This is a genomic window from Mesorhizobium sp. L48C026A00, assembly GCF_000502375.1.
In the GTDB taxonomy this organism is placed as follows: domain Bacteria; phylum Pseudomonadota; class Alphaproteobacteria; order Rhizobiales; family Rhizobiaceae; genus Mesorhizobium; species Mesorhizobium muleiense.
The window spans coordinates 1-56,506 of the sequence record NZ_AYWU01000024.1; the positions used below are offsets into that span (position 1 = coordinate 1).

General features: G+C 62.9%; 52 protein-coding genes, 2 pseudogenes and 1 riboswitch (1 of these 55 cut by a window edge). Of the genes and pseudogenes, 37 read left to right on the forward strand and 17 right to left on the reverse strand.

All coding sequences use genetic code 11. The features are described from left to right. Both X738_RS0143290 and groES read right to left on the reverse strand, forming a co-directional pair. The coding region (locus X738_RS0143290; protein WP_031256185.1) for a TCP-1/cpn60 chaperonin family protein at positions 1-347 on the reverse strand (347 nt) is incomplete at its 3' end. Between the two features lie 138 nt (positions 348-485). Further along, complete coding sequence (gene groES, locus X738_RS71805; RefSeq protein WP_006203049.1) at positions 486-782, reverse strand: co-chaperone GroES; 297 nt, start codon at positions 780-782, stop codon at positions 486-488. Between the two features lie 250 nt (positions 783-1,032). On the opposite strand from groES, the gene X738_RS71810 reads away from it, so the two are divergent. Beyond that, positions 1,033-1,968 (forward strand): bifunctional helix-turn-helix transcriptional regulator/GNAT family N-acetyltransferase, encoded by a 936-nt coding sequence (locus X738_RS71810; protein ID WP_023802243.1) that lies wholly within the window; start codon positions 1,033-1,035, stop codon positions 1,966-1,968. A 99-nt stretch (positions 1,969-2,067) separates the two neighbouring features. On the opposite strand, the gene X738_RS71815 is transcribed toward X738_RS71810, so the two are convergent. Continuing rightward, complete coding sequence (locus tag X738_RS71815) at positions 2,068-2,898, reverse strand: AraC family transcriptional regulator (protein WP_023802244.1); 831 nt, start codon at positions 2,896-2,898, stop codon at positions 2,068-2,070. 265 nt (positions 2,899-3,163) lie between these two features. After that, positions 3,164-3,368: riboswitch (cobalamin riboswitch) on the forward strand. 87 nt (positions 3,369-3,455) lie between these two features. On the opposite strand from X738_RS71815, the gene X738_RS71820 reads away from it, so the two are divergent. The 4 genes from X738_RS71820 to X738_RS71835 all read left to right on the forward strand — a co-directional run bounded on the left by X738_RS71820 (position 3,456) and on the right by X738_RS71835 (position 9,324). Next, positions 3,456-4,268: an ABC transporter ATP-binding protein gene (locus X738_RS71820; protein ID WP_023802245.1), complete on the forward strand. Its 813-nt coding sequence runs from the start codon at positions 3,456-3,458 to the stop codon at positions 4,266-4,268. Further along, the gene (locus X738_RS71825) at positions 4,265-5,212 is read left to right on the forward strand and encodes an ABC transporter substrate-binding protein (protein WP_023802246.1); all 948 of its coding nucleotides are present in this window, start codon (positions 4,265-4,267) and stop codon (positions 5,210-5,212) included. Before X738_RS71820 ends, X738_RS71825 begins: the two co-directional genes overlap by 4 nt. 29 nt (positions 5,213-5,241) lie before the next feature. After that, positions 5,242-6,243 (forward strand): FecCD family ABC transporter permease, encoded by a 1,002-nt coding sequence (locus X738_RS71830; protein WP_084833862.1) that lies wholly within the window; start codon positions 5,242-5,244, stop codon positions 6,241-6,243. Between the two features lie 393 nt (positions 6,244-6,636). Then, entirely contained in the window at positions 6,637-9,324 is a 2,688-nt protein-coding gene (locus X738_RS71835; protein WP_023802249.1) for an EAL domain-containing protein, read from the forward strand. A gap of 69 nt (positions 9,325-9,393) precedes the next feature. Here the strand turns inward: X738_RS71835 and X738_RS71840 are convergent, their stop codons facing one another. Beyond that, positions 9,394-9,879 carry a CAP domain-containing protein gene (locus X738_RS71840; RefSeq protein ID WP_156942684.1) on the reverse strand — a complete coding sequence of 162 codons (486 nt, stop codon included), beginning with the start codon at positions 9,877-9,879 and terminating at the stop codon, positions 9,394-9,396. Positions 9,880-10,106: 227 nt separating this feature from the next. Next, positions 10,107-10,670 (reverse strand): TetR/AcrR family transcriptional regulator, encoded by a 564-nt coding sequence (locus X738_RS71845; protein ID WP_023802251.1) that lies wholly within the window; start codon positions 10,668-10,670, stop codon positions 10,107-10,109. Between the two features lie 74 nt (positions 10,671-10,744). Here X738_RS71845 and X738_RS71850 point away from each other — a divergent pair, with 74 nt between their 5' ends. Both X738_RS71850 and X738_RS71855 read left to right on the forward strand, forming a co-directional pair. Then, a complete protein-coding gene (locus X738_RS71850; RefSeq protein ID WP_245277788.1) occupies positions 10,745-11,566 on the forward strand; it encodes an SDR family NAD(P)-dependent oxidoreductase in 822 nt (273 codons plus the stop codon). Positions 11,567-11,626: 60 nt separating this feature from the next. Beyond that, positions 11,627-12,721, forward strand: coding sequence for an alkene reductase (locus X738_RS71855; protein ID WP_023802253.1), 1,095 nt, complete (start codon positions 11,627-11,629; stop codon positions 12,719-12,721). Between the two features lie 175 nt (positions 12,722-12,896). Here X738_RS71855 and X738_RS71860 read toward each other — a convergent pair whose 3' ends face one another. The 4 genes from X738_RS71860 to X738_RS71870 form a co-directional block, all read right to left on the reverse strand. After that, on the reverse strand, positions 12,897-14,597 hold the full coding sequence (locus X738_RS71860; protein ID WP_084833859.1) for a flotillin family protein: 1,701 nt from the start codon (positions 14,595-14,597) through the stop codon (positions 12,897-12,899). Between the two features lie 54 nt (positions 14,598-14,651). Continuing rightward, complete coding sequence (locus tag X738_RS0143295; RefSeq protein ID WP_023802255.1) at positions 14,652-15,272, reverse strand: OB-fold-containig protein; 621 nt, start codon at positions 15,270-15,272, stop codon at positions 14,652-14,654. 5 nt (positions 15,273-15,277) lie between these two features. After that, positions 15,278-16,399: a PspA/IM30 family protein gene (locus X738_RS71865; RefSeq protein ID WP_023802256.1), complete on the reverse strand. Its 1,122-nt coding sequence runs from the start codon at positions 16,397-16,399 to the stop codon at positions 15,278-15,280. Between the two features lie 233 nt (positions 16,400-16,632). Next, the gene (locus X738_RS71870; RefSeq protein WP_023802257.1) at positions 16,633-16,992 is read right to left on the reverse strand and encodes a winged helix-turn-helix transcriptional regulator; all 360 of its coding nucleotides are present in this window, start codon (positions 16,990-16,992) and stop codon (positions 16,633-16,635) included. 106 nt (positions 16,993-17,098) lie between these two features. Between X738_RS71870 and X738_RS71875 the strand changes: the two genes are divergently transcribed. Next, positions 17,099-17,803, forward strand: a complete 705-nt coding sequence (locus X738_RS71875) for a glutathione S-transferase family protein (protein ID WP_023802258.1) — start codon at positions 17,099-17,101, stop codon at positions 17,801-17,803. Positions 17,804-17,973: 170 nt separating this feature from the next. Beyond that, positions 17,974-18,801, forward strand: a complete 828-nt coding sequence (locus X738_RS71880; RefSeq protein ID WP_023802259.1) for a DUF2189 domain-containing protein — start codon at positions 17,974-17,976, stop codon at positions 18,799-18,801. A gap of 296 nt (positions 18,802-19,097) precedes the next feature. On the opposite strand, the pseudogene X738_RS71885 reads toward X738_RS71880, so the two are convergent. Continuing rightward, positions 19,098-21,045 (reverse strand): annotated as a pseudogene (locus X738_RS71885) (pilus assembly protein TadG-related protein). A gap of 370 nt (positions 21,046-21,415) precedes the next feature. On the opposite strand from X738_RS71885, the gene X738_RS71890 reads away from it, so the two are divergent. The 3 genes from X738_RS71890 to X738_RS71900 all read left to right on the forward strand — a co-directional run bounded on the left by X738_RS71890 (position 21,416) and on the right by X738_RS71900 (position 24,347). After that, the gene (locus X738_RS71890; RefSeq protein ID WP_023802261.1) at positions 21,416-22,276 is read left to right on the forward strand and encodes a TIGR01459 family HAD-type hydrolase; all 861 of its coding nucleotides are present in this window, start codon (positions 21,416-21,418) and stop codon (positions 22,274-22,276) included. 43 nt (positions 22,277-22,319) lie between these two features. Continuing rightward, positions 22,320-23,303, forward strand: coding sequence for a bifunctional riboflavin kinase/FAD synthetase (locus X738_RS71895; protein ID WP_023802262.1), 984 nt, complete (start codon positions 22,320-22,322; stop codon positions 23,301-23,303). Between the two features lie 231 nt (positions 23,304-23,534). Next, complete coding sequence (locus X738_RS71900; RefSeq protein WP_023802263.1) at positions 23,535-24,347, forward strand: MipA/OmpV family protein; 813 nt, start codon at positions 23,535-23,537, stop codon at positions 24,345-24,347. 35 nt (positions 24,348-24,382) lie between these two features. Here X738_RS71900 and X738_RS87550 read toward each other — a convergent pair whose 3' ends face one another. Together X738_RS87550 and X738_RS85265 are read right to left on the reverse strand one after the other, a co-directional pair. Then, positions 24,383-24,733: an antitoxin Xre/MbcA/ParS toxin-binding domain-containing protein gene (locus X738_RS87550; RefSeq protein WP_051407930.1), complete on the reverse strand. Its 351-nt coding sequence runs from the start codon at positions 24,731-24,733 to the stop codon at positions 24,383-24,385. Next, complete coding sequence (locus tag X738_RS85265) at positions 24,714-24,899, reverse strand: hypothetical protein (protein ID WP_023802265.1); 186 nt, start codon at positions 24,897-24,899, stop codon at positions 24,714-24,716. Before X738_RS85265 ends, X738_RS87550 begins: the two co-directional genes overlap by 20 nt. 54 nt (positions 24,900-24,953) lie before the next feature. Between X738_RS85265 and ileS the strand changes: the two genes are divergently transcribed. Further along, positions 24,954-27,938: an isoleucine--tRNA ligase gene (gene ileS, locus X738_RS71915; protein ID WP_023802266.1), complete on the forward strand. Its 2,985-nt coding sequence runs from the start codon at positions 24,954-24,956 to the stop codon at positions 27,936-27,938. A 272-nt stretch (positions 27,939-28,210) separates the two neighbouring features. Next, positions 28,211-28,885 (forward strand): hypothetical protein, encoded by a 675-nt coding sequence (locus tag X738_RS71920; protein WP_023802267.1) that lies wholly within the window; start codon positions 28,211-28,213, stop codon positions 28,883-28,885. A gap of 29 nt (positions 28,886-28,914) precedes the next feature. Here the strand turns inward: X738_RS71920 and X738_RS71925 are convergent, their stop codons facing one another. Then, positions 28,915-29,367, reverse strand: a complete 453-nt coding sequence (locus X738_RS71925; protein WP_023802268.1) for a nucleoside deaminase — start codon at positions 29,365-29,367, stop codon at positions 28,915-28,917. A 724-nt stretch (positions 29,368-30,091) separates the two neighbouring features. On the opposite strand from X738_RS71925, the gene X738_RS0143310 reads away from it, so the two are divergent. From X738_RS0143310 to X738_RS71945, 5 genes are all read left to right on the forward strand, one after another. Continuing rightward, positions 30,092-31,804, forward strand: a complete 1,713-nt coding sequence (locus X738_RS0143310) for a pseudouridine synthase (protein WP_245277789.1) — start codon at positions 30,092-30,094, stop codon at positions 31,802-31,804. Further along, complete coding sequence (gene rsmD, locus X738_RS71930) at positions 31,785-32,339, forward strand: 16S rRNA (guanine(966)-N(2))-methyltransferase RsmD (RefSeq protein WP_023802269.1); 555 nt, start codon at positions 31,785-31,787, stop codon at positions 32,337-32,339. Before X738_RS0143310 ends, rsmD begins: the two co-directional genes overlap by 20 nt. A gap of 94 nt (positions 32,340-32,433) precedes the next feature. Next, complete coding sequence (locus tag X738_RS71935; protein WP_023802270.1) at positions 32,434-33,798, forward strand: M16 family metallopeptidase; 1,365 nt, start codon at positions 32,434-32,436, stop codon at positions 33,796-33,798. A 331-nt stretch (positions 33,799-34,129) separates the two neighbouring features. Further along, entirely contained in the window at positions 34,130-35,470 is a 1,341-nt protein-coding gene (locus X738_RS71940; protein WP_245277792.1) for a M16 family metallopeptidase, read from the forward strand. A 20-nt stretch (positions 35,471-35,490) separates the two neighbouring features. Beyond that, positions 35,491-36,375, forward strand: a complete 885-nt coding sequence (locus X738_RS71945; RefSeq protein WP_023802272.1) for a patatin-like phospholipase family protein — start codon at positions 35,491-35,493, stop codon at positions 36,373-36,375. Positions 36,376-36,503: 128 nt separating this feature from the next. Here the strand turns inward: X738_RS71945 and X738_RS71950 are convergent, their stop codons facing one another. After that, positions 36,504-37,655, reverse strand: coding sequence for a helix-turn-helix transcriptional regulator (locus X738_RS71950; protein ID WP_023802273.1), 1,152 nt, complete (start codon positions 37,653-37,655; stop codon positions 36,504-36,506). A 358-nt stretch (positions 37,656-38,013) separates the two neighbouring features. Between X738_RS71950 and X738_RS71955 the strand changes: the two genes are divergently transcribed. Together X738_RS71955 and X738_RS71960 are read left to right on the forward strand one after the other, a co-directional pair. Beyond that, on the forward strand, positions 38,014-38,373 hold the full coding sequence (locus tag X738_RS71955; protein ID WP_023802274.1) for a hypothetical protein: 360 nt from the start codon (positions 38,014-38,016) through the stop codon (positions 38,371-38,373). 65 nt (positions 38,374-38,438) lie between these two features. Beyond that, complete coding sequence (locus X738_RS71960; protein ID WP_023802275.1) at positions 38,439-38,864, forward strand: c-type cytochrome; 426 nt, start codon at positions 38,439-38,441, stop codon at positions 38,862-38,864. A 32-nt stretch (positions 38,865-38,896) separates the two neighbouring features. Here X738_RS71960 and X738_RS71965 read toward each other — a convergent pair whose 3' ends face one another. Continuing rightward, the gene (locus tag X738_RS71965; RefSeq protein ID WP_031256206.1) at positions 38,897-40,048 is read right to left on the reverse strand and encodes a CapA family protein; all 1,152 of its coding nucleotides are present in this window, start codon (positions 40,046-40,048) and stop codon (positions 38,897-38,899) included. A gap of 412 nt (positions 40,049-40,460) precedes the next feature. Beyond that, entirely contained in the window at positions 40,461-41,357 is an 897-nt protein-coding gene (locus X738_RS71970; protein ID WP_031256208.1) for an MBL fold metallo-hydrolase, read from the reverse strand. A 166-nt stretch (positions 41,358-41,523) separates the two neighbouring features. Here X738_RS71970 and X738_RS71975 point away from each other — a divergent pair, with 166 nt between their 5' ends. The 9 genes and pseudogenes from X738_RS71975 to X738_RS87560 form a co-directional block, all read left to right on the forward strand. After that, positions 41,524-42,432 carry a LysR family transcriptional regulator gene (locus tag X738_RS71975; RefSeq protein ID WP_023802279.1) on the forward strand — a complete coding sequence of 303 codons (909 nt, stop codon included), beginning with the start codon at positions 41,524-41,526 and terminating at the stop codon, positions 42,430-42,432. 213 nt (positions 42,433-42,645) lie between these two features. Beyond that, positions 42,646-42,825 (forward strand): hypothetical protein, encoded by a 180-nt coding sequence (locus X738_RS71980; protein ID WP_023802280.1) that lies wholly within the window; start codon positions 42,646-42,648, stop codon positions 42,823-42,825. 135 nt (positions 42,826-42,960) lie between these two features. Continuing rightward, positions 42,961-44,319, forward strand: coding sequence for a phosphatase PAP2 family protein (locus tag X738_RS71985; protein WP_245277790.1), 1,359 nt, complete (start codon positions 42,961-42,963; stop codon positions 44,317-44,319). 456 nt (positions 44,320-44,775) lie between these two features. Next, positions 44,776-46,047, forward strand: coding sequence for an amino acid ABC transporter substrate-binding protein (locus X738_RS0143320; protein ID WP_031256212.1), 1,272 nt, complete (start codon positions 44,776-44,778; stop codon positions 46,045-46,047). Between the two features lie 186 nt (positions 46,048-46,233). Continuing rightward, positions 46,234-47,106, forward strand: a complete 873-nt coding sequence (locus X738_RS71990) for a branched-chain amino acid ABC transporter permease (protein ID WP_023802282.1) — start codon at positions 46,234-46,236, stop codon at positions 47,104-47,106. Between the two features lies 1 nt (position 47,107). Next, the gene (locus X738_RS71995; RefSeq protein WP_023802283.1) at positions 47,108-48,106 is read left to right on the forward strand and encodes a branched-chain amino acid ABC transporter permease; all 999 of its coding nucleotides are present in this window, start codon (positions 47,108-47,110) and stop codon (positions 48,104-48,106) included. Positions 48,107-48,108: 2 nt separating this feature from the next. Beyond that, entirely contained in the window at positions 48,109-48,849 is a 741-nt protein-coding gene (locus X738_RS72000) for an ABC transporter ATP-binding protein (protein WP_051407931.1), read from the forward strand. Then, complete coding sequence (locus X738_RS72005) at positions 48,846-49,559, forward strand: ABC transporter ATP-binding protein (protein WP_023802285.1); 714 nt, start codon at positions 48,846-48,848, stop codon at positions 49,557-49,559. Before X738_RS72000 ends, X738_RS72005 begins: the two co-directional genes overlap by 4 nt. Before the next feature lies 1 nt (position 49,560). Next, positions 49,561-49,790: pseudogene (locus X738_RS87560) on the forward strand (LysR substrate-binding domain-containing protein); the annotation flags it as partial. A 111-nt stretch (positions 49,791-49,901) separates the two neighbouring features. Here the strand turns inward: X738_RS87560 and X738_RS72010 are convergent. Next, positions 49,902-50,444 (reverse strand): dihydrofolate reductase family protein, encoded by a 543-nt coding sequence (locus tag X738_RS72010; RefSeq protein WP_023802286.1) that lies wholly within the window; start codon positions 50,442-50,444, stop codon positions 49,902-49,904. An 823-nt stretch (positions 50,445-51,267) separates the two neighbouring features. Here X738_RS72010 and X738_RS85275 point away from each other — a divergent pair. From X738_RS85275 to X738_RS72040, 7 genes are all read left to right on the forward strand, one after another. Further along, positions 51,268-52,308: a hypothetical protein gene (locus X738_RS85275; protein WP_023802287.1), complete on the forward strand. Its 1,041-nt coding sequence runs from the start codon at positions 51,268-51,270 to the stop codon at positions 52,306-52,308. Continuing rightward, entirely contained in the window at positions 52,289-52,675 is a 387-nt protein-coding gene (locus X738_RS83380) for an AAA family ATPase (RefSeq protein ID WP_198032883.1), read from the forward strand. The genes X738_RS85275 and X738_RS83380 overlap by 20 nt, the downstream gene beginning before the upstream one ends. After that, a complete protein-coding gene (locus X738_RS72020; protein WP_023802289.1) occupies positions 52,675-53,004 on the forward strand; it encodes a DUF4435 domain-containing protein in 330 nt (109 codons plus the stop codon). The genes X738_RS83380 and X738_RS72020 overlap by 1 nt, the downstream gene beginning before the upstream one ends. After that, complete coding sequence (locus X738_RS72025) at positions 52,992-53,435, forward strand: hypothetical protein (protein WP_023802290.1); 444 nt, start codon at positions 52,992-52,994, stop codon at positions 53,433-53,435. The genes X738_RS72020 and X738_RS72025 overlap by 13 nt, the downstream gene beginning before the upstream one ends. Positions 53,436-53,979: 544 nt before the next feature. After that, positions 53,980-55,035: a LacI family DNA-binding transcriptional regulator gene (locus X738_RS72030; RefSeq protein ID WP_023802291.1), complete on the forward strand. Its 1,056-nt coding sequence runs from the start codon at positions 53,980-53,982 to the stop codon at positions 55,033-55,035. Between the two features lie 55 nt (positions 55,036-55,090). Continuing rightward, positions 55,091-56,332 (forward strand): ABC transporter substrate-binding protein, encoded by a 1,242-nt coding sequence (locus tag X738_RS72035; RefSeq protein WP_023802292.1) that lies wholly within the window; start codon positions 55,091-55,093, stop codon positions 56,330-56,332. 38 nt (positions 56,333-56,370) lie between these two features. Next, positions 56,371-56,506 carry the start of a carbohydrate ABC transporter permease gene (locus X738_RS72040; RefSeq protein ID WP_023802293.1) on the forward strand. Its footprint extends 791 nt past the window's final position, so the window shows 136 of its 927 coding nt (coding positions 1-136); the start codon lies at positions 56,371-56,373; the stop codon falls past the right edge of the window.

The following is a 56,506-nucleotide window of genomic DNA, read 5'->3' on the forward strand; positions in this document are numbered from 1 at the left end:
ACCGCGAGGTCGATGCCGCGCTTCAGGTCCATCGGGTTCATGCCGGCGGCAACCGCCTTGTGGCCTTCCTGGACGATCGACTGCGCCAGAACGGTCGCGGTCGTGGTGCCGTCGCCGGCGATGTCGTTGGTCTTCGAAGCAACTTCGCGGACCATCTGNTCAAGCTCGATTTCCTTGGCGACGGTGACGCCGTCCTTGGTGATGCGCGGGGCGCCGAACGACTTGTCGATGACCACGTTGCGGCCCTTGGGGCCGAGCGTGACCTTCACCGCGTCGGCGAGGATGTTGACGCCGCGCAGCATGCGCTCACGGGCATCGCGAGAAAATTTTACGTCTTTGGCAGCCATTTTTAGCTCCTGGCAGGGGCTTGAATTGAGCCCTGGGATTTAAGTGATGGTGAGGCCGATATTCAGCCGATGATGCCCATGATGTCGGATTCCTTCATGATCAGAAGGTCTTCGCCATTGAGCNGGTGAGGCCGATATTCAGCCGATGATGCCCATGATGTCGGATTCCTTCATGATCAGAAGGTCTTCGCCATTGAGCTTGACTTCGGTGCCCGACCACTTGCCGAACAGGATGCGATCGCCGGCCTTGACGTCCAGCGGGACGAGCTTGCCGGCTTCGTCGCGGGCGCCGGAACCAACGGCGATGATCTCGCCTTCCTGCGGCTTTTCCTTCGCCGTGTCGGGGATGATGATCCCGCCGGCAGTCTTGGATTCGGATTCAACCCGGCGTACGACCACGCGGTCATGAAGCGGGCGGAACTTCGACTTTGCCATTTTTTATTCCTCGGTGAGAATGGTGAGAATAGTTCCTCCGTCCGGCGGCGCCGGACAAACCTATAAGCCCGGCGGCGCCGGACCTACGCTTAGCACTCACCAATGGCGAGTGCTAACGTGGCGGTGAGATAAGCCGGTGGCTGGCGAGAGTCAAGGCGCTGAGTGAGCTGATCGACAGCCGCAGCCTGCTTCGAACTGATACTTGACTAAGTCAACTAAGTGGTTGATCTTGTGCTGGCAGGAGGATGCCATGACGATTCATCATCAACCCGGCAGGGAGCGGATCGATGCGGTGCGGGGCTTCAACCGCTTCTACACCCGCCAGATCGGGCTGCTCGATGAAGGGCTGCTGAAAAGCGCCTTCTCGCTGACCGAGGCTCGGGTGCTCTATGAACTGGCGCATCGCGATGGCCTGACCGCCACCGATCTTGCGCGCGATCTCGGGCTCGACCCCGGCTATCTCAGCCGGTTGCTGAAAAAATTCGAGGAGCGTGGTCTGGTCGAGCGCGTGGCGACGCAAGCCGATGCTAGGCGCTCGTCGATTGCGCTGACGCCGGCGGGAAGAGCGGCGTTCGCGCCGCTGAACCAGGGTTCGCACGATCAGGTCGCGGCCCTGCTCGACCGGCTTTCCGCACCGGAACAGGACAGGCTGGTCAAGGCGATGCAGACGGTGCAGCGCCTGCTGGGCGAGAGTGCAGAGCCCAGGGTCCCTTACATGCTGCGGTCTTTGCAGGTCGGCGACATCGGCTGGATCATCCATCGCCAGGGCCTGCTCTACGCGCAGGAATATGGCTGGGACGAAACTTATGAGGCGCTGGTCGCCGAAATCCTCGGCGCCTTCGTCAAATCCTACGATCCGAAATGGGAACGCAGCTGGATCGCCGAGCGGGAAGGGGAAGCCGTCGGCTCGGTCTTTCTCGTGCGCCAGTCGGACGCGGTGGCGAAGCTGCGCCTGCTCTATGTCGAACCCTCGGCGCGCGGTCTCGGCATCGGCAGGCGGCTGGTCGAGGAATGCATCGGCTTTGCCCGTGCCAAGGGCTACAAGAAATTGACGCTGTGGACCAACGACGTGCTCACCTCAGCGCGTCGCATCTACGAGGCGTCCGGGTTCAAGCTGGCCAATCAGGAACGCCACCACGCCTTCGGCAAGGATCTGGTCGGCCAGAACTGGAATTTGGACTTGTAGCGTCTTTCCCCTCTCCCCTTGTGGGACAAGGGGAGAAGGCAAGATAAGGCGGAGCGCCTCGACACTAGTCTCCAACACAAGTTGAAAACTGGCCGTTCCTCACCCGACCGGTATCCAGATTTCCAGCCCGCCATTGCCGCTGCGCGGATCGAATTCGGGGCCGTAGCGCTCGAATTCGGGCGCGTCGGCAATCTTGTGCCCGGAGGCCGGCAGCCATTTGTTCCAGATCGTGTTGACCGTGCGGCGGATGGTCGAGATGTGGTCACGATGGGCGAACACGGCGTATTTCTGCGCCGGCACGCGTACGCGCGAAAACCCCTTCGGCAGGTCCGAAAAATCGGACACCTCGACGCCGGCGATATAGTCGAAATTGCCTGCATCGTCGCCGTTGACGCAGACGCCATAGGCGATGTCGCCGACCTCGCCTGGAATGTTGCCGACATAGGGGCCGAACCGCTGCCACTGCATCGGAATGCCGGCGCTGGTTTCGCAGCTGTAGCGCTCGCCGAGACCGGCGATGAGGAACGGCCGGCTGGTTTCGAAACGCGGCGGCTCGAGATTGGCGAGGAAGGACTGGTCCATCAGGATCGGCTCCACGAGATCGAGGTTTTTGAGCGAGCCTTGCGCGCGCACCAGTTCCGGCGTGGTGCCGAACTGGTCGCGGAAGGCACGGGTGAAAGCCTCATGCGAGGCATAGCCGGCGTCGAGCGCGACCGAGAGGATGTCCGGTGCGCCGGCGGCGAGCCTGCGCGCCGCCTCGGTCAGCCGGCGAGAACGCAGGTAGCCCATCACCGAACGTCCGGTCGCCGCACCGAAAGCCCGCGTCACGTGAAAGCGCGACACGCCGCTGCTGTTGGCGACATCGTCGAGCGAGATGGCCTCCGGCAGATGGCTTTCGACGAACCACAGCGCTTTCTCGGTCGGGTTCATATGGCTCCTTGCTGTGGGACTCCGCATTGGCCAGGTCATGGTATCGCTTCCTGGTGGAGGCAGTTTGATCGAAATTGCGCACCGCGCAATGCGACGGTGGTCGGCAAGTCCAAGGCGTTGGGCGAAGGGCTTGACGGGAGCAGGCGTTGTCTTTTAAGTAGTAACGTTATTACATTACGAGATTCGGTATGCTCGTTCTGACAAGACCATTGCTCGCGGGGCACTCCGAACCCCGGAAACTTATTGCGCTGGGATTGGCGGAAAACTAGGGGGGCTGACTGATGGTCCCCAAGCCGAAAGGCGAGGGGTGAAAAGGGAACACGGTGAGATCTTCGGATCGAGGCCGTGGCTGCCCCCGCAACTGTAAGCGGCGAGCAAAATCCGAAAATGCCACTGGCCGGCAAGGCTGGGAAGGCAGGATGGCGCAAGGACCCGCGAGCCAGGAGACCTGCCATCGCACGAGTTGACCGGACGGGGTGTGCCGGGAGGAGACGTGGACATCGGTCTTGTCGGCCGGTCCAGCTTCCTTCCGTCGCCATTGAGAAAGTGACGGTAAGTTGGACGCCTGCCAGCCTCTTCTTGAAGCGCGTGAACTGAGCGCCACGGCGAATGGCCAGCGCCTGGTCAGTGCGGTCAGCCTTTCGGTCGCGGCGGGAGACCGCCTCGCTATCATCGGTCCCAACGGCGCCGGCAAGACGACGCTGCTGCGCATGCTATGCGGCACGCTGCGTCCGAGCGCGGGAGATGTGAGATTTTCCGGACGCCGGCTGGAGACGTTTCCGGCCGCCGAGCGGGCGCTGCACATGGCGGTCGTCGGCCAGACCGATCAGCCCGATCCGCGGCTTGCCGTGATCGACTACGTCGGACTTGGGCGGGTCCCGCATGCCTGCTGGCGACGCAGGAGCGAGCAACGCGACGTCGTCGTCGAAGCGCTTCGCAGAACCGGCCTGCTGCCGCTGCTCGGCCGCACGATCGGCTCGCTGTCGGGTGGTGAGCGGCAACGCGCCCAGCTGGCGCGCGCCATCGCCCAGGAGCCGAAAATCCTGTTCCTCGATGAACCGACCAATCATCTCGATCCGCGCGCCCGCAGCGAACTTCTCGAACTCGTATCGCAGCTTGGCATGACCGTCGTGGCGGTGCTGCATGATCTGTCGCTGGTCACGCCATTTGCCACCAGGGTCGCGGTGATGAACGAGGCCCGCCTGCAGGCACTCGCCCGTCCGCGCGAGGCGCTGACCAAGCAGTTGATTCGCGAGATTTTCGGCGTCGAGGTGCTTCGGCTGCGCCATCCGACCGAAGACCGCGAACTCACGGTGTTCGAAGTCCCGAACCGTGCCTCTTCTGATCCAACCAAGGAGCAACATCCGTGAAACGCCTCGCACTGTCTTTTGCCTCTATGCTGCTTGCCCAGACCGCCTTCGCTTTCCCGGTAACAGTCGACAGCTGCGGCACGCCGCTGACGTTCGACGCCGCGCCGAAGCGCGCCGTCATCCAGGATATGAACATGGCCGAGATGGCCTTCGCTCTGGGGCTGCAACCGTCGATCGGCGGCCTGACCGGCATCACCGGATGGTACAAGGTCGGTCCGGAATTCAAGGCCGAGCAGGGCGCGATCCCGGAACTTGCGCCGAAATATCCGACGCTCGAAAACCTGGTCGCGGTCGAGCCCGATTTCTTCTTCGCCGGCTGGTATTACGGCATGAAGCCGGGCGGCGACGTAACGCCAGATACGCTGGCGCCGCACGGCGTCAAGACGCTGGTGCTGACGGAAAGCTGCGTCCATCTCGACAACAACCGCCCCGCCGCCTCGATGGACCTGCTCTACGGCGACATCGAAAAGCTGGGCAGGATTTTCGGCAAGCAAGCCAAGGCGGAAAAACTCGTTTCAGGCTGGAAAGCGCAACTCGCCGATATCACGGCAAAGGTCGGCGACCGCGAGCGGACGCGGGTGTTTCTCTACGACTCCGGCGAAGACAAACCCTTCACATCAGGCAAGTTCGCGATCCCCAGCGCCATGATCGCCGCTGCCGGCGGCGACAACATCATGGCCGACATGCAGACGAGCTGGGGCAACACGGACTGGGAAACGGTCGCTTCCCGCAATCCGCAGTTCCTGATCCTGCTCGACTACCAGGACGGCGGCGGTTACAGGAAACTGCTCGACTTCCTCAAAGTCCATCCGGCAATGAAGGAGACCGATGCGGTCAGGAACGAGCGCTTCGTCGCGCTGCGCTATGCCGAGCTGACGCCCGGACCTGCTAACATCGAGGCGATCGGCAAGATCGCCAGCGCGATACACCCGGAAGCCTTCTGAGCTTGCGCCACAGGGCATTCGAAATGGCCATGGCAGCAGGAGCGGCAGCAATCGCCGCGCTTGCTCTGCTGTCGATCGCCTATGGATCGACGGTCATAGCGTTGAGCGACGTGATTGCTGCGCTCGGACATGCGGCCGGGCTGGACGGAGACCTCGTGCCCGGCTCGCTCGGCAATATCCCGGTTGCCAAGATTGTCGTCGATCTCAGGCTGCCGCGCACCATCATGGCGATCTGTGTCGGCGCCGGGCTGGGCGTCATCGGCGCGCTGCTGCAGACGGTAACCCGAAACGACATCGCCGATCCGTTCCTGTTCGGCCTGTCCTCCGGTGCCGCGGCCGGCGCTGTTTCCGTCATCACCATTTTTGGCGACCGTTTCGGCATCTGGACGTTGCCGGTTGCCGCCTTCACCGGCGGCATATTGGCCGCCGGCATCGTGCTTTTGCTGGTTTCGCGGGTGAGGGGGCAAGGCCCCGAACGGCTGATACTGGCCGGGCTTGCCGTCTCGTTCATGTTCGTCGCCCTGACCAACTATCTCGTCTTCGCCGGAGACCAGCGCGCCGCTCACTCGGTATTGTTCTGGACGATGGGCGGGCTCGGCCTGGCGCGATGGGACAATGTCGGGCTGGCTGCTCTTGGCGCGGGCACCATTCTTGCCTATGGCCTGTGGAACCATCGCAAGCTCGACGCCTTCCTGGCCGGCGAGAATGCTGCCGAAAGCCTCGGCGTGCCGGTTGTGCGGATGCGCAGGACGGCGTTTCTCGTCGCTGCCTTCTCGACGGCGATCCTGGTCTCGGTCGCAGGTGTCATCGGTTTCGTCGGGCTGATGATCCCGCATCTGTCCCGGCCCTTGGCCGGCCCGTTGCATCTGCGCCTGATTGCAAGCTGCGCCCTCTTCGGAGCGGTGCTGCTGCTGGCAAGCGACCTTCTGGCGCGCACGCTGCTGCCGCCGCAGGAACTGCCGATCGGCATCATCACCAGTTCGGTCGGCGCTTTCTTCGTGGTCACCATGCTCATTCGCAACCGTTCATGATGGGCTGCCATGCACACTTGCCGGCTTCTGGCACAATGCCGAGTCTTTGGACTGACTTCTGGGACCGGCGCAGCGCGCCGAACCGCCTGTCGAGATTTTCACCGGCAGGATCGGCCATCATGTGCGATGGGCCTGCACGAGATTGGCTCCCCCTTCTCCCCTTGTGGGAGAAGGTGGCCGCGAAGCGGCCGGATGAGGGNACCCCTCAACCGTCTCGGCGCTGCGCGCCGATCCACCTTCTCCCACAAGGGGAGAAGGCAAGAACTGCGCCATGCCCCGGTCGGCATCGACCCGGTTCACATGCCATTAGTATATCTGGACCACTATGCGGTCGCTTAGCTTGCAGCGAGCTTTCCTTGCTTTGCGCCAGGCGCCGAACCGGAGGAACTGTGTTTGGTCACGAAATCATCGAGGCAAGCCGCCCAGGCGCCCGAATCGACCGAGCTTGCCACGCTGGCGAAACTGGCGGGCTCCTCGTACGAGACGCTCGAGCGCGAACTCAGGGCTACGATCGCAACACTCGAGCAACAGGCGCTGCGATTCGAGACGGCGATCGACAACATCTCGCAAGGCATCTGCTTTTTCGACGCCGCTGAACGGCTGATCCTGTGCAACCGCCGCTATGCGGAAATTTACCGCATCGCGCCCGAACACTTGCGCCCCGGCCGGACGCTGGGCGAAATCGTCGAACGCCGCATCGCTGCCGGGACATCCGCGATGGCCAGCGACGCTTATCTCGCATTCGCCCGAGCGGTCAATTCGGGCACGACCTTGAGAAACTGGACCGCCAATCTCACCGACGGCCGGACAATTCAGATCTGCCATCAGCCGATGCCTGACGGCGGATGGGTGGCCACGCATGAGGACATAACGGAACTCACCGCCAATCGCCTGATCGTCGACGAGCGCATCTCGCTGCAAACGCTGATCGACTGGGTGCCCGACTACCTGTGGGTGAAGGACACCGAAAGCCGCTTCGTCGTCGCCAACAGGGCCATTGCTTCCGACAGCGGCAAGGCCAAAACCAGTGACATGATCGGTTTGACCGATTCCGATCTTCATGCCCCCGACCTTGCGCAGAAGTTTCGCGCCATCGAGCAAGGCGTGCTGCGCAGCGGACAGCCGATGATCGATGAGGAAGAGTTCGTTGTCGATGCGTCAGGCGCCGGCAAATGGTTTTCGTCGACGAAGGTGCCGTTGCGCAATGTTCAAAACGATATCTTCGGTCTGGTCGGCATCGCCCACGACATCACCGCCCGCAAGCAAGCGGACACCCTTCGAGACGGGCAGGCGCAGATACTGGAAATGATCGCGACGAGCGCCCCGCTCGAAGATGTGCTCGACTGCCTCATGCGCCTCGCCGAGTCTCAGTTGACGGGGATATTCGGTTCCGTCCTGTTGCTCGACAAGGATGGCAGCCACTTGCGGCACGGCGCCGCGCCGAGCTTGGCAAAGGCCTATACGAGCGCCATCGACGGGATCGCCGTCGGCCCCAAAATGGGATCCTGCGGAACCGCTGCCTACCGGCGCGAGCCAGTCATTGTCGCGGACATCATGCACGACCCGCTTTGGCACGATCACTGCGAATTGGCGGCGGCCTATGGCTACCGTTCGTGCTGGTCGACCCCGATCCTGTCGCACCAGGGCGCTGTGCTGGGCGCCTTTGCCATGTACTCGACGACCGTGCGCGAGCCGACCGCGGCCGAGACCCGGCTCATCGATTTCACGACGCGTATTGCCGGGATCGCCATCGAGCGCAAGCTGGCCGAAGATCGGATCCACTTCATGGCCAACCATGATGTGCTGACCGGACTGCCCAATCGCGCTCTGCTCGAGGACCGGCTTTCGCAGGCGATCCTCTACGCGCAGCGATACGATCGCTGGGTGACGGTGGTGTTCATCGATCTGGACAATTTCAAACTCGTCAATGACACGCTTGGCCACAATGCCGGGGACGAGCTGTTGAAGACCGTAGCCGGCCGTATCGTCGAGCGCGTAAGGGCGACCGATACGGTCGTGCGGCTTGGTGGCGACGAATTCGTCGTCGTTCTGTTCGATCAACCGACGAATGTCGATCTCATCTCCGAGACCCTGCAAGCAATTCGGGCGGCGATTGCAGAGCCGGTTCAGCTCGGAGCACATCGGCTGAGGGCGACGGCCAGTATCGGCATCGCCAGCTACCCCAAGGATGGGACCAACCCCGACACGCTGCTGGCCAATGCCGATGCGGCCATGTATCGCGCCAAGGAATTCGGCCGCGACAATTTCCAGTTCTACGCTCCCGAATTCAACACCAGAGCGCATGAGAAATTCGTGCTTCAGGAGGACTTGCGTAACGCCCTGGCCCGTTCGGAATTCACGCTGTTTTATCAGCCGCAGGTCGACCTTCGGTCGGGCCTCGTCTTTGCCGTCGAAGCGTTGCTTCGCTGGAATCATCCGACGCGGGGCATGATGGCACCGAACGCCTTCATTCCGACGGCCGAGGAGACAAGTCTGATCGTGCCGATCGGCGATTGGGTCCTGCACGAGGCCTGTCGGCAGAACAAGGCATGGCAGGATGCCGGCCTGCCGCCGATGACCGTCTGCGTGAATGTGTCGACGCGGCAATTCAGGGAAAAGAACCTGATCGGCCGCGTCGCCGATGCCCTGAAAGTCAGCGGTCTGGAGGCCAGATATCTCGAGCTGGAGGTGACCGAAAGCCTGATCATGCAGGATATCGACCTGGCGGTCGCAACGATGAACCAGCTGCAAAACCTGGGCGTTCAGATCTCGATCGACGATTTCGGAACAGGCTACTCCAGCCTCAGTGCGCTCAAGACCTTTCCAGTGGCGCGGCTGAAAATCGACAAGTCGTTCATCAACGATATCGCTGCTGACGAAAACGACCAGGCTGTCGCCAGCGCCGTAATATCATTGGGTCAAAATTTGAATCTGAGGGTCATTGCCGAGGGCGTCGAGACGGACGATCAGGTGGCCTTCTTGCGCAAGAACAACTGCGATGAAATGCAGGGCTATCATTTCAGCGAGCCGGTTTCGGCCCCTGACATCGAGAAAATGCTCAGTGGCGAACCCATGGATTGACGGGTCGACCATGATCTCCTCAGCCAAGGCGGCATTGCCGCCAGCGCGGATTGCCCTGTGCCCGCGTTGCTATTTGCCCAGGACAAGGCTCCAGTAACGCCGCGAGCTGTCGCGGCCGTCCCGCACATAGGCCAGGCCGAAGCGGGTGAAGCGCGGGTCGAGCATGTTGCGGCGGTGGCCGGCCGAATGCATCCAGATGTCGAACAGCTTCTGCTGATCGAAACGGCCATCGGCGATGTTTTCGGCGGCAGCACCGGCAATGCCGTTGCCCTTGACGCGCAAAGCAAATCCCTTGCCCCAGCCGGTCGAGTGGGTCATGCGGCCGCCGCGCGCCATATAGCCGGACTGCTGCAGGGCTGCCTGTTCGAGCTGACGGTCGGGAACAAGCGGTTCGAGGCCGGCTGAGGCGCGGATGCCCGCCAGCGTGCCGACGGCGGAGGCGGAGACCCCGGCGCCTTCGCCGGTGGGCAGCACAGTGGCGCAAGCGGCAAGCCCGGCCAGTGCGGCAAGGCCGGCAGCTCTAAGCAGCATTCGCCTGTTTGGCGTCGGGCGCATTTCGTCAGAGCGGGGTTCTAGGGATGGTTGATTGGCGGTGTCGGTGAGCGTCATGCCTGCCTGACATAGCGGCAATAGTGGCTTTTGCCGGGCAGGCGTTCAGAAATCTCGCTCGCTGCCCCCTTGGCCGTCCGCGAACCCCGCTGATGCGCGCTGCGGCGCGATATTCTCCAAGCTTGCCGCCCAACCACCCCGGTAGCCGCATTGCTCAAGGGCGCTCCTGGCGGCTATCTGGCAGACACCTGGCTGATCCCGGTATCGATCCAGGCACGCGTCTGTTCCAGAACTTCATCCGAAAGCGCGGGATCGTCGATAGCCCGGGCGAGGATCACTGCCCCCACCATCGCTGCCCAGCATCCGATCGCTGTGCGGCGTCTGTCTGCCGGATCCAACTCCGGCAGCGTCTTGCCGATACGGTCGATCTGCGAGCGAAGGCCTTCGGTCATGGCCGAGCGTGCAGCCGGGGTCTGATGGCGGATGTCCGCAACAAGGCCCGCTGTCGGGCAACCACCGGCGGCATTGTCGCGATGCCGGGGCGAAAGATAGGCATCTGCATAGGCGCGAAGGTCGCCCCCTCCGCTTGAGTCTGCGGCGATGACATGGGCAAGGGTTTGGGCGATCAGGTCGTCCTTCGAGCTGAAATGGCCATAGAAGCCGCCATGGGTGAGCCCAGCGGCTTTCATCACCTCCGCCACGCTGACCGCGTCGAACCCCTTGTCGCGAAACAGCCGGCTGGCAACATCCAGAATTCGGCGGCGGTTCTCCGCCATCTGTTCCCGACTGACCTTCATTTCAAAATCCTCCGCCGGCGCCGTTGACATTTACATGATGGGTATCATATTTACCTGCATTCATGATGATCGTCATGAATATAGAGTCCATCAGCGAAAAGAGCAATGCCATGACCATTCCGTCAGTCCTCATAACCGGCGCCTCCACCGGCATCGGAGCCGCCTATGCCGAGCGCTTCGCGCGCCGCGGGCACGACCTCGTGCTGGTTGCCCGTGACAAGGCACGAATGGAGGCCTTGGCGGCCCGTCTAAGTCAGGAAAACGGCGTGGCGATCGATATCATCCAGGCGGATCTTACGCAGCCTGCCGAGCTTGCAGCGGTGGAGACGAGGCTGCGCGAGGACGCCAGCATCGGAATTCTCCTCAACAATGCCGGAACGGCCATCGGCGGAAGTTTTATCGAGCAGAGCACCGATGACGTAGCGCGGCTGGTTGCGCTCAATACGACCGCGCTTCTGCGGCTTGCCAGCGCCATTGCCCCGCGTCTTGCGGCGGCCGGCGAAGGTGCGATCGTCAACATCGGCTCCGTGGTCGGCCTGGCGCCGGAGTTCGGCATGACGGTCTACGGCGCAACCAAAGCCTTCGTGCTGTTTTTGTCGCAGGGACTCAGCCTCGAGCTCGCGCCGAAGGGTGTCTACGTCCAGGCCGTGCTTCCCGCCACGACGCGAACGGAGATCTGGGGACATGTCGGCGCCGACGTCAACACGCTTTCCAACGTGATGGAGGTCGACGATCTGGTGGATGCGGCGCTGGTCGGCTTCGACCGCCGCGAGCTGGTGACCATCCCGCCGCTACCCGATGCCGGGCAGTGGGACGCGCTTCAGGCCGCACGCCAGGCCATGCTTCCGAACTATCGGAACGAACATCCCGCCGAGCGGTACCGCACGGTCGCCTGAGCACCAACGATCCCGTTTCGATAGACGACCCGCCGCGGCGGGGACAAACAAAGGTGACCTATGACAAGCACAACGCTGTTTGAGCCCTATACTCTCGGCTCGCTGACCCTCTCCAATCGTATCGTCATGGCGCCGCTGACGCGCAATCGCGCTGGCCCGGGCTTCGTTCCAGGCGATCTCGCCGCGCAGTATTACGGCCAGCGCGCGTCGGCCGGCCTGCTGATTTCCGAGGCCACGCAGATCTCGCAGCAGGGACAGGGCTACCAGGACACGCCCGGCATCTACACCCAGGCGCAGATCGGCGGCTGGCGCAAGGTCACCGACGCCGTGCACGCCAAGAGCGGGCGGATTTTCCTGCAGCTCTGGCATGTCGGTCGCGTCTCGCACGTCGATCTGCAGGAGAACGGCGCCGCCCCCGTCGCGCCCTCGGCGATCCGGGCCGCGACCAAGACCTTCGTCGGCAACGGCTTTGTCGACGTTTCGGAGCCCCGCGCACTCGAACTGGATGAATTGCCGGGCATCGTGGAGGATTTCCGCAAAGCAGCTGCGAACGCCATCGAGGCCGGCTTCGATGGCGTCGAGATTCACGGCGCCAACGGCTATCTGCTGGACCAATTCGCCAAGGACGGCGCGAACCTCCGCACGGATGCTTATGGCGGATCGGTCGAGAACCGCGCCCGGCTGATGCTGGAGGTTGCGACTGCGGTGGTCGAGGAGATCGGCGCTGAGCGCACCGGCATCCGGATTTCGCCCATCTCGCCCGCCAACGGCGTCTCGAGCAGCGCTCCCCAGGCGCAGTTTGACTATATCGTCGATCAACTCGATGCTTTGGGCATCGTCTACATCCATGTCGTCGAGGGCGCCACGGGCGGATCGCGCGATGTCGCGCCGTTCGACTTCGGATCACTCCGCCGGCGCTTCAACAACACCTATATCGCCAATAACGGCTATGACCTTGAACTCGCGGGGTCGCGGCTTGCCGACGGCAAGGCGGACCTGTTCGCCTTCGGGCGACCGTTCATCGCCAATCCCGATCTTGTGGAACGGCTGCAGACGCGCGCGCCGCTGGCCGTGTTCGATCAGGCGACGCTCTATGGCGGCGGCTCCGCCGGCTATACCGACTATCCCGTGATCGCTGCTTCAAGCCAGCCATGAGCCATCAGGGTGCCGCGCCCGCGCGGCCATCCCACGTCGACAGCAGCGCCGGCGCCTTCGCCGGTGGGCAGCACGGTGGCGGCAAGGCGGCCTGCCTGACATAAACGCGATCCTGGCTGGCAAATAGATCGGGCGTGGATTGTTCCAGGCCCGATCAAATCAGCGCTCGGGCAGTTCAGGCCCTCGGTATCCCCGGCAGGGGAGCGACCAGCTCGTCGTCCGCCCCGTCTGCCTCCTCGAACAGACCGGCCCCGTCAGCATCCGTTTCCCGCGGCCGCGTCGAGACCAGATCCTTCAGAGAGCCACCGGCGCCGGCGATGCCGGCTTCCTTCAGGAGCGCGTCGATCAGAGACTTGTTGCCGGTGAACTTCAGCAACTGATCGGCCAGATCGCCCGGGCCCGAACGCCCGCCTTCGCCGCCCGAGCGACCGCCCGAAAATCCCGCCGTGTCGAACACGCGGATGCTATCGATACGGCTCGCCGGCTCCATCAGCGCCTTTAATGCTTCCGGCAGCATGGTGATCCGCGCCTGCGTCAGTTCAAGCTGGATCAGCCGGTCGGAGAGCAGGTTGCGCGCTACGTTCGTCGCGCGGATGGTCGCGGCCTCCGCCTCGCCTTCCGCGATCACGCCTTCGGCGCGGACCTTCATCGCTTCCGCCGCCGCGCGGGCTTCTACCAGCGCCGCCTCGGCGCGGTCTTCCGCCGCTGCCTTTTCGGCGCTCGCGCCAACTGTCACCGACACAGCCTCAGATTCCGCCGCTTCCTGTGCTTGCAGAACGGCGATCTGCCTGGCACGGTCGGCGATTTCGCGTTCTCGCGCCGTCTGCACCTTTTCTTCAGCCGCAACCGTCAGCGCCTCGGCCTCGCGGGCCTTGGCTTCAGCCTGGCTGGTTTCCTGGCTCTTCTTGGCGATGGCCACCGCCATATTCTGGCGCGACAATTCAACCTCGCGCTCAGAGTTGATGCGCGCCTCTTCCTTGGCGCGCTGCGCTTCCGCCGCATGCTCGGCGATCTCGCGTTCGCGCGCGATCTGGGCGGCCTGTTCGGCGAGCTTCGCCGCTTCCTCGGCCTTGGCCATTTCGGAGCGGGTGGAGGCCTGCTTGGAGACTACGTCGCGCTCCTGCTCCAGCCGCGCCTCTTCCTCTTGCCGCTTCAACGCGTACTTTTCGCGCGAGGCGTTCAGGTCCTGCTCGGCAATCGCCACTTCGGTCTTCCGCGTCACCTCGTTGCGCTCCTTGCGGCGCTGTTCGGTGATGGTTGTCAGCTTGGCCAAACCGACGGCGTCGAAGGCGTTGGTTTCGTTGAAGAACTCACGCGGCGTCTGGTCGAGGCCCGTCAACGACACCGATTCCAGCTCCAGCCCGTTCGAGCGCAGATCGGTCTCGACTGCGTCCTGCACCGCCTTAACGAAGTCCGAGCGATTCTCATGCAGCTGATCGAGCGTGTTGCGCGCGGCGACGGAGCGCAGCGCGTCGACCAGCTTGGCTTCCACCAGATCCTGGATTGCCTTCGGGTCGTTGACACGGTCGCCCAGTGTCTGCGCAGCGAGGCCGATGCCGTCATCCGTGCCGTCGACGCGTACGTAAAACTCGGCACGGATGTCGACGCGCATGCGGTCAGAGGTGATGAAGGCGTCCTCGCGGCGGCGGTCGACCACCAGCTTGACGGTGTTGAGCTTGACCTTCGCCAGCGCATGCAAGATGGGCAGGATCAGCGCGCCGCCGTCTTTGACCACTCTGCGGCCGCCGACGCCGATACGCACGAAGGCCTCGTCACGTTCGGCGCGCTGGTAGAGCCGCCCGAGCACAAAGCCGATCACCGCGATCACGAAGAGAACGATGCCGACCCAGATCAGAAATTGAACCATATTGTCCATAACTTGCCCCCAGATTTGAAAGTGTTTGATGTTCAGCTTTGCCCAAAGCTCTGGCTAGATGTGCTCCTCGAACGGCACTACCAGCCAGACACGACCAGGTCCCTCGGCGGCTTTCACCACCACGACTAAGGCGCCTTTCTCGATTTTGATTCCCGCGTCTGCGGGCCGCGCCCGCAGCGTATGCAATTCGCCATGCTCATCGCGCACTCGGATCGAGCCGGGCCGACCGTCGTCCAGCGGCCCGAGCGTGACCGTGCCGCGACGCCCGACCAGATGATCGTGGTTGACGGCGTAGCTCTCGTCCTGCGGCAGGAGATGAGCGATCCAGCCGCCGGTGATCTTCGTGACCATCACCGCCGCCGGCGCCGCGCCAAAAGCGTAGCTCCACGCCGGCAAGGCCGGGAAGATCTGCCACAGCATGATGCCGACCATGCCGAACGTGACCAGCAGAAGCAGTATCAGGATGGCGAAGGGTACCCGACCGAAATTCAACCAATCGAATACGTCGCCCAGATGTGTGGCGTCGAGGAGGTGGTCGACCGCGCCGTCTTCGCCGCCACCATGGTCAAAATGCCCGGCTCCAACAAAGAACAGGACGATCTGCAGGACACCCAGCAACATCCCTGCCAGCAATGGATAGAGATAGAGCGCCGGCGCGTGGAGAATTTCTGCCATCGGCGCTACTTCTTACCCTTGAGTTCGCTGCGCAGAGCCGCCAGCCGGTCGTCAATGCGGCGCTGGCGCCCAAATTCTTCGAGTTCGACAAGATCGTTGTCGCGCGGCTTGCCAGCGGGCAGGTCGGTCAGCCGCGCCACGCTGGAAAGCGCGGCCGCAATGCGATCCTCCGGTGCGGGTTTGCGGAACCCGCCGCCAGCGTTGCCTGCCGTGCCCGGGTTCTGCGCCTCGCGGGCGCGACGCGCTATCTTCACCCGCTCCTCGGAATCGCGGCGGGCCGCACTTGCGGCGCTCAGCGCGCCTCGCGCTTCGTCAATGCGCACATCAACATCTTGGATCAGCTTGTCGATAGAGGCGGCCTGCGCGTCGATGTCGTCCTGACGGCCAATACCGGCCCGTGCGAGGTCTTCGCGGCCCTCTTGCAGGGCGACACGGATATTCTGGTCCAGCCCCTCGCGTTCCTCGGTCAGGTCGTCCTTCTGCAGGGTGTAGCGCTTGCGCTCGGCGATAAGCGCTGCGAGGTTGGATTTCAACTCGTCGGCGGCCTTGTCGATCTCGCGGATCGCTTGTTCGGCCACCGCCTCGGGAGCCTTCTTCTCAAGGCCGTCGATCACGGTTGCGACTAGGCCGGCGGCGAGGCGCGAAACGCGCCCGGAAATGGATTCGGTCTGCATGGCTTCGATCTCCCTGTGTTGCATGTCCGCCGACAGCGGAACGGTGAGCAGATAGGCCCCGTTATCCCGTACGAGATGGGAAAGTTGCGCCTTCTCCTGGCTGTCGGAGTAGCCGGTGGCCAGGAATCCCGCGATCACACGCCCCTCAACGGTAGAAATCGAAACCTTGTCGACGCCCTTGAAGGACATGAGCTTGTCGTCAAGCGGCAGCCGGTCGGGCGACCAGGCGCCGGAGGCGTATTCGCGAATGCCATTGGTCACCAGTCGCGCCGGCAGGCCCGTCTCGGCGCGGATCGCTTCATAGGCGAGCTTCTGGAGTTCAAACGTGTTGGTGCGTTGGCTAGAGGCGGTGCGATCCAGGATGTCGTGCATGACGGCATAAGCCGCGAAAGTCATGTCGATGGCGCGTTCGCCAGCGCGGCTCAGGATTAGCTTGTATTGCGCGGTCTTCATATGATTCTCCCCTCAATCACCCAACAAGTGATTGAGGGGATTTCAAGTGACAATCACCAAAAACGTGATTTAGTGATAGGCGGGTTAACACGTGTGTTGTTTGGTAACCGCAGGTGTTGGCCAGTAGACAACGTCTGGCGCTGCGCGCTCCCTGAGGTATTCGGCCCGGTCGGCTGATTCCACCCAAGCAGTTGCACAACGTATAGTTGCAATCGCCAAATTTCCCCCACTGCTTACTCCGCCGCCACCAGCCTTGGCGCCGATGAGACCCGGCCGGCCCGATCGTCCTCGGTATCTTCCCACCAGTCGCCTAAGGCGTCGATGAGCGGCACAAGCTTGAGACCCGCTGCGGTGAGATCATAGTCGACGCGTAGCGGATAGCCGGCATGCGCCGTTCGCCGCACGATCCCGGCTTCCTCCAGCTTGCGCAGTTCCAGCGCCAGAATGCGGTGCGACACGGTCGGGTTGTCACGCCTCAGGTCGCTGAAGCGCTTGGTCCCGTCCTTCAGATAGTAGAGCAGCAAGGTCGGCCAGCGACCGCTGAGCACACGCATGGCCTCTTCGATCGGGCAGCTTGAGACGACATCTTTCATGGCGGATCCTGGTTACAAAATAGTGCGTAATTTACATGGGGCGACCAGCGTTTAGGGTCAAGCTTCGCTGCGCTGCGTGATCCCTGAACATGGAAGAGACAAAGAAATGGAACCTATCCTCCTTTACGGCGTCCCGGCGGGAAGTTCGATGGGGCTCGTCGCTGCTTTTGAACGCCTCGGACAGCCCTACCGCCTGTGCCGCGTCGACATGCTCACCGAAATGAAGAACGACGCCTATGCCCGCATCAACGGCCGTCAGGAAACGCCGGTGATGATCACCGACGAAGGCAGAGTGCTCACCGAGACCATGGCGATTGCCGCTTGGCTCGAAGCCCGCGACACGCAACGTCGCATCAGCTTCGACCCGCGCTCGCCGGAAGCCGACCGGATGCATCAGCTGATGGCTTTCGTGAACACCGGTTTCACCGCCGCTTTCACCCCGCTCTGGGCTGCCTATGAAATGGAATCGGCCGAACCGGCCCTGCTGGCGACCTTGCGTGACTTCGGCCGCCAGGCCGTTGCCGAACGCCACGACCGGCTTGAGGCGATGATCGGCGACACCGACTTTCTGGTCGGCGACCGCCTGACGTTGGCCGATACCACGTTGATCGGCGTGGCACGTTGGGCGGAGTTCCACCAGGCGGTCGACGGCGCCGCCTATCCCAGGCTGGCAGCGCTGCGCCGTCGGATCGAAAGCAATCCGGACGTGCGGTACGCGCAGGCCATCGAGGACGGCGAAACGCCGGCGGGGTCGGGTGCCTGCCTTGGCCACGTTCCGCTGGCCGAGGTGATTGAACGATTTGGTGTCTAGCACACGCCAGCGGCGCGGCACGAACACGGCCTGTGCCGCGCCGCGCATGCTCAACCCCACCCGATTCGCGACAAGCACATCGAATTCGGCTATCATGCCATCGCTCTTGAAGTGGCAGCTACGGGCGGCCATCCTGGCGGTGGCCGCCCCCTGAATACGGGAGAATGGGTATGGCCAGCTTTCATGTCATGTCGGACGCGCGTGGGATGCACGTGCAGCCCAGGGTGCGCCGCATCACCACGGCGGACCTGATCGATGTGCTGCGGCTCGGCGTCGAGGATTTTTGGGCAAAGCCATCGCATTACGTCTTCCTGTGCCTGATCTATCCGGTGGTCGGATTGATCCTGGCGCAGTGGACGACATCCGGCGCCTACGCCATCCAGCTGCTTTACCCGTTGATGTCCGGCTTCGCCCTGCTTGGACCGTTCGCCGCGATCGGCCTGTACGAGATCAGCCGCCGCCGCGAGCTCGGCATGGACACGTCCTGGTGGCACGCGCTCGAGGTACGCCACTCGCCGGCGCTGCCGGCGATCGCGGTCCTCGGCATCATGCTGGTGGCACTGTTCCTGCTCTGGCTGTTCACCGCGCAATCGATCTACACCAGCCTGTTCGGCGCTCAGCCGCCGGCCTCGATCGGTGGCTTTGTGCGCGAGGTGCTGGCAACGCCCAAAGGCTGGACGCTGATCCTGCTCGGCAATGCGGCTGGTTTCGTCTTCGCCGCGATCGTGCTGGCGACGACCGTTGTCGCTTTCCCGCTGCTGCTCGACCGCGATGTCGGCGCGGTCTCGGCGATCGAGACCTCAGCACGGGCGGTGATGACAAACCCGCTGCAGATGGCCCTGTGGGGCCTGATGGTCGCCGTGCTGCTGGTCATCGGCTCGATCCCGCTGTTTGCCGGGCTCGCCGTCGTCATGCCCGTGCTTGGCCATGCGACGTGGCATCTCTATCGCAGGCTGGTCGAACCGGAGCGGGCGCAGCCGGACCGGCGGCCGATGTAGGCTGGAGCGGCGTTAACAGCCGAAGAATGCAGCGGCCCAAACAAAGCTGTTCGGTCGCTATCCTTCCGCGCCCCCCTCTGGCCTGCCCCCTTGCCACAACTTGGCATCTCCCCACGAGGGGGAGATCGGCAGCTTCTGCGCCTCGCCTCTTCTGCGGCGTTGGAGATTGGCGAAAGCCGTGCCGACATCCGATCTCCCCCCTTGTGGGGGAGATGTCCGGCAGGACAGAGGGGGCGCTGTTCCGCCAGCCTGTCATTTCCGGGTGCTTGCGCCCCCTTCAGCCGACCCCACCCCCTTCAGCCGACGATGCGCAGGTTCGACAATTCGTTGGCGATTTCCCTGAAATTGTCCGACAGCGTCGCCCCGGTCGCGTTCCAGAACAGCTTGGCCGGCTTGGTCGGATCGGTGGGATCCTTGCGGAAGCGCGAGTCCGAGGAGCAGGCCTTCAGCGCGTCGAGTGCTTTCTTGTCACCGGCATCGGTGGTCGACAGGTCGAGCGCAACGGTCATGACGAGAACGTTCGATTTCTTCGCGTTGCCGCAAAGGGTCTGCATCTGCTCGTCCAGCGCGGCGGTGTAGTTGGCGCCCGTGTAGGTCGTCTTGCCGATGTCGGTGCTTGTGTTCATGAACAGCCGCGTCACGCTTCCAGACCCCGGATATGTCAGGCCGGTGTAACCGTAAGCGGCATAGGTCGACCTGTTATTGGCGTAGCCGCTGTCGCTGACGGCGCTGTAGGTATTGGCGCCGTCGGTCAGCACGATGACCACTTTGTCGTTGCCTCTTTCAGTGTTCGGCCGGCCCGCAGTGAAAGGTTCGTTGCTCGACACCGTTCGCCAGCCCCAGGCAAGGCCTTCCGGCACGTTGGTGTTGCCGTTCGGCGCCATGGCGTCGATGGCGTTGTCGATCTCCTCTTTCTGGGCAAGCTGAGTCACGTCTTTGAGCGGCGTGATCGGGTTGGTCGTGCAGGACGAATTTGGGCCGTCGCCCGAGGCAGCCGACTTCGAGCCGTAAGGCTTGACCAGGAAATATTTGCGCATGTCCGACTGCCGCTGCGAAGCGGTTGGGCTGTCGGTGTAAGGCCAGTCGGCCCACCAGTTGTTGCCGTAACCATAGTTCAGATAGATCACGTCGTTAGCGCCGTCGCGGTTGAAATCGAGCCAGAGCGTGCCGGCCTCGTCGGGCGCAAACATCGGCACGAACAGCGTGGCAGGTGTGGCGGTATCAGGCGTCGTGTCGTCGTTGTTATACGGGTGCGGCCTCGCCCCCACGCAACCCTGCCAACTCGCATAGCGGCTGGTGGTGTAGATATATTCCGGGGTGGTCCAGTGGCCGCTGCTGCAGTTACCTTTCTTGTTATAGGTGTCGCAGATATACTGTTTCGTGTTAGGCACTTCTTCGCGGCCGGACTCGACGGTGATGTCGGCGTAGAGGCTGAAGCGGGTCAGTGGCTGATCCTCGGTGTCGCCCCAGCCGGTGCCGCGTTTGTACCAGACGCCGTTGAGCTTCTCGGCGTATCTGTCCGGATCGTTGGCGGCGGTCATCTTCGTCCAGTCGAAATCATCATGCTGGATCGGGGAGATGCCATCCTGGTCCATCCAGCTGTCCTGGTCATGGGTGGGACCGACATTGACCGAAGCAGCGAACGGCACCAGGGAGAACTGCACCGGTTTGCTGACCTGCTTCATCTGCTGTGCCTGCAGCGCCAGCGTATCGACAAGCTGTTTGGCGGCAGTCTTCAGCAGGTCTATTCGCCTCGCGCCGGTGCCGGAACCGAGTTCGTTCATCGAGCCGGAATTGTCGAGCACCAGAGCGACTTCCAGCGTGTTCTTGAGACGGATTTCCGAGCAATCCGTGAAAGTTGTAGCGCCGCTGGTGGTCCCGCCGCCCAGCAGCATGGCGGCGGCCGGCAGAAAATAGGGGTGATAGGTAAGGGCGCTGCAGAGCTTCAACGTGCCGCCACCCGCATTGCTGTTGGGCAGGGTGACGGTAAGCGACGTGTTGGCCGGATCGACGGGGCCGAGATTGGTTTCGAAGAAAGTCTGCGGCGTCGTCGGTTGCGCCGGAGACGACCTGCTGAGCCGTGGCGAGGCCGGCGGCGTCCAAAGCGTTCAACGTGGCGTGCTTCTGGCGCAGCAGTTCCGAGTAATCGACGCTGAGCGCCACTCCGCCCATCAGTGGCACCATCGTGATGACCGTCATCAGCGTATAGTTGCCACGCCGGTCCCTACCGAATTTTCGGATCATTGTCTTCAGCCCCTCGCCAAAACCCCTAGTCGGCGAAAGATGCCATCAATCCTTAAGTTTCAGATTGCTGAAAACATCCAAGATCGGCTTGCCTTTTTCAAGGCTCGTTAACCACGCCGCCGATGCCGGCATTGCTGCGCGCGGCTGGACCGCCCGCCGAAGCCTTCAGAATGGGGAAGTCTCGGCAAGAGCGGCTTGCGCGCTTGCCTTCGTCAGTGCCAAGGCAATCCTGAAACCAGGGCAATCCTGAAAAATGTGAAAGCTGGTGACAGGGTCAAGTGCTTCGGTTAATGCGAACCTGCCGCGGTGGACCCCTGCCGCGGCGGACGTCGGCGGCGACGCTCGCAACCATCATGATTTGGGAAACGATATGGCGGACTCGCCCGATATCATCGGCTCGCTCGCGGATTTGTCGGGAGCCTATTGTGCCATCCTGTGCGACGTCTGGGGTGTGGTCCACAATGGCGAACGGCATTTTCCGGCCGCGGCTCTGGCGCTGGGCACCGCGCGCGAGGCGAAGATACCTGTCGTGCTGATCACCAATTCGCCGCGGCGCAGCGCCGATGTGGTGGCGCAGATGAATGCGATCGGCGTTCCCTCTGCGGCCTATGACCGGGTCGTCACCTCCGGTGACGTGACCCGCGACCTGATCATGGAGGGGCCGCGAAAGATCTTCCACATTGGCGCCGATCGCGATTTCACGCTCTATGACGGGCTTGATGTCGAGCTGGTCGAGGAGTTCGAGGCGTCCGGCGTGGTCTGCACCGGGCTGTTCGACGACGAGGTCGAGAAGCCGGAGGACTACGCCGATCTTCTGCGGCGGCTGCGCGCCAGGAACCTGCCCTTCATCTGCGCCAATCCCGATATCGTGGTCGAGCGCGGCGAGCGGATGATCTGGTGCGCCGGAGCCTTGGCCCGCGACTATGCCCAGCTCGGCGGGCGCACGCTGATCGCCGGAAAACCTTATGCCCCGGTCTATGACGTCGCGATGAAGGAGATCGCCGACCTGCTCGGCCGCCCGGTCGAGCGCTCGGACGTGCTGGCTATCGGCGACGGCATGATGACCGACATCAAGGGCGCTGCCGACAATGGCTTCGACGTGCTCTACGTGTCGGGCGGCATCCATGCCCGCGACTACGGCGATCCGCTACAACCGGATCCGGCCAGGCTGATCGCCTTTCTGGAAAGGCATGGCTACCGGCCGGTCGCGGTCATTCCGAGACTGCAGTAGGCTCGCTCGATGACGGAAGCCTCGAAATGACGCAAGCCCCGAAATGACGGAAGCCTTCGAACGCGTTTCTGCCATCTCGCCGCTGCCGGCCCATTTGCGGGGTGGCGTGGTGGCGATCGGCAATTTCGACGGCGTCCACCGCGGCCACCAGGCCGTGCTCGAGCGCGCGCTGGCCGAGGCCCGCCGGCGCGGCGCGCCGGCGCTGGTGCTGACCTTCGAGCCGCATCCGAGAAAGGTGTTCCGGCCCGAGATTCCGCTGTTCGTGCTGACACCGCCGCCGATGAAGGCACGGCTGCTGTCGCATCTGGGCTTTGCCGCACTCGTCGAGCAGCCGTTCACGCGCGCCTTCGCCGCACTGTCGGCGGAAGCGTTCGTGACCGACGTGCTCGACAGCAATCTCGGCATCATTCACGCCGTGACCGGCTTCGACTTCCACTTCGGCAAGGACAGGCAAGGCGGCCCGGCCTATCTGATGGCGGCCGGCGAACGCCACGGCTTCGGCGTCACCCTGGTTGACGCCTTTCGCGACGAAGGCGCCGAAGTGGTGTCGTCGAGCCGAATCCGCGCGCTGCTGTGCGAAGGCGCGGTGGCCGAGGCCGCCGGCCTGCTCGGCTACCGCTTCACGGTCGAGAGCGAGGTGATCGGCGGCCAGCAGCTTGGCCGGACGCTCGGCTTTCCAACCGCCAATATGAGGCTTTCGCCGGAAGCCACTCTGAAGGAAGGGATTTATGCCGTCCGCTTCCGCCGCGCCGACGGTACGCTTCATGATGGCGTCGCCAGCTTTGGCCGCCGCCCGACCGTCGACGACAACGGCGCGCCGCTTCTGGAAACCTTCGTCTTCGACTTCTCCGGCGATCTCTATGGCGAGCTATGCGCGGTGTCCTTCTTCGGTTTCCTGCGCGCCGAGGTGAAGTTCGACGGGCTCGACGCGCTGGTCGCGCAGATGAAACGCGACGAGGCCGAGGCGAGGGCGCTGCTTGCCGGCGTCAGCCCGCTGTCCGAGCTCGACACGGCCATTGCTTTTTGAGCGAATTCGCCAGGCCGATCGCAGCGTCGCCTGACATTTGTCGTCACTTGACGTCTTGCCAATTTGGCGGGTATCGCCGAGGGTCATGCCCGTCCAGCGAGCAGCTTGCGCTGGATGCACGCCAAAAAAGTGAGTCAGCGTGTCGAGTTTAAATCAAAGTTTACTGAACCGGCGCCATGGCTCTTTGCAGGCAGGTTGTTCCCGCCGGTGTTTCGCGCGTATGGAGTGACGATGCGTTCTATCAAGGTATATCAGGTGGTCTTGGCCACCTTCCTGCTGGGCGCGCCCGGTGCCGCCGAAGCCGCCGATGGCGCCTTGGGCTGGCTGTCCGGCGACTGGTATCTGACAGTCGGCGCCACCGGCCTGGTCGCCCCCGATTTCGAAGGCAGCAAGAACTATATACTCAGCGCCCAGCCGATCATCTCGCTCGGCAAGGTCGGTCCTGCGGCCCGCTTCACCTCGCGCAACGACAACATCTCGCTGGGGTTGATCGACGAAGGCGGCTTCCGCGCCGGCCTGGCCGGAAAAATCCTGTTTTCGCGCGATGGCGACGACGCCGACGAACTGAGAGGCCTCGACCCGGTGCGCTGGGGCGGCGAGGCCGGCGGCTTCTTCGAATTCTATCCTTTGGACTGGTTGCGCGCCCGCGCCGAATTGCGGCACGGCATTCGCGCCCATAACGGCTTCGTCGCCGACATCGCCGCCGACGCATTCCACGATGTGACGCCGGAGGTCAGGATCTCGGGCGGGCCGCGCGTTTCGTTCGCCTCGTCGGATTATTTCGACGCCTATTACGGCGTCGACGCCGGGGAAGCCATAGCGTCGGGCCTCAGCCGGTACCGACCGGACGGTGGCGTGAAGTCGGCGGGCCTCGGCGGCGCGGTGACGTGGAAAGTGACCGAGCCGATGACGGCCAGCCTGTTCGCCGAATATTCGCGGCTGATGGGCCCGGCGGCCGATTCCAGCCTGGTCAAGGAGCGCGGCTCAAGGGATCAGTTCACGATCGGCGTGTCGACGACCTATCGCTTCGATTTCTCGATGTGATGTCGCAGGTTGTGTATTGCGCGCAGCCGCATGGCTCAGGCGACTATGCCGTAGGCGATGCGGTTGAGTTCGTCTTCCACAAGCGTGGCACCTGCTTCCGATTGCAGGAGATCGATGGGCACTTGGTTGAGCACCCGACTTGGCTTGCGCAGCCACCGCTGCGCCTTTTCATGGTTGCCGAAAACGCGATCCGCCATCGCTGAAATGCGTTCAAGTCGCAGAGCGCGGCCGGACTCGGCAATCGTCAGGGTCACATTTCGTTCCTTCCGGTGCGCTAAACTGTGAAATACAACCGTAGATGTTGGTCTTCCAATACCATCTGCCGACAAACATAGGCGCAATTGGTAAACGCTCCTAGGGTAAGCATCAGAGTTCGGGCTTTTCAATGGGGCCGGCCTCGTCTAAAAGCCCGGTCATGACGCAGTTTCCTCGCGCGCTCGCGATTGCGATACGAATTACAAGCCCGGTGTTCCGGGCGGCCTGAGCGCCGCCGGAGCCGCCGGGAATTTTGCGCGCGGCCTCTCGCGCTTTTTCCAGATCATGATAGTTCAACGCCCGGGCTCTTTGCCGGGCAATGCATATGGCAGACCAATGACCGATACGCCGATGACCGACACTGTTGAAACGATCGACTATTCCAAGACGCTTTATCTGCCGCAGACGGATTTTCCGATGCGCGCCGGCTTGCCCGAGAAGGAGCCGCTGCTGGTCAAGCGCTGGCAGGACATGGAGCTTTACCGCAAGCTGCGCGAAAACGCCGCCGGCCGCGAAAAATACGTGCTGCATGACGGCCCGCCCTACGCCAACGGCAACATCCATATCGGCCATGCGCTGAACAAGATCCTCAAGGACGTCATCACCCGCTCGTTCCAGATGCGCGGCTACGACTCGAACTACGTGCCCGGCTGGGATTGCCACGGCCTGCCGATCGAATGGAAGATCGAGGAGCAATACCGCGCCAAGGGCAAGAACAAGGACGAGGTGCCGGTCAACGAGTTCCGCAAGGAATGCCGCGAGTTCGCCGCACACTGGATCAAGGTGCAGGGCGGCGAGTTCCAGAGGCTCGGCGTCGTCGGCGACTTCGACAATCCCTATACGACGATGGCGTTCCATGCCGAGGCGCGCATCGCCGGCGAGCTGTTGAAATTCGCCATGTCGGGCCAACTGTATCGCGGCTCGAAGCCGGTGATGTGGAGCGTTGTCGAGCGCACCGCGCTGGCCGAGGCCGAGGTCGAGTACCAGGACTACGAGAGCGATACGATCTGGGCGAAGTTTCCGGTCGTCAGCCTCGCTCGTCAGGTCACCAACGTCGAAGATGGGCAGCCAGCCTTGGATCCGAGGCTGACGCAGACGTCACTGGACTTGCTGGAGGCCGATGTCGTTATCTGGACGACCACGCCATGGACCATCCCCGGCAACCGTGCCGTCAACTATTCGCCACGCATCAACTATGGCCTCTACGAGGTCACTGCGGCCGAGAATGCTTTCGGCCCGCAGCCTAGCGAAAGGCTGATCTTTGCCGAAGCGCTGGCGGAAGAGGCTGCGACCAAAGCCAAGGTGACGATGGACCGCCTCCGTAGCATTTCGGCCGAAGAGCTTGGAAGCCTTACGCTTTCTCATCCCTTCAAAGGTTTGAATGGCGGCTATGAATTCGACGTCCCAATGCTCGCCGGCGAGCATGTCACCGACGAAGCCGGTACCGGTTTCGTCCACACGGCGCCGGGCCATGGCCGCGAGGATTTTGACGCCTGGATGGATGCAGCTTCGGACCTTCGCCAGCGCGGCATCGACACAGCGATCCCGTTCACCGTCGACGATGCCGGCTTCTTCACCAAGGAAGCGCCAGGCTTCGGCGCGGACCGCGAGGGCGGTGCGGCGCGCGTCATCGACGACAACGGCAAGAAGGGCAATGCCAACCAGGCGGTCATCGACGAGTTGATCAAGCGCAACGCGCTGTTCGCGCGCGGGCGGCTGAAGCATTCCTATCCGCATTCGTGGCGGTCGAAGAAGCCGATCATCTTCCGCAACACGCCGCAATGGTTCGTCTTTATGGACAAGGAGCTCGGCGACGGCACGACGCTGCGCAGCCGTGCCCTGAAGGCGATCGACGACACCCGCTTCGTGCCGGCCGCTGGCCAGAACCGCATCCGCGCCATGATCGAGGAGCGCCCCGATTGGGTGCTGTCGCGCCAGCGCGCCTGGGGCGTGCCGATCGCCGTCTTCGCCGATGCCGACGGCAACGTCCTGCGCGACGAGGCGGTCAACCAGCGCATCATCGACGCCTTCGAGAAGGAAGGCGCGGACGCCTGGTTTGCGGCCGGCGCCAAGGAGCGTTTCCTCGGCAATCACGATGCCTCGAAATGGCAGCAGGTGATGGACATCCTCGACGTCTGGTTCGATTCCGGCTCGACCCATATCTTCACCCTGGAGGATCGTCCGGATCTGAAATGGCCGGCCGACGTCTATCTCGAAGGTTCCGACCAGCATCGCGGCTGGTTCCACTCCTCGCTGCTCGAAAGCTGCGGCACCAGGGGCAGGGCGCCTTACGACACCGTCGTCACCCATGGGTTCACCATGGACGAGGAGGGGCGGAAAATGTCGAAGTCGCTCGGCAATACCGTCGTGCCGCAAGACGTCATCAAACAGTCGGGCGCCGATATCCTGCGGCTATGGGTGGTGACCACAGACTACTGGGAAGACCAGCGGCTCGGCAAGAACGTGCTGCAGACCAACATCGACGCCTACCGCAAGCTGCGCAACACCATCCGATGGATGCTGGGCACGCTTGCCCATGACGATGGCGAGGACGTGCCGCTGGACAAGATGCCGGAGCTGGAGCGGCTGATGCTGCACCGGCTTTCCGAACTCGATGAAGTCGTGCGGGCGGGCTACGACGCCTTCGAGTTCAAGCGCATCACCCGCACGCTGCTCGACTTCATGGTGGTCGAGCTGTCGGCCTTCTATTTCGACATCCGCAAGGACGCGCTCTACTGCGAGGCGCCGTCCAGCGTGAAGCGCAAGGCGTCCGTGCAGGTGGTGCGCCATCTGTTCGACTGCCTGGTGAAATGGCTGGCGCCGATGCTGCCCTTCACCATGGAGGAGGCCTGGCTCGACCGTCATCCGGACGCCGTCTCGGTGCATCTCGACCAGTTTCCGCCAATCCCGGCCGACTGGAAGAACGAGGCGCTGGCGGAAAAATGGCGCAAGGTGCGGCAGGTTCGCCGTGTCGTCACCGGCGCGCTGGAGATTGCGCGCGCCCAGAAGGTCATCGGCTCGTCGCTGGAAGCGGTGCCGGTCGTCACGCTCGATGATGCGGCGCTCGAAGCGGCGATATCAGATGTCGACATGGCCGAAATGGCGATCACCAGCGATCTGGTCATTGCGCATGGCAACGCGCCTTCTGGCGCCTTCACGCTGGACGACGTCAAGGGCGTCGCCGTGGTGGTCGAGAAGGCCGAGGACCGGGGCCTTCTCAAATGCGCGCGCTCATGGCGCTACACGGCCGATGTCGGGCAGGACAAGGAATTCCCCGACGTTTCGGCGCGGGACGCAGCGGTGCTGCATGAATTGAAGGCGCTTGGTCGACTTTAATGCATGTCGCCCAAAAGCATGCCCCCGGGCCTGACCCGGGGGTGTGTAGCGGTTTTGGGATAACGACAGGCACAAGACCATATCGGTGCACAAATGCCACGGCAGGCGATTGATCGGCCCCCACTCGTTGCCCTTAACGAGTGGTTGAGATAAACACGCGAAACTCCGGACGACAAATTGTCGCCGGATTTCCGTCGGAAGAGCATGGGCGATGGGGACCGGACCTTTGGCCGGTGGCGATCGAGAGGCTGTCTAGAGTGGGACTTTTTGGCATGACCGAAAGAACTTGCGCGCGCGTTGCGCTGCTGGCGCCGCTTGTCGTGTCCGGCCTGGCCCTGTCCGGCTGCATGGGCTCGCCGACCTACGGGACCGACAAGACCGCCTCCGCCCAGCTTGCCGGCGATCTCACCAGCGCTTTTTCAGTCATGCCGAAGAACAAGGAAAAGATCGACTACAAGCCGCGCCCCGAATTGGTGAAGCCGGCGCCGGGCCAGAAGCAACTGCCGCCGCCGCAGGACAGCGCCACGGCAAGCGCCGATTGGCCGGAATCGCCCGAGCAGCGCCGCGCTCGCCTGCGCGCCGAGGCCACGCTCAACCAGGACGATCCGTCCTACCAGGCGCAGATCGTCGATGACGTCCAGACGGATCCAACCGCGATCAAGGCTGCGATGAAGGACTCGGGTTCCAGTCATCCGCCGGCCTGGAAGCCGGCGGATTCGGACAAGGGCCGCGCCGCCGAAGTCAAGCGCCGCCTTGCCGAACAAAAGCAGGGCGACCCGAACACCCGCCGATATCTGAGCGAGCCGCCGGTGCAGTATCGCGCCGCTTCCGCCACCGCGCCGGTCGATGACCTCGGCGAGGACGAGTACAAGAAAGCACGCCGCCTCAAGCGGGAAGCGGCCGCCAAGAACAAGAGCGGCGGCATGTTCGACTGGCTGCCGTGGTAAGCTGCCGGCGCTAAGAAATCCTGCGACGTTTAGGGTTCGCGTCGCTCCCTGAAAAAATCCTTCAGCAGCAGGGCTGCGTCGCTCTCGGCCATGCCTGGATAGATGTCCGGTGCATGGTGGCAGGTCGGTGAGGCGAAGAAGCGCACGCCGTTGACCACAGCGCCGCCCTTCTCGTCGGCGGCGCCGAAATAAAGCCGGCGCAGCCTGGCGAAGGAAATGGCGCCGGCGCACATGGCGCAGGGCTCCAGCGTCACATAGAGATCGTGGCCGGTGAGCCGCTCGCTTGACAGCTTGCGGCAGGCTTCGCGGATCGCCAGCATCTCGGCATGGGCGGTAGGGTCGGCAAGCTCGCGGGTGCGGTTGCCGGCACTGGCAACGACCGTATCGCCGCTGGCGATGACCGCGCCGACCGGCACTTCGCCGCGCAGGACGGCGGCTTCGGCCTCCTTCAGTGCCAGCGCCATGAAATCCGGCCGCTTCAAGCGGTTTCCATTCCGATTATCTCCTCGCTACTCCGGCGTGATCCTGTTATCTAGCGCATGATCCCGAAAACCGGAATCGGTTTTCGGAAGGGATCATGCACCAAATCAAAGTCCTACAGCGTCCTTTGCGCGTCCGTACGGACGCGCGGCGCTGTAGTGCAAACGAGCAAAGCTACATGGACGACAAAAACAAGAAATTCCCGCGCAAGAACGGCTCGAAACCGTCGGGCCCGCGTGGTCGCGATGTCGCTGCCGGCAAGGGCGGCAAGCCGTCCTTCGGCGTGAAAAAACCTTACGCGCCGCGCGGCGACCGCCCGCCGGCAGCTGACGGCGAGCGGCCGAAGCGCGACTTCAAAAGCGGCGACCGGCCGTTCAGCAAGGGGCCGCGCCCTGAAGGCAAGCCTTACGAGAAGCGCGAGGGGCCGCGCAAGCCATACGCGCCGCGCGGNCTGACGGCGAGCGGCCGAAGCGCGACTTCAAAAGCGGCGACCGGCCGTTCAGCAAGGGGCCGCGCCCTGAAGGCAAGCCTTACGAGAAGCGCGAGGGGCCGCGCAAGCCATACGCCCCGCGTGGCGACCGCCCGCTGGCGGCTGACAGCGAGCGGCCGAAGCGCGATTTCAAGGCTGGCGACCGGCCGTTCAGCAAGGGGCCGCGTCCGGAAGGCAAGCCTTACGAGAAGCGCGAAGGGCCGCGAAAACCGTACGCGCCGCGCGGCGACCGGCCGATGGCGGCTGACGGCGAGCGGCCGAAGCGCGACTTCAAAAGCGGCGACCGGCCGTTCAGCAAGGGGCCGCGTCCGGAAGGCAAGCCTTATGAAAAGCGCGAGGGGCCGCGCAAGCCATACGCGCCGCGCGGCGACCGGCCGGCGGCTGCCGAAGGCGAGCGCAGCGAAAGGCGCTTCGACCTTCCCAAGGGAGACTTCAGCGATCGCCCAAAACGCGACTTCGGCGATCGGCCCAAGCGCGATTTTGCCGGTGATCGGCCCCAAGGGGCATCGGGCGGCTTCAAACCGCGCCCGCGTCCCGCCGAAGCGACGGAAGAGGCTGGTGAGCGCATTGCCAAGCGGCTGGCCCGCGCCGGTCTTGCCTCGCGTCGCGATGCCGAGGAGCTGATCGCGGCCGGCCGCGTCAAGGTCAATGGAAGGGTGCTGTCCTCGCCGGCCTTCAATGTGATGCCTGGCGACATCATCCATCTCGACGGCATGGAGATCCCGCCGATCGAGCGCACCCGGCTGTTCCTGTTCCACAAGCCGGCCGGCGTCGTCACCACCAATCGTGATCCCGAGGGCCGCAAGACCGTCTTCGACGTGCTGCCGGCCGACCTGCCGCGGCTGATGACCATCGGCCGGCTCGATATCAACACCGAAGGCCTGCTGCTGCTCACCAATGACGGCGGGCTGGCGCGCGTGCTCGAACTGCCGGCGACCGGCTGGCTCAGGCGCTACCGCGTGCGCGTCCACGGCAAGGTCGAGGAAAGTGCGCTCGCCGGCTTGCGCGAAGGCATCGCCGTCGACGGCGTCTTCTATGGCGCCATCGAGGCGACGCTCGACCGTGAGCAAGGCACTAACGCCTGGCTGACGCTTGGCCTGCGCGAAGGCAAGAACCGCGAGGTCAGGAACATACTGGGCTCGCTTGGTCTCGACGTAACGCGACTGATCCGCATTTCCTACGGACCGTTCCAGCTCGACGACCTGCCCGAGGGCCATGTGCTGGAGATCAAGGGCCGGGTGCTGCGCGACCAGCTCGGCGAACGCCTGGTCGAGGAGTCCGGCGCCAATTTCGACGCTGACATCACCAAGCCGTTTTCCAACAGGCCGGTGCGGCGCGAAGCGGTGCGGGAAGAGGAACCTGAGCGGCCGAAATTCACCCGCGATGGCGAACGCCGTCCGATCGGCGAAGGCGGATTGATCAAGAACCGCAAGCGCCGCGAAGGCAGCCGCGACGAGGCGCTGGGCAAGCTGTCGACAAGTCCCGGCAGAAGCTTCGGGCCGGAAAAGAGCTTTGGTGAGCGTGGCCCCAAATCTGAACGCAGCGGACCCGAACGCGGCGGCTTTGTCGATCGCGGCCCCAAATCTGAACGTAGCGGGCCGGGCGGCTTCGGCGGCAAACCGGGCGGCGGGAAAAAGTCCGAACGCGAGCAGCGCCCGATCGAGCCGCCGGGCCAGCGCAAGGCCAATGTCTGGATGGCGCCCGGCGCGCGGCCGATCGGCAAGGGCAGGGCGGACGCCGATGCCGCCAGGGCGGCCGAAGCCAAGGAACGCAAGGCCTCGTTCAAGCCGTCTTACGGCAAGCCCGCCCGTGGAGGGGGAAAACCCGGAGGCGCAAAGCCGTTCGGCAAGCCGCGTGGCGAACGCCCAAATGATGGCGGCACAGGCGGCGACCGGCCGCGCAGCGGCCCCAAGGGATCCAGGGGAGGCAATGCGGATCGTCGGCGGTGAGTTTCGCGGGCGTCCGCTGGCGACGCCCCGCTCAAGCGCCATCCGCCCGACCACCGACCGCACCCGCGAGGCTGTCTTCAACGTGCTGGCGCATCGTTTCCCCGATAGGCTGGTCGGCGCGCGGGTGCTCGACCTGTTCGCCGGCACCGGCGCGTTCGGCCTCGAGGCGCTGTCGCGCGGCGCATCTTATGGCGTCTTCATCGAAGAATCGGCGGAAGGGCGCGGCCTGATCCGCACCAATGTCGAGGCCTTCAGCCTCACCGGGCGTACCAAGATATTCCGTCGCGACGCTACGGCTCTGGGCGAGGCGGGCACGATGGCCGCGTTCGGCCTGGTGTTCGCCGACCCGCCCTATGGCAAGGGCCTGGGCGAGCGTGCCTTGCGCTCGGCCAAGGCCGGCGGCTGGCTCGCCCCCGGCGCGCTCTGCGTCGTCGAGGAGGCGGCAGCGGCGCCGTTCGAGGCAGGGCCGGGCTTTTCGGTTGTCGACGAGCGCAGCTATGGCGAGACGGTTATCCGCTTTATCGAGGTTGGATGAAGGGAGCGCAGCGCCTTCAAAATGACGAACAAATCAATTTACCTGTGGCAACACCCCCGCCTATCGTCCCACCCCATGACAACCGGAGTCATCGATGACATCTCAGGCTGATTGGCTGCGCGGTACGCTTTTTGCGCTGGCTCTTGTGATGACCGGGCCGGTTCTGGCCGACAACAAGCCGGACGACGGCAAGGTGACGAATTTCCTGCTCGACAACGGCATGGAGGTCGTTGTCATCCCCGATCGCCGCGCGCCGATCGTCACTCATATGGTGTGGTACAAGTTCGGCAGCGCCGATGAGCCGCCGGGCAAGTCCGGCATCGCCCATTTCTTCGAGCATCTGATGTTCAAGGCGACGACCAACCATGCGGCCGGCGCGTTCGACCGCGCCGTCTCCGCCATCGGCGGTTCGAACAACGCTTTCACCTCCTATGACTACACCGCCTTTTACGAGACGGTGGTGCCGCAGGCGCTCGAGCAGATGATGGATTTCGAGGCCGATCGCATGCGCAACCTCATCCTCAACGACGACGTCATCGCCACCGAGCGCGACGTCATCCTCGAGGAACGCCGCTCGCGCATCGACAGCAATCCGCAGGCAGTGCTCGGCGAGGAGGTCGACGCCACGCTCTGGCAGAACCAGCCCTATCGCATTCCGGTGATCGGCTGGATGCAGGAGATGGAGAAGCTGAACCGCGCCGACGCCAAGGCTTTCTACGACAAATATTATACGCCCAACAACGCCGTGCTGGTGGTGGCCGGCGACGTCGAGCCGCAGGCGGTCAAGGCGCTGGCCGAAAAGACCTATGGCAAGGTCGCGCGTGGTCCAGACCTGCCGCCGCGCATCCGTCCGGTCGAACCCGAACAGAACACCAGGCGCACGGTGACGCTCGCTGACGCGCGTGTCAGCGTGCCGAATTTTTCGACGCAATGGGTGGTTCCCTCCTATCACACTGCGAAGCCGGGCGAAGCGGAAGCGCTGGACCTGCTGGCGGAGATCCTCGGCGGCGGCAGCCGCAGCCGGCTGTACCAGCAGCTTGTCGTCAAGCAAGGCATTGCCGCCGAGGCCGGCGCCTTTTTCCAGGGCACCATGCTCGATGCTACCACCTTCACCGTCTATGGCGCGCCGCGCGGCGACGCCAAGCTGGCCGATGTCCAGGCGGCGGTCGAGGCCGAGGTCGCCCGCATCGCCAGCGAGGGCGTCACATCGGGCGAGCTGGAGAAGGCCAAGGATCGTTTCGTCCGCTCGATGATCTTTGCCCGCGACAAGCAGGATTCGATGGCCAACATCTACGGCGCGACGCTCGCCACCGGCGGCAACGTCAGGGATGTAGAGGAATGGCCGGGCCGCATCCGCAAGGTCACCGCCGACGAAGTCAGGCAGGTTGCGGCGCGCTATCTCAATCTCAACCATTCGACATCAGGCTATCTCTTGCCGCAGACACAGGCAGGGAATTGATGTGATGACGAGCTTGAGCGTTTGCGCTGCCCCTCACCTGCCTGCCGGCATCCTCTCCCCGTATAGTGACGGGGAGAGGGGCGCTGTCATCNGCGCTGCCCCTCACCTGCCTGCCGGCATCCTCTCCCCGTATAGTGACGGGGAGAGGGGCGCTGTCATCGACAGTTTCGCCAATCACCAGCGTTCGGAAGAAGGGCGCGGGCATTGCGGCCAGCCCCTTCTCCCCGTCACTATACGGGGAGAAGTGCCCGGCAGGGCGATGAGGGGCGGCGCTGACTCCGACAGCTATTCGTCTCGAAAATCAGTCGGAAGCTACCATTTATCCGAAGCGATTGCGCCGAAGCGTATTGCCATCCCTTTAGTCACCCTGCTCCTCTCCCTCGTCTTCCTCGTCCTGCCGGCGCTTTCCGCTCGTGCGGCCATGAGCATCCAGGAGGTGACGTCGTCAAAGGGCATCACCGCCTGGCTGGTGGAGGACTATTCCGTGCCGCTCGTCGCCATCCGCTTCGCCTTCGACGGCGGCACGACGCAGGATCCCGCTGGAAAGGTGGGCCTTGCCAATCTGATGAGCGGCCTGTTCGACGAGGGCGCCGGCAATCTCGACAGCGAGTCCTTCCAGATCAAGCTCGACGACGTCGGCGCCGAGATGAGCTTCGAAGCGGCGCGCGACGGCATCTATGGCTCGATGCGCATGCTTGCCGAGCAGCGCGACGCGGCGTTCGACCTGTTGCGGCTGGCGGTCACCGAGCCGCGTTTCGACCAGGCGCCAATCGACCGCATTCGCGCGCAAGTGCTGTCCGGCATCATCGCCAACGAGCTTGACCCGGACACACTCGCCCAGCGCAAATGGCTGGAGGCACTATACGGCACCCATCCCTATGCGCGGCCCGAAGAGGGCACCAGGCAAAGCATCGCCACCATCACGCCGGACAATCTCATCGCCTTTCACAAGGCGAATTTCGCTCGTGATGGCCTGCATGTGGCGGTGGTCGGTGCCATCGATGCCGAGACGTTGAAGAAAAAGCTCGATATGGTCTTCGGCGGCCTGCCGCAGCATCAGGCGCTCGCGCCCGTCGCCGATGTCGATCCGAAACTCAACCAGCAGCTCGAGGTCAATTACGACCAGCCCCAGACGTCGCTGCAACTCGCCTATCCCGGCGTCGAGCGGAGTGCGCCGGATTTCTTCGCCGCGGTTCTGATGAACGAGATCCTCGGCGGCAGCGCCTTCACCTCGCGGCTGTTCGAAGAGGTGCGTGAAAAACGCGGCCTGGCCTACAGCGTCAGTTCCGACCTGGTCGACCACCAGCACGCCGACGCCCTGGCCATCACCACGGCGACCCGCGCGGACCGGGCGGCCGAGACTTTGGCTGTGGTGCGCGAGGTGGTGAAGCGCATGGCCCAGGAAGGGCCGACCGAAGCGGAACTGGCGGCGACCAAGAAATACTTGATCGGCGCCTACGCCATCAACAATCTGAACTCCTCCGGCGCCATCGCCGCGACGCTGCTCGAGCTGCAGCTCGACAAGCTCGGCAGCGACTATATGCAGCGCCGCGCCGCCCTCATCGACGCGGTGACGCTGGATCAGGTCAAGGCGGCGGCGAAAAAGCTGCTTTCCGCCGAGCCGGCCATCATGGTCGTCGGGCCGAAGCACGGCGAGGCCAAGGAGGAATGAGCCCAAATGGGGGGCAGGGGATGAGCCCGAGCTTCGGCATCGCCTTCGGCGGCGGCGGCGCGCGCGGGCTGGCGCATATCCATGTCATCGAGGTGCTGGACGAGCTGGGTATAAGGCCGGTCGCCATATCAGGCTCATCGATCGGCGCCATCATGGGCGCCGGCATGGCTTCGGGCATGGCCGGCAGCGACATTCACCACTACATGCGCTCGATCCTCGGCCGCCGCGCCGAGGTGGCGGCGCGCATGTGGCGGGCGCGGCCAGGCACCTTTGCCGAGGCGCTGCAGGGCGGGCTGGGTGTCACCCAGTTCAATGTCGAGCGCATCCTCAAGGCATTCATGCCCGACGCCATACCCGAAAGCTTCGCCGATCTGAAAATACCGCTGAAGGTGACGGCCACGGATTTCTTCGGCCATAAGCTCGCCGTGCTGAGCGACGGCGACCTGCATTCAGCGCTTGCCGCCTCGGCGGCTATTCCCGCGGTATTTCGCCCGGTGATGCGCGACGGCAGGCTGCTGATCGACGGCGGCATCTACAATCCGGTGCCGTTCGACCTGATCGAGGACGACGCCGACATCATCATCGCCGTCGACGTCGTTGGCGCGCCGGCCAAAGGCGGGCGCAAATACCCGACCTCCGTCGACCTGATGTTCGGTGCCACGCAATTGATGATGCAGTCGATCATCGCCGCCAAGCTGAGGCAATGCCAGCCGGACATACTGGTCAGGCCGGCGGTGTCGAAATACCGCGTGCTCGATTTCATGAAAATCGACGCCTTGATGGCCGAAACGGCTGATATCAAAGACGAGCTGAAGCGGGAGATCGAGAAGGCGGTGGAGATGCGGGCCAAGGTCGACACGAGCAGGCGCACCAAGCAGGTGGGGGGCGTGGCGCGGAAAGCCTGATGCTCGGTTGCCTCATCGAAACAAGCGCAAGCGCTGAACATTAGAAACGCACTGACTGCCAAGCCAGAACTGATCAAGACCATCCGCGGCGTTGGATACCTGTATCCAAAGCGGTGAACGAGTGTGGTTCAGGGACCAGGCTGCCAGGCGGGCGGAACGATCTGCATGACGAGGCGCATCAGATCGGCCTGGCGGGAGGCGCCGGTCTTCTGGAAGATATTGTCGAGATGCGTCTTGGCGGTCGCGTTGGCAATGTGAAGGCTGGCGGCGGTCTCGGCCAAGGTGTGCCCGGCGACAAGGCTGGCGAGCACGCGGGTTTCGGCCAGCGTAAGCCCAAAGGCTCTCGCCAGCATTCCGGCGGCGTCATGCTCGTCCGGTGCATTGCCGATGAACACCGCGGCTACCGCCGCGGGTTCCATGTCGGCGCGCAGGTCGCCGCCGGCCATCGGCAGCACGCGGGCGAAGACGGGCGGCAGGCCGGATTCGCTGAGGAGGACGGCAAGCCCTGTCTTGCCGATGCTGACCTCATCCTGAGCCGCAAGCATGATGGCGCTGTGAAGTTCCCTGGAAGCCGACGGGATCTTCGCTTGCAGAATGCCCCGGACATCCTGGATCGGGCCGCCGCTCCGCAGCATGTGCTTGGCCGAGCGGTTGGCGTGCAGGACGGCGCCACGTTCATTGGTGAGGACCACGGCGCATGTGAGCGCATCGAGTGCCTCGGCCATTCCTGCGCGCTCGACAGTACCGATGTCCAGCATGTTGCTGATTATCACCGAACGGCGCACATGCGGCTGCAACAGTCTGCCAAGCTTGATTTCGCGCTCGGTGATAATGCCTTGCCGCTTATGCCGAGCAACGGCGAAGCCGGCAAGGCGGGTAGGGGTGTGGATCAGGAAGAACGACATGACGTCGACCAGGCCTTGCGGCTTCAGGCACTCCTGAAAATACCGGGAGGTCTCCAGGTAGGTTTGAGGGATATGGCGTGAGACCACATGCGGCATATCGAGCGAAGGCCATGTCGAGAGATCCTCGAGCAGCCGGGCGTGGATCTCGGGGATATATTTCGCCTGTTGCTCCAGCCAGTACGGCTCTATGCCCACGGTCCTGTAGATCAGCAGCCGGTCGTTGGCGAGGTCGTCAAGCTGCAGGACCGCAGTCTGGGCGTCGAGCGCATCCCTGATTCCGGCAAGCGCGTGCTCCCATCGCTCCGGGTCGAGTGCGCAATCGTAGATCGAGCCGATCAGCTTCGACAGCTCATGATGCGACAATGCCTTGGCCATCGACGGCCCCCTCGCATGTCGACAGCGCGTCCGATGCGGGCGGAAAGCCGCGCCCTCTCACAGGTGCTCTCGCTTCTCCAACTTTAGCGATCGCTTAAATTCCGATTATCTCCCCCAAACAGGGGATGCGCAAGCACCCGGGCGGTGAAATACTCTCGCCCCAGAAGATAAGGTCACACTTAACTGTGACAACCAGTGGGTTCAGCGCGTTCTCGGCTCGCGGACCTTCGCCACTGTGATGCAGCCGGGGGGACTAATCCAGAATTCTGCCTGCGTGCGCCGATTATCACGGCGCGACCGTCTATTGCTGAAACCTTGAGCCGGGCTCGACCCGGACAATTCGGAATGGAGCAGCATTATGTACAAGTACATTGCTTTTGCAGCACTTTGCATCGCGGCGATGCCCGCGCATGCCGGCGAGCTTGGAGCCATGAAGGCCGAAAGCATCGATCTCGCCGGTTTCCTTGGTGTCGTCTATTACACGCCGCAGGAGGACGGCTATCGGGTGGTCACCACGATCGCGCAGGGCGAGGCTGGCTTGCCCGTGCGTTTCGTGGCGACACTGACCGAGAACCAGATAGTCGCGGTCTCCGTGCCGGGCAAGCTGGGAGAGTCGGACCAGATCATCGAGATATCGCGTGTCGGCGGCAAGCTCGTCGTCAGTCCGCAGGCTATAGACGGAATCGTGGTATCTTCCCCGAAGCTCGCCGTTGACTGATCCAAGGTCGAGTGAGGCGATCCAAGGTTGGTGATTCAGAGGCGGGTGCCTTGCGGCGGCGCTGGATGAGCCTGCAACGTCGGCGACAGACGACGTCTGCATGGCTCGTCCTGTGTGTTGTCGTCTTTACCGTCGGCGCCGGCTTCGGCGCCCAGGCTGAGCTGGCCCCGGGCAAGTTCTACGAAATTGTCGGCGGCAAGGTCGATGCGCGGACCTATAACGGCTTCCGTCGCTATCATGGCAGCTGCAATCACTGCCATGGTCCCGACGGCATGGGCTCGACCTTCGCCTCGGCCCTTGTCGACCGGCTGCCCGATCTCGAGGTCTTTCGGCGCAACGTTCGCGACGGTGTGCGCAGCGGCCCTTCGGTGATGAAGGGCTTCGCCGACGACCCCAACGTCGCTCCTTACATCGACGACATCTACGCCTACCTGCAGGCCCGCGCCGACGGTGCGCTTGGCCGAGGACGGCCTGAGCGGCTTGAACGCTAGAGCGGCTGGCTGCTGATCGCAGGTTGCCGGCTTCACCAGACGACGGTGAGACGATTGTCGTCCGCGAGCGCCACATGCGTGCCGAAAGATGAGCACTCGCGCTCAAGCATGGCTGCGAGCCAGGCGGCATCTTCGCGCAGGGCGCGGTTTAGCCGGAACCTGGCGAGCTGGAACGGCACCAGCTCGAGCGAAACAAGCGTACCGTCCGGTATGGCGAGCCGCGGCAGGTACATCAGCGCAAGCTCACCACGAAACGTTTCATTGCCGGTGATTCCCTCATAGTCGGTGAGGAAGTCGCCGCATCCGTAGAGGATCAACCGGCCGTGATGGATTTCGATCGGCTTGGGATGGTGGGAGGAGTGCCCATGCACGACATCGAAACCTGCAACATCGATGAGAGCATGGGCAAGTGCGCGGTCTTCCGCCGGGACCTGGTAGCCCCAGTTGCCGCCCCAGTGGATCGAGGCCACCGCGAGGTCGCCAGGCTGTTTTATGGCTTGCACGGATCGGGCGATCTGCTCGAGCGACCGGGCCGAGAGATCCGCCAGCAAATTGATGCCTGGCTTGTAAGCTCCGGCTGCCCATGAAGTTGGAACGCCGCTCGACTCGAGCGCGAAGCCGAAGACCAGCACGCGGCCCCCGCCGGCCGGTTCAATGACGGCAGGCGCCGCCGCCTCGTCGGCGTCAAGCCCGGCCCCGGCATAGGCGAGGCCGGCAAGCCGCAGCGTATCGAGGGTCTCGACGAGGCCAGGCTCATCCCAGTCGAGCACATGGTTGTTGGCGAGCACGCAGCAGTTTATCCGTGCCGCCGCCAGGCAGCCGATGTTTGCCGGGTTCATCTTGTAATTGATCCCCTTGGGCGCCAAGGACAGGCTGGTGGTGATGCTGGTCTCGAGATTGATGATCCGCGCATCGGGCGCTTCACGACCCAATTCGTTAAGCGCATCGCCCCAGACATACGCCTCGTCGACCTTTCTCGGGATCGGGCCATTGACGCGTTCGGCAAGCTCGACATAGGTCGTCGCCGATTTGACAAAGCGCTCGCCAAGGTGCGGATCGCCGGGACTGGCGAGGACCTGATCGATGCCGCGCCCGAGCATCACGTCGCCGCACAGGAACAGCTTTGCGCTGCTTCGGACGGACCGTTCAGATCCTGCGGCGGCGTTGTTCGCGATCTGCGGCATCGCTCTCGAATCTCCTGCGTGCCAACACCCGGTGACCCCAAGGGGTTCCCAGCCAATTTGCGCGGATCGCATCGCGCGCCGCGAGATCAACCTGTTCGTCGACCACAGCCAGATCGTTCGGCTCGAGGCGCATCGCTCCGGCATCTGGGGAACCAAGAGCATTTGGGGGCGGATTCAGAATATCGGGTGAGGGGGCTGAGCGGCCTCGTTCCAGCTTGGGTTCCTCGCCCCCACGAAAGTGGGGAGAGGTGGCTCGGCGAAGCCGAGACGGAGAGGGGACTGCGCCTGCAAAGAAAGACCCCTCTCCGGCCGCTTCGCGGCCACCTCTCCCCCCGCTTCGCGGGGCGAGGAACCCAAGTTCTGGCCGGCAGGCCATGCCTTTCGGTGGGGGGCGAGGAACCAAGGTCGTACCTCAGCCCCACTTCATCTCGCCGGTGGCGACCTTGGAGCCGATGTCGAGCGCAACGCCCATGCCGAGGCCGGGGAAGCGGGCCTCCATGGCGGTCTTGAGCGCGGCCGCGTCCTTGGCCTTGGCCAGTTCTTCCTCGAAGGCGATGAGATAGGTTTTGGTGTGCTCGACGCCCGAAAGGTCGGTGGCGGCCTGCGGCGTCATGTGGCCGGGCACGACGATTTCAGGCTTGGCGGCAACAATCTTTTCGAGATTGGCCAGCCAGGCGGCGCGCTGTTCCTTGCCCGACGTGTCGGCGGTCCAGACATGCACGCCCGAAAAAATCATCACCCCGCCGAACACCGCATTCAGCGACGGCACCGAGAGATAGCGCCGATTGGCAAGGCCTTCGGCATCGACGATCTCGATGGTCTCGCCATCGACGGTGAGCCTCTTGCCGTCGAAGACTTCGGGGATGACGACATCGGCGAGCGCCTGCGGGCCATTCTCCTTGAGCTGCGGCCCCCAGACGGCGATTTTCTTGTCGACGCTGCCGTTGATGGCGGCCACCGTCTCGGCAGCGGCGATCACCCGTGCCTGCGGAAAACCCTCCTTGATCGGCTTGAGGCCGAAATAATAGTCCGGGTCGGACTGGCTGACATAGATGGTGGTGAGTGTCTTGCCGGTCGCCTTGATCGCGTCGGCCACGGCCTGGCCGTCGGAATAGGTGAAACCGCCGTCGATCAGCAGCGCCTCGGAGGCGCCGGTGATCAGCACCGGGGCGCGAAAGAAGCCGTTTTCGCCAGCCGGAAAATGTTTCCAGGAAAGCCCGCCAGCCGCATGGCCAAGCCCGGCGGGAGCGAAGACGGCAGCGGCGCCGGCGGCGAGGGTGGTTTTCATGATGGCTCTCCGTGTGAACATGGATCTCTCCTGGGAGATGCGGAATTCGGGCGAGGCGGGCGCTTCTCCCCCACGCAGCCTCGATGTCCGGAAGATGGCAAAGACGGAATGCGTATTGAAGGCCAACAAAATAGACGTAATGTATGCCATTGCCTGACAATAGGATCGCCCCTGCCATGAACCACGCATGAACCTGAACCGGCTGGCCTATTTCGCCGCGGTGGTCGACGCCGGCTCGTTCACGCGGGCTGCCGAGCGGCTGGGCATCACCAAGGCGGTCGTCAGTCAGCAGGTGGCGCGGCTGGAGCGCGATGTCGGAACGACGCTGCTGATCCGCACGACGCGGCGCGTCCATGCGACCGAGGCCGGCCGGACATTCCATGCCCGCTGCCTCCAAGTTCTGCAGCAGGCCGAGGATGCCTTCGACGAGCTCGCGCAGGCCGCCGCCGAGCCGACCGGCACGCTGCGCATCGCGGCGTCCAACGATTACGGCACCTCGGCGGTTGTGCCGGTGGTCGCCGCCTTCAGCACGCGTTATCCCGCCTGCCGGGTGGAGCTGACGCTGGGCGACGACACTATCGACCTGGCGTCCGGTGGAATGGACGTGGCGATCCGCGTCGGCTGGCTGGCCGATTCCAGCCTGCAGGCACGACGCATCGGCACATTTGGGCAATTCATGGTGTGCGGCGCCGAGTTCGCCGGGCGCTTCAGGGCCGGCGAACCGCAAGACTTGGCCGGGCTGCCCTTCGTCGCCAACATGGCGCTGCGCGAACCGCTGCTCTGGCAATTTTCGCGCGGCGACAACGAGCAGACCGTGCGCATGCAGGCAACGATCGCCATCGACGCGACGCCGGCAGTGCTGGCGGCCGTCCGCGCCGGCGCCGGCCTGTCGGTGTTGCCGGACTTTTTGGTTCGGGAAGAGCTGGCCGCAGGCCGGCTCGTCCACATCCTGCCCGAGTGGCGGCTGCCCTCCGGAGGCATCTACACGGTCTACCCCGCCGCACGTTTTCGGCCGCCCAAGGTGACGAGGTTTGTCGAGATGCTGGTTGCGGCCGAGCAGCAGGTGGAGTCAGGCGGTCAGGGGCGCCGAGGCTGAAGCTGCCGATCTCCCCCCTTGTTGGGGGTTGAGGAGTGGTCCGCGCAGCGGACGGAAAGCCAATTGCTTGGCTTTCCGAACGACGAAAGCCGGCAGGCCAGAGGGGGTCGTCTAGCGTAATGCGCCAACCTCCACTGTCGCAAGAGAGGAGGCCGCGCCCGGTCGAACCGCCCCCCTCTGCCCTGCCGGGCATCTCCCCCTCAAGGGGGGAGATTGGCTGTCATCGGCGCCTTCGCCAATCACCAGCGTTGCACGATGAGCGCCAAGGCTCGACTGCCGATCTCCCTCTTGTTGGAGGAGATGGCCATCGCGGGCAAACAAGCACCGACCGCCCACCACCGCTTCGCGCTTCTCCTGCCGGTTGGAATTGGCGCCGGGCGGCAGGTCGACTGAGAACGACGCTGCCGGGCTCTAGCTTTTATCCTTTTAGTCGGCAGCGTCTCGCGGTATAATTAGATTTCGCTAAAATAAAGGTTTGAAAACGGAAAACCTTCCGTCTTTGGCGGGGGCAACCTATGGGAGGCTCGCATGCTTAGCGGTTTCGGCAAGGCCTGTGCGGTAATACTTTTTTCAGGGAACTGCGCTTTCGCCCAATCGGATTTGATAGAACCAGAGGCTGGAACGTGGAAGACGTGGGTAATCACGTCTGGCGAGGACTTCCGAGTCCCGCCGCCGCCTGACGCCTCCGCCGCAGCAGCCGAATTGGCACAGATGCGGGATCTCTTGGCACAAAAGGATCCGGCTGCCGCCGACAAAATCACCTTCTGGGACGCCGGCTCGCCTGGGTACCGATGGATCGATCTGGTCAACAATCGCCTTCTCGAAAACCAGCAGATTCCAAATGCGCACCGCGTCTACTCCTATTTGACGATGGCGATGTACGACGCCACCATTGCTGCCTGGGACGCGAAGTACTTCTACAATCGGCCGCGCCCGAGCGAGGCGGACGCGACACTGGCGACTGCGCTGCCGCCGCCGCGGAGTCCCTCCTATCCATCCGAGCATGCCGCAGCCGCCGGAGCTGCCGCGACCGTTCTTGCTTATTTCTTTCCCGAAGAGACATCGTCGTTCAAGGCAATGGCCGAAGAAGCGGCACAGTCGCGTGTCCTTGCCGGTGTCCAGTTCCCAAGCGATTCTTCCGCCGGCCTGGAGTTGGGGCGCAGGGTCGCAGAGCAGGTGATTGCGCGGGCAAAGGCCGATGGCTCCGATGCAGCGTGGAGCGGCACTGTTCCGACCGGGCCGTGCATGTGGGTCGGGACCAAACCCGCCAATGCAAACATGCCAAACTGGAAGCCGATCGTGCTGGCTGCACCCGATGAATTCAGGCCGCCGGCGCCGCCCGACTGCCAGTCCCCGGCCGTAAAGGCCGAGATGGATGCAATCCGACAGTCTGAACGAAAATTCCCTAACAGCTACAAAGCGTTCTACTGGCAAAGCCCATCCGGCCTGTTCACCGACTGGTATGACTATGCTAGCAAGTGGATGTTCGAGGACAAGACGGATACGAACCCGCCGCGTGCCGCGCGGGCTTACGCTATGCTCGCAACGGTCTATTACGACGCCTTCATTGCAAGCAACGACGGGAAGTACGCCTATTGGTATCTGCGGCCCAACATGCTTGACGCGAGCATCACCCCCCTGTTCGCGGTGCCAGCTCATCCCAGTTATCCGTCGAACCACTCCGCGCTCTCGACAGCCCGATGCGAGGTCCTGGCGTACCTGTTTCCCGGCCATGCAGAGTTCATCCGGGCGGTTGGCAAAGAGGCGGGTGATTCCCGCGTCTGGGCAGGCATCCACTATGAAATGGACAACCGGGCCGGCGCCGCGCTCGGTAAAGCGGTCGCGGGGAAATTTATCGAGCGGGCAAAAACCGACGGGGCGGACTAGCGGAAGGAAGGAGGCCCTCTTTTGATGCCATGGGTGCTATTCGCAAATGGTCGAGACGGCAGTTGGCCGAGACCCGCGAGTTGTCGCCGGCTTCTGACTCTGGGATTTTAAGGACATGGACGAGGCGGTCGCCTGGGTGAAGCGCTGCCCCAATCCCATGCCGGGACCGAGCAAGATCGAAATCCGGCCGCTGTACGGATGGCTGATTTGCAATGACACTCTGACGCCGGAGGTCACGGAAATCCATGACCGGACGGGCGAAAAGCTCAGCGGCATTGGAAAGGGAGGGCCGAACATGGCTTCTGTCGCGCGGGTCGCCACATGGACGACCAGCACGAAGTGCTGTGGTGCGCTGCAACTATGGATTTTCAGAGAGCTGCAGCGAGCGTTTCCAGTAGATTTGTGCGGTGTGCGGACATATCCTGCAACTTTAGGAACGAATGCGGGAGGACCATCATGCCAAAGAAGGACGTAAGCTTTTCTCGACGCACGTTTCTCGGCGGCAGCGCCCTGGCGCTTGCCAGCGGCACGATTTCGATGCCGTTCGTGCGGACCGCGCGCGCCCAGGCGGCGACTTTCAAGGCCGGCGTCATCACGTCTCTGTCGGGCGAGAATATTTCGGGCGGCAATTTGACCAAGAACGGTTACGATCTCTGGGCCGAAGCGGCCAACGAGAAGGGCGGCGTCGAGGTCGGCGGCGAGCGTTTCATGGTCGAGATGTTCTATGGCGACGACCAGAGCAATCCGGCCACCGGCGCCGACGCCGCCGAACGGCTGATCGTGCAGAACGAGGTCGATTTCCTGCTCGGCCCCTACACCAGTGGCTCGACAATCGCCGTTCAGCCGATCTGCCAGAAATACCAGGTGCCGATGATTTCGGGCTCGGCCGAGTCGCCCAATGTCTGGTTGGCCAAGCCCGAATTCAATTTCGGCATCATCCCTTCCGTCGACACGACATCCGGCCAGTCGCTGGGCGTGCTGGTGGCGCTGTCAAACCCGAAGGCGAAGACGATCGCGGTGATCGGCGTCAACGAACCCTTTTCGAAGGAGACCGGCGAAGGCTTCCAGCGCGGCGCCAAGGAAGCGGGGCTCGAAGTCGTCGCCTACGAGCTCGTTCCAGCTTCCGGCGATCTCACCCCCGTAATGTCCAAAATCGCCGCCCTCAACCCTGACATCGTCGCGGTGGGCGGGCATGAAGAGCCGCTGATAAATGTGATCAAGACGTCGAAATCGCTGAATTATCGGCCGAAGGCCTTGATCATGCATTACGGCGTGACCAATCCGGCCTTCGCCGAAGCGCTCGGCGCCGATGCGAACGGCACCTCCGGCGTCGCCGTATGGCTGCCTACGGTGCCCTACAACGACGACCTGTTCGGCACCGCACAGGACTATGTCGCGCGGGCCCAGGCAAAGTTCGGCCATGAGCCCGACTACACGGAAGCCGCCTGCTCGGCCAGCGGCCTCGTCTTCGCCGACGCCGCCAAGCGACTGGGCAAGAAGCCTTCGCTCACCCCCGAGGACCGCGTCGCCCTCAAGGACGCCATCGCCGACACCGACATCACGACTTTCTACGGACCGATCAAGTTCGAGAAGGAAGGCGACCACTATCACGACAACATCCAGCCGGTGCCAGTCATGATCCAGATCCAGGATGGAAAGACCGTCGCTGTCGGCCCGAAGGAAGCGGCCGCGGCCGAGTTCATCTACCCGTTGCCGGCCTGGAAATAATCGCGATCTGAGGCCGGGCGGAGTCGCTATTCGCCGTCGCCCCCTCACATTCTAAGCCGCGGGCAGCATGATGTCGGCCGGCTCTTCCAAAGGCCGGCTGTAGGTTGGGCTTTATACTGCGGGCGTCATTCGCACTCGTGCCAAAAGCATGTTGCGGACTTCTTGGACTGACGGACAGGTTTGCCATTGGATCTTTTTCTTCAAACGCTGCTCAACGGCCTGCTGATAGGCGGCGTCATCGCCACGTTTTCGATCGCCTTCCAACTGACCTTCGGCGTTCTCCATGTCATCGACTTCGCGGTCGGGGCATGGGTCGTTCTCGGCGGCTACTTCGCCTATTACATGGCGGCTTTCCTCGGCATTGACGGGTTCCTCGCCATGCCGATGGCCTTCGTCCTGTTCGGCGCGATCGGCTATCTCATGGGGCCGATGATCTACAATGTTCGAAACAGCCGCACGGCGCGACCCGAACTGATGGCGCTTGCGCTGACCTTCGGCATCTTCACCTTGCTGCGCGGCGGAATGCTGACCGTCTGGGGTTTCAATACGCATAGCGTGCCGACGGCGCTTAGCGGTCACAGCATCATGATCGGCCCGGTTACGGTGCCCCTGATCCGGGTGGCGGCGGCGGCGTTCGCGCTACTCATCGCCGGCGGGCTGTTTTTCTTTCTCTTTCGCACGCGCTACGGGCTGGCGATCCGGGCGACGGCCGAAAATCGCCAGAACGCCGCCTTGATGGGGGTCAACATCCGGCGTCTCAGCGCCAATGTTTACGGGCTCTACGCGGGGATCACGGCGATGTCGGGCGTTCTGATGGGAGGCATCTATTCGGTCAATCCGGAGATCGGCCTGCGCTATACGCTGTTCGCCTTCTTCGTCGCCGTGCTGGCAGGGCTGGGCTCGCTGGGCGGCGCGCTTGTGGCGGCCCTGCTTCTGGGCGTCATCGAAGCCTTTGTCGCGACTTATGGCGGAGCCAGCTACTCGCATCTCGCGATCTTCGCAACGCTCTTCCTTGTCCTGTTGATTTCCCCGCGCGGCATCCTGCGGCGCGGACTGTGAGATGGCCCAGACCATGAAAAATCGTTGGGCCGGCCCGCTTCTCCTCGTCGTCATCCTCGTCGTGCTGGCGTTGCTGCCGGTGCTGGTCAACAATTACTGGCTGCGCATCGCCACCGGCGCGCTGATGTGGGCGGGGCTCGCCTGTTCCTGGAACATGCTAGGCGGCTATGCCGGCTACATCAATTTCGGCCATTCGGCCTTCTTCGGCATCGGCGCCTACGCCACCGCCATCCTGATGGGCGCGGATTTCGCTGTGCCGTTCCTCGCCACCATTCCCATCGGCATGATCGTCACAGCCCTGTTTGCGGTCGTCATCGGCGCGCCGACATTGCGGCTGCGCGGCGCTTATTTCGCCATCGCCACCTGGGCCTTCGCCGAAGTGCTCATGCAGTTCGCCACCGTCGTCGATTTCACCGGCGGAACCGGCGGTATCGGCCTGCCTCCCTTCCTCAACGAGCGCTTCTTCTACTTCGCCATGCTCGCGGCCGCCGTCCTGACCTATTTCCTCACCTGGTCGCTGTTCGAGCGCTCCCGCTTCGGCTTGAAGGTCAAGGCCTTACGGGATCACGAACCGGCGGCCGAAGCCATGGGCATCAACGCCTCGCTGGTCAAGTTGCAGACCTTCATGCTCAGCGCCGTCGTCGCCTCCGTGTTCGGCAGTATTTTCGCCTACTGGGTGACCTTCATCAATCCAAAGAGCGTGTTCGGCGGCGACATCACCGACCAGATGGTCGTCATGGTCCTGCTCGGCGGGCTCGGCAGCCTGTGGGGGCCGGCCATTGGCGGCGTCGCGCTGTTCTTCGTCAACCGGCTTATCTGGATGTACTATGGCGATACCGCCTTCTATATCGCCATTCTCGGCGCCGCCATCATCCTGGTGGTGCTGTTCCTGCCCAACGGCATCGCCGGCCTGTTTGCGCGGCGAAGCGGGAAATCAGGCAGCGTGCTCGACACGGTGCTCGGACGCCTGCTCGGCTCCCGCCAGGGAGGACGCTCGTGAGCATGACGGCCCAAGCGCCCGCGCCAGGCGACCAGCCCATCCTCTTCGTTCGCGACGTGCACAAGCATTTCGGCGGCATCCAGGCAGCCGCCGGCGTCGATCTGGAGGTCGGACGCGGCGAGATCGCCGGCCTCATCGGCCCCAACGGCTCGGGCAAATCGACCCTGTTCAACCTCGTGGCCGGCATGGAGACGCCCGATCGCGGGCAAATCCTGTTCGACGGCCATGAGATCGGCGGCAAAAAGGCCTATACGATAGCCCGTCTCGGCCTCGCGCGCACCTTTCAGATCCCGGCGTTGTTCGAGAACATGACAGTCAGCGGGAACCTTCTGGCCGCGGCTGCCGAGGGTCATTGGCATGGCGCGCAACAGCGGGCGGACGAGACGCTGGCGCTGCTGCATCTCGAACCGGTCGCCAACAACCGCGCGTCCGACTTGTCCGGCGGCCAGCAGAAACTGCTCGAGTTCGGCCGCGTGATCATGCGCCAGGCGTCCCTCATCCTGCTCGACGAGGTGACGGCCGGCGTCCACCCCAACATCCGCAAGATCATCCTGGAAGCGATCGCCAGGCTGCGCGAGCAGGGAACCAGCTTCTTCGTCATCGAGCATGACATGGAAATGGTGCGCAATGTCTGCGACCGCATCATCGTCATGGATTCGGGGCGGGTGGTGACCAGCGGCGCGTTCGAGGACATCGTGCAAAATTCCGAAGTCATGCAGACCTATCTAGGGCGTCCGCAATGAGCACGTTGGTCGCAGACAGCGTTGTTGCGGGCTACGGCAAGCAGGAGATCGTCCATGGCGTCTCCCTTGTCGCGGAAGCCGGCAAGATCACCTGCATCTTCGGCCCCAATGGCTGTGGCAAGTCGACCTTGCTGAAAGCGATCGCCGGCGCGCTGCCGGTGTGGGGCGGCACAATCGGGCTTGGCGGCGAAACGATCGGCAATTTGCCGGTCCATGAAGTCGTGCGCCAGGGCCTGGTGCTGATGCCGCAGGGCGGCGGCGTGTTTCCACGGCTGACGGTGATGGAAAATCTGCGCATGGGCGGCTACGCCATTGCCGACCGGAAGCTGGTGGACAGGCGCATCGAGGCTCTGGTCGACCAATATCCATCGCTGGCGCGGCGGCGCAAGACCACGGCCGGAGCCCTTTCGGGCGGCGAACAGGCGATGCTGGCGCTGGCGCGCGCGCTGGTGTCGGAACCGCGTTTCATCCTGCTCGACGAACCGTCGGCCGGCCTTTCGCCGGCCATGGTGAGCGAGACGCTGGAGCGCATCAAGGTGCTGACCGCGGGCGGCATCGGCATTCTCATGGTCGAGCAGAACATTCGCGAGGCCATGCCGATCGCCGACCGGCTTTATATCCTGGCCGCCGGAGAAAAGCGCTTCGAAGGCACGCCCGGAGATGTCCGCAACGACCGACAGATCATGGACATCTATATGGGCGGCGCCTGATGCCGCCGTCCGCGCCGGCGCCGGCCTGTCGGTGCTGCCGGATTTCCTGGTGCGGGACGAGCCGCGGGGCGGCTCGTCCAAATCCTGCCCGAGGGGCGGCTGCCCTCCGGAGGCATCTATACGGCCTACCCAGCCGCACGTTTCCGCCCGCCCAAGGTGACGCGGTTTGTCGAGATGCTGATTGCGGCTGAGCAGCAGATGGGGGCAAGCGGGGAGGGGCGGGCGCCCTAAGGTCGGAGCGAGGCGCTGATGACCGAAACGGGCGAGCTTGAAGCGCCGAGGCCAAAGCTGCCGATCTCCCCCACAAGGGGGGAGATTGGCTGTCATCCGCGCTCGCCCTCATCACGACTTCGCCGTCACCGGCGCATACTCGAGCGCCACCACGCCGTTGCTGAATGGCGTGGCCGAAATCAGCGCGAGCGGCACTGGCTCGCCGGGCGGGAACAGCGGCTTGCCCTGGCCGACGGCGCCGGGATAGCTGAGCAGCCTGACGCGGTCGACCAGACCGTGGCGCAACAACTCCTGCGCTACGCTGAGGCTGCCATGCACATAGATGTTGCCGCCGCTGCCTTGCTTCAGTTCCCTGACCGCGTCCGGCAGTGCGCCCTGCAGCAGCTCGGCCGGTCTCCAGTCGAGCGCCTTCAAGCTCGTCGACGCGACATATTTAGGCAGCCCGTTGAACCGGTCGGCGAAGTCTCCTGTTTCCTCAGGCCAGGAGCCGGCAAAAATCTCGTAGGTCGTGCGCCCCAACAGCATGGCGCCGCTGTCGGCAAGCTCGTCCTCCTTGAACCTTTGCATTTCATCGTTCCAGGTCACGCCGAGCAGCTTCTCAACCTCGGCGATGCCATCGACGCTAATGAATTCGGTGACGATGAGTTTTCTCATTGCGGGTTCCTTTCTGGCAGAGGACCGGATGGCTGGCGTTCCGAAAACCGCGCCGTGAAAAGAAAAAATAGAGCAGCTCATTATTGTTTTTAGTCGATGTCAGACACGAGCGCGGACCTTCGTCGATCGGAGGCTCGGCGCCACTCAGACCGGCAGCAGAGGCGCGTGGGCGAGCAGAAGCATGTTGGCCGGCCAGTGCTTGTTTGTCCACGATGACCGTTTACCCGACGCCGACGTACGTCTCCGACGCTAACGGCGGCTTTGCGCCTCATGTCGGCCGTTAAAGTCAGCTTTGCCCTTTCCGGAAAGTTGACGTCGCAGGCGACTGCGCTGGGTGGTGGCGCCAAAGCGGCCATCCGCCCGACGACCTGAAATGTAGGAATAAGGCCCAATAGCCGACCTCGCAGAAGGACTCCAACATTGATTAGGTCCGATGCGTGAAGTGTGGCCTGCACGCGCTCCCCGCTCACGGCAAGCGTTTTGTCCGAGAGGCCGACGATCGGAATTATGAGGCGGAATAATTTCAATCGTGTCGGGAGAGGCCAAATCAAAAACGCGCATAGCTCTCAAGAGAGTCCTGGTCACCGATCAGCATCGCCGTCTACGAACTGATAAACACAATCGGTCTTACCCTGAAGCTCTTCGAAAAGTGCTTCGACGGTGCCGGAGGGCGCATAGAATGTCGCTACATAGGCCTTGGGTAAGCGGCTGGACCAACAACGATGCGGTTGCTTGCTCTCAGTCTTTTTCCTACAACCAACCCGATAGACGTCGATACGGCCGAGTTATTCAAGGGTGAAAATATTAGGGGGAAGGATACAAAATGGCTGAAATAAAACAGCAAGCGGATGAGTACGTCTTTGGTCACATCCGGCTGCAACAATTCAACATAAAAGGCCTCTTCGGAGAGCACGATTACGAGATTCCACTAAATCTGGATCAACACGTCACGGCCATCATCGCACCGAATGGCACTGGGAAGACGCTCTGCCTCAGGATGATTGCAAGTCTGTTCGAACGAAAGTGGGCAGTCTTTTACGATACGGTCTTTTCTCAAGCGTCGTATCTCTTTACAGACGGTACATTAGTTATAATAAACAGAAAGTCTCCAACCGACGAAAAAGACGAAGGCGAAAATATCCCCTCAATACAACTTCGCATCGAAGTTCCAAACGGCGAAAAGATTGAATGGTCTCCAAAGTTGTTTGATCCGAAGAGGCCGTTACAAATAGAGCGATATTTGCCGTTCTTAACGCGAATTGGCCCCGGCCGTTGGCGGCACGATCATACGGGCGAACAGTTCGGCCCCAACGAAATTATCGAGGCGTATGGCGACGGTCTTCCGGATGCAATACGAGCAGGTCTATACGGCAAAGTACCAGTGGTTCTGACAGCACTAACCAAGCTAATCGACTGTCGTCTAATTGAAACGCAACGGTTGCTTATCCTAAGAGACGAAAACGAGGACCCATACTATGGTGGCCCAGGGCGCAGACCGCGATCTACGCTTGCCATCACTAGAAAAGCCCAGGCATTGAAAGAAATCATCTCGAAGGAAATTAATGCATACGCGACACTGTCACAGTCGCTGGATCGGTCGTTCCCGAAGCGCGTGATTAACCAGACATCACAGGTCACCTCAGCCGGCCTGACTGACCAACTTGCCGAGTTGGATACAAAGCGACGTGAGCTTATGGAAGCAGGTATTCTAGACACCGAAGCGGATGATCCCGTGTCGCTACCTGAAGGACCCTTAAATCCAGCTATAGCGCGTGTCCTCCACGTATACGCCGAGGATACGACGAAGAAACTGTCCTCTCTTTCACAATTGCCAGAAGATAACTTTGTTCAAAAAACTAATTGATCAACGGTTTATCACGAAAGATGTAAATATAAGTCGTCAGAATGGTATAGATGTAGTCTCGCACGGAGAGAACGTGCGTCTTGACCGGCTGTCATCCGGAGAACAACACCAACTGGTTTTATTTTTTGAATTGCTGTTCGAGATCAGACGAAATTCACTAATATTGATTGATGAACCGGAGCTATCGCTTCATGTGGCTTGGCAAAAGAAGTTCATTGGGGATCTTCTCAGTATTATTGAGCTTAATAAGTTTGACGTTCTGCTTGCGACACACTCCCCACAGTTAATCGGTCGTTGGAACGATCTTGTTGTCGAATTGGGTGATGTCTACGAGGGCGGACCCGCCGACGCCGATGAGGGCATATAATGCTATCCATCGCACGTCACATGGACGCTTACGACATTGCGCAAGAGGTTAAGTTCGAGAGACTGGCGCATAAAGGGTCATTTTTAATAGTGGAGGGTGATACCGACATTAAACGTTTTTCGAAATACGTTGACGAGCAGGAGTGCTCGTTGGTCAATTCCTATGGCCGACGGAAAGCCATCCGCGCCATACAACTTCTTCAAAAGTGGAAAGTAGCGGGAGTAGTTGCCGTTCTGGACGCGGATTTCGATCGGATAAATGGAACTGAATTGACACACCCGGATATCGCATACTCCAGTAATCATGATTTAAGGTTATGGATGGATTAAGACCCGTTTCCGCTGCCAGGTTGCTGAATCTTAACCGCAAAATCCCCTATAAGGTTTCAAACATCGATGTTGGTGATTTTTTCAACGGATTCTTGCTCGACCTTTCCGAATACGTACTAAAATTGACCAAAGAAACCGCAGTGACCGCTGAGGAACGGCGCGTTCTAGAAGAGCTATTCGTCCTTGAGGCCAAGAAGGAATACGACCCTTGGCAATTTACCAACGGGCATGACTTCTACAGCGCGCTTGGCGCGTCACTCAGGGGAGATCTCGGCGCTAGGCGCTACGCACAGACATGGGGATTCGAAGTCGAAATGCATATACGGTTAGCCTTCACCGATGCGGATTTTAAGGAAACTCATATATTTGCGGCGCTTAAGTCTTGGGAGGCGAGGACTAGATATTCTGTTGTCAGCAAACGACTTCACTAATGGCATTGTTAACTCTGACCCATCCGTTTGTCGTTGACCCTGTTGGAAGATGGGCTGACCCCGTCAAACGTAAACCAGGGTTTACGTTTGACGGGCTACTCTAAGGGAACATCTCGGTTGTGTTCGCCGTGCCGTCAGCGCTTACCTGCTAGTTTGAACCTTGTGTCTGCATCGAGTTCCCGGCATCGACATAAGCACGCCAGCGAGGCGACCTCGGACTTAGTGTCCAAGATGGGTTTTGGTCACGACGACTTTCGCGACGACCTGAATGTCCGCTCTCGTGTATCCGCCCTAAAGCGGCTTGTCGGCTGTCGGCCCGCCGCCGCCATTCGAGAAACGTGCGGCGGATGTCCGCTTCCGGCCCAAAACGGCGTGTCGGACACGCGCCCAAGTTTACCTCCTTGCCATCCCGTATCTTTTCCCTAATCTCCCGCTGAGAAAACCTTTTCCCAAACTACCCGGCATCCGCTGATCTCACCATTCAGCGCCTCGCAGGACCATAAGAGAAAAGCTTTTCTCAAACGGGAGGATCAATATCCAATTCATGGCGTCCGATGCGCAGCCAACACCCGCCAAGCAGCCGGTCACCCTCCGCGAGGTGGCCGCCACCGCCGGCGTCAGCGTTGCGACGGCCTCAAAAGCCCTCAACGGGCAGGGGCGGATGACAGCCGAGACCCGCGAGCGCATTCGCGAGACTGCGCAGCGGCTCGGCTTTCGCCCGAACAGCCTGGCGCAGAGCCTGTTGCGCCGGCGTTCGTTTACCGTCGGCCTGTTGACCAACGACACCTATGGCCGGTTTTCGCTGCCGGTCATGTCGGGCATTTCGGATGCGCTGGTCGACAAGGGCGTCTCGGTGTTTTTGTGCAATGTCGAGGACGACCAGCGCCTCGGCCAGCTGCATGTCGATGCCATGCTCGACAAGCGTGTCGACGGCATCATCGCAACTGGCAAGCGCATCGATCGCCACCTGCCGGTCGACTTGTCCGATCTCGGCGTTCCCGTGATTTACGCCTTCACCCAGCCCGATCCCGGTGCCATCGCCTTTGTCTCTGATGATGCCGGCGGTGCGCGCCTGGCGGTCGAGCATTTTTGGCGGCTTGGCCGGCGGCGCATCGCCCATGTCAGCGGGCCGGCGAGTTTTGCGGTGGTGCACGCGCGGGCACAGGCCTATCGTGACGTGCTGACCGAGAAAGGCTTGCCGGTCATGGAACCATTGCTCGGATCGTGGTCGGAAGCGTGGGGGCATGAGGCGGTGAAGACGCTTTTCGACGGTAAGCTGTCGAAGCGCGGGGGCGAAAAGCCCGATGCCGTGTTTTGCGGCAACGACCAGATCGCGCGCGGCGTCATCGACGCGCTGCGCGAGCGCGGGCTTGGCGTGCCGGGCGATGTCGGCGTCATCGGTTTCGACAACTGGCAGATCGTCGCCGAGGCAACCCGCCCGCCGCTGACCTCCGTCGACATGAACCTGGCGGCACTCGGGCGCGAGGCCGGCCTCACCTTGCTTTCGCTCGTCGGCGGCGAACCCGCCGAGCCGGGCATCCGAAAACTGCCGTGCCGGCTGGTGGTGCGTCAGTCATGCGGCCGTCCACCGGACGGCTGAGATTAAGACGCCGTGCGGGGAGCGCGGCCTAAGCAGAACCATCAGGAGGAGAACCATGAGAACTATGATTGCCGGGCTCGCTATTGCCGCGAGCATCCTGAGCTTTCCGTCCGCCGCCGCCGAGACCGCCAACATCTGGGTTCGCGCCGACGGCTCGAACTTCATGCCGCGCATCGTCGATGCCTTCAACAAGAGACATGAGAACCAGATCAAGCTGGACATCATCCCCAATGCCGAGATCATCCCGAAATACGGCGCTGCCGCCGCCGGCGGCACGGCGCCCGATGCGCTGTCGCTCGACCTGATCTACACGCCGTCCTTCGCCGCCGCCGGCCAGCTGGAGGACATCACCGACTGGGCGAAATCGCTGCCTTATTTCAACAGCCTGTCGCCGGCGCACGTCAAAACCGGCACCTACAAGGACCGCATCTACGGGCTGCCGTTCTCCGCCGATAGCTCGGTGCTGATCTGGAACAAAAAACTGTTCAAGCAGGCCGGCCTCGACCCTGAAAAGGGGCCGACCAACTGGGCCGAGATCGAGGCCTATGCCGAAAAGGTCAACGCGCTTGGCGGCGATATCAAAGGCTTCTATTTCTCCGGCAATTGCGGCGGCTGCAACATCTTCACCTTCACGCCGCTGATCTGGGCCTCGGGCGGCGACATCCTCACCGAGGACGGCTCGAAAGCGACGCTCGACAGCCCGCAGCTGCGCGGCGCCATCGATCTTTACCGCTCGATGGTCAAGAAGGACCTGGTGCCGGCAGGCGCGCAGACCGATACCGGCTCCAACTTCTTTGCGGCGTTTGCCGCCGGCAATATCGGCATCTCGCCGTCCGGCGCCTTCGCCATCGGCGCGCTGAACACGCAATACCCGGACATCGACTACGGCGTCACCTTCCTGCCGGGCAAGGATGGCGGCTGGTCGTCCTTTGCCGGCGGCGACAATTTCGTCGTCACCAAGGGCACCACGAAAATCGCGGTGGTCAAGGAGTTCCTCGACTTCGCCTATTCGCTGGAGGGCCAGACCATCCTGGCGAAATACGGCAGCCTGCCGGTGCGCGGCGACATCGCCAACGAGGCGCTGAAAGACCTTGACCCGCGCTACAAGATCGCCGCCGAGGCCATGGCCAAGGGCCGCACGCCCTATTCGGTGGTGTTCAACGACCTGATCAACTCCGCCAACGGTCCGTGGAACCAGATGGTCAACGAGGTCTTCTTCGGCGAGGACGTCAATGGCGCCATCGCCAATGCGCAGGAAACCATGCAGTCGATCATCGATTCGGCACCGCAGCAGTAAGCGCCGGCTGGGGACGTAGCGCTAACGAGAGAGCAGGCATGACCTCCATCGCAGCCATCTCCACCCCAACCTCCCGCCGCAAACTGGTCGGCGCCGGCCGCCGGCAGTGGGTCGGCCTGCTCTATGTCGCGCCGGCCGTCGCGCTGGTCGTCGTCTTCTTCATCATTCCGCTTG

Excerpts from the sequence above, each read along its gene's own strand:
- X738_RS72005 (WP_023802285.1), top strand. The coding sequence starts at position 48,846 with ATGAGCACGTTGGTCGCAGACAGCGTTGTTGCGGGCTACGGCAAGCAG.
- X738_RS71955 (WP_023802274.1), top strand. The coding sequence starts at position 38,014 with ATGTACAAGTACATTGCTTTTGCAGCACTTTGCATCGCGGCGATGCCC.
- X738_RS71870 (WP_023802257.1), bottom strand. The coding sequence starts at position 16,992 with ATGAAAGATGTCGTCTCAAGCTGCCCGATCGAAGAGGCCATGCGTGTG.
- X738_RS71970 (WP_031256208.1), bottom strand. The coding sequence starts at position 41,357 with ATGTTCACACGGAGAGCCATCATGAAAACCACCCTCGCCGCCGGCGCC.
- X738_RS71810 (WP_023802243.1), top strand. The coding sequence starts at position 1,033 with ATGACGATTCATCATCAACCCGGCAGGGAGCGGATCGATGCGGTGCGG.
- X738_RS72035 (WP_023802292.1), top strand. The coding sequence starts at position 55,091 with ATGAGAACTATGATTGCCGGGCTCGCTATTGCCGCGAGCATCCTGAGC.
- X738_RS71950 (WP_023802273.1), bottom strand. The coding sequence starts at position 37,655 with ATGGCCAAGGCATTGTCGCATCATGAGCTGTCGAAGCTGATCGGCTCG.
- X738_RS71815 (WP_023802244.1), bottom strand. The coding sequence starts at position 2,898 with ATGAACCCGACCGAGAAAGCGCTGTGGTTCGTCGAAAGCCATCTGCCG.
- X738_RS71995 (WP_023802283.1), top strand. The coding sequence starts at position 47,108 with ATGGCCCAGACCATGAAAAATCGTTGGGCCGGCCCGCTTCTCCTCGTC.
- X738_RS71840 (WP_156942684.1), bottom strand. The coding sequence starts at position 9,879 with ATGCGCCCGACGCCAAACAGGCGAATGCTGCTTAGAGCTGCCGGCCTT.
- X738_RS0143320 (WP_031256212.1), top strand. The coding sequence starts at position 44,776 with ATGCCAAAGAAGGACGTAAGCTTTTCTCGACGCACGTTTCTCGGCGGC.
- X738_RS71830 (WP_084833862.1), top strand. The coding sequence starts at position 5,242 with ATGGCAGCAGGAGCGGCAGCAATCGCCGCGCTTGCTCTGCTGTCGATC.
- X738_RS71965 (WP_031256206.1), bottom strand. The coding sequence starts at position 40,048 with ATGCCGCAGATCGCGAACAACGCCGCCGCAGGATCTGAACGGTCCGTC.
- X738_RS71895 (WP_023802262.1), top strand. The coding sequence starts at position 22,320 with ATGACGGAAGCCTTCGAACGCGTTTCTGCCATCTCGCCGCTGCCGGCC.
- X738_RS71935 (WP_023802270.1), top strand. The coding sequence starts at position 32,434 with ATGACATCTCAGGCTGATTGGCTGCGCGGTACGCTTTTTGCGCTGGCT.
- X738_RS0143310 (WP_245277789.1), top strand. The coding sequence starts at position 30,092 with ATGGCGGCTGACGGCGAGCGGCCGAAGCGCGACTTCAAAAGCGGCGAC.
- X738_RS71960 (WP_023802275.1), top strand. The coding sequence starts at position 38,439 with ATGAGCCTGCAACGTCGGCGACAGACGACGTCTGCATGGCTCGTCCTG.
- X738_RS71900 (WP_023802263.1), top strand. The coding sequence starts at position 23,535 with ATGCGTTCTATCAAGGTATATCAGGTGGTCTTGGCCACCTTCCTGCTG.
- X738_RS71985 (WP_245277790.1), top strand. The coding sequence starts at position 42,961 with ATGCTTAGCGGTTTCGGCAAGGCCTGTGCGGTAATACTTTTTTCAGGG.
- X738_RS71975 (WP_023802279.1), top strand. The coding sequence starts at position 41,524 with ATGAACCTGAACCGGCTGGCCTATTTCGCCGCGGTGGTCGACGCCGGC.
- X738_RS72010 (WP_023802286.1), bottom strand. The coding sequence starts at position 50,444 with ATGAGAAAACTCATCGTCACCGAATTCATTAGCGTCGATGGCATCGCC.
- X738_RS71845 (WP_023802251.1), bottom strand. The coding sequence starts at position 10,670 with ATGAAGGTCAGTCGGGAACAGATGGCGGAGAACCGCCGCCGAATTCTG.
- X738_RS0143295 (WP_023802255.1), bottom strand. The coding sequence starts at position 15,272 with ATGGCAGAAATTCTCCACGCGCCGGCGCTCTATCTCTATCCATTGCTG.
- X738_RS71945 (WP_023802272.1), top strand. The coding sequence starts at position 35,491 with ATGAGCCCGAGCTTCGGCATCGCCTTCGGCGGCGGCGGCGCGCGCGGG.
- groES (WP_006203049.1), bottom strand. The coding sequence starts at position 782 with ATGGCAAAGTCGAAGTTCCGCCCGCTTCATGACCGCGTGGTCGTACGC.
- X738_RS71865 (WP_023802256.1), bottom strand. The coding sequence starts at position 16,399 with ATGAAGACCGCGCAATACAAGCTAATCCTGAGCCGCGCTGGCGAACGC.
- X738_RS72020 (WP_023802289.1), top strand. The coding sequence starts at position 52,675 with ATGCTATCCATCGCACGTCACATGGACGCTTACGACATTGCGCAAGAG.
- X738_RS72025 (WP_023802290.1), top strand. The coding sequence starts at position 52,992 with ATGGATGGATTAAGACCCGTTTCCGCTGCCAGGTTGCTGAATCTTAAC.
- ileS (WP_023802266.1), top strand. The coding sequence starts at position 24,954 with ATGACCGACACTGTTGAAACGATCGACTATTCCAAGACGCTTTATCTG.
- X738_RS71890 (WP_023802261.1), top strand. The coding sequence starts at position 21,416 with ATGGCGGACTCGCCCGATATCATCGGCTCGCTCGCGGATTTGTCGGGA.
- X738_RS85275 (WP_023802287.1), top strand. The coding sequence starts at position 51,268 with ATGGCTGAAATAAAACAGCAAGCGGATGAGTACGTCTTTGGTCACATC.
- X738_RS71860 (WP_084833859.1), bottom strand. The coding sequence starts at position 14,597 with ATGGACAATATGGTTCAATTTCTGATCTGGGTCGGCATCGTTCTCTTC.
- X738_RS71875 (WP_023802258.1), top strand. The coding sequence starts at position 17,099 with ATGGAACCTATCCTCCTTTACGGCGTCCCGGCGGGAAGTTCGATGGGG.
- X738_RS72030 (WP_023802291.1), top strand. The coding sequence starts at position 53,980 with ATGGCGTCCGATGCGCAGCCAACACCCGCCAAGCAGCCGGTCACCCTC.
- X738_RS71855 (WP_023802253.1), top strand. The coding sequence starts at position 11,627 with ATGACAAGCACAACGCTGTTTGAGCCCTATACTCTCGGCTCGCTGACC.
- X738_RS71880 (WP_023802259.1), top strand. The coding sequence starts at position 17,974 with ATGGCCAGCTTTCATGTCATGTCGGACGCGCGTGGGATGCACGTGCAG.
- X738_RS71850 (WP_245277788.1), top strand. The coding sequence starts at position 10,745 with ATGAATATAGAGTCCATCAGCGAAAAGAGCAATGCCATGACCATTCCG.
- X738_RS72000 (WP_051407931.1), top strand. The coding sequence starts at position 48,109 with ATGACGGCCCAAGCGCCCGCGCCAGGCGACCAGCCCATCCTCTTCGTT.
- rsmD (WP_023802269.1), top strand. The coding sequence starts at position 31,785 with ATGCGGATCGTCGGCGGTGAGTTTCGCGGGCGTCCGCTGGCGACGCCC.
- X738_RS71920 (WP_023802267.1), top strand. The coding sequence starts at position 28,211 with ATGACCGAAAGAACTTGCGCGCGCGTTGCGCTGCTGGCGCCGCTTGTC.